Raw genomic sequence first — 56,525 nt, 5'->3', positions numbered from 1 at the left:
GTGCCGCTTCGTAGTCCACGAAGGTGTGGGGCAGCACGGCCTCGCCGACGTGTCCTGCCGACAGGTCGATGGGCGCCTCGCCGAGATCGTTGGTGCGCTGGGCCGGGAGGGACCGCAGCCTCGTGAGGTGGTCGCGCAGTGCCTCGCTGCGCTCCGCGACCTGTTCGAGGTCCTGGCGGGGCAGGGTGAGGACGGTGCAGGCGGTCACCGCGCGGGCGGTGTACTCCCAGATGGTCTCCGGGTCGAGCAGCGCCTGCTCCCCGAAGTAGGAGCCGTCGGCGAGCGTCTCGAGCACCGCGTCGTCGCCGTAGGGTCCTGTGCCGACCTTCTCGACGCGGCCGTGCGCGAGCAGGAACACCTCCTCGGCAGGGCTGCCGAACGAGGTCAGGACCTCCCCCGCGGCGAACTCCCGCTGGTGGCAGCGCCGTGCCAGTTCGCCGAGCACGTCCTCGTCCTCGAAGTCGCGCAGGACGGGCAACTCGCCGAGCTCCGTCGGGACGACCTGGACGCGGTCCCCCGTCTTCACGAAGTGGACCCGGCCGTCCCCGACCGCGAAGCTCAGCCTCCGGTTCACCCGGTACGTGCCGCCCTGGACATCGACCCATGGCAGCGTCCGCAGCAGCCAGCGGGAGCTGATCTCCTGCATCTGCGGCGCGGATTTGGTGGTGGTGGCCAGGTTCCGTGCTGCGGATGTGCCGAGGCTCTGCTGCGGCTTCTCCGATTCACTACGGACCTCTTCGCCTACCGACATTGGCTATGCCCTCCCGATATGCCTGCGGTGCTCTGCGCGCCTCACCCTTCCAGCACGGAGCGTGGCCACGCCATTACACAAACGAGCGGGAATGGATCACGCTCCGGCGGGGCAGGAGGGGCGTTTCCACCCGTTCGGACCAACTCGGGAGGTGCCGGGCACAGCGGACTGGTGGGCTCGGGAGATGACCACCTCCGAGGCCTCCGCCGGCGCCGGCGCGCGGGAACCGGCCCCGGCGGCACCGCTCGCGCCGCCGGGCGAGCGCGGCCCGGTGCGCTGGCTGCGCCCCGTCGGCCGGGCGTTCGAGCCCGTGCGCCGCGCGCCGGTCACCGTGTTCGTCGTCGTGGCGCTGTGGGCCGTGGGCGCCTTCACGGGAAGCCTCGGCTCCGGCCCGTCCGGCACGCTCCTGAACGACATCGGCGTGGGGGTTCCCGCGCTCGCCGACGGCCGCTGGTGGACCCCGCTCACCTCGATGCTGTGGTGTCCGGGGATCGGCAACTACATCGGCTCCACCCTGCTGTTGCTGCTCCTCGGTTCGGCGGCCGAGCAGCGCATGGGCTCGGTGCGCACCGGCGTCGTCCTGGTCCTCGGTCAGGTCCTCGGCTCGCTCCTGGGCACCGGGGTCGTCAGGCTGGGCGAGCTGGCCGGCGAGGACTGGCTCGACGATCTGGCGCGCGACCTGACGGCGACGCCCGGCATCGGGGCCTGCGCCGTCGGCGCCTTCCTCAGCTTCCGGCTCAACGCCCTGTGGCGGCGCAGGCTCCAGCTGTGCCTGATCGTCTTCCCGCTGATGCTCGCGCTGTACGTCGGTCATCTCCAGGGAGTGCTGCGGCTGGCCGGCACGGTCGTGGGGCTGGGACTCGGCGCGCTGGCGCACCGGAACACGCACCGGCTGCGGATGCCGCACGCCTCGCACTCCGAGGGCCGCGTCCTGGTGGCCCTCGTGGTCGCCGCCTCCGCCGTCGGCCCGCTCGTCGCCACGCTCTACAAGGACTCGCTCGGCCCCTTCAACGTCCTGGACCTGTACGTCTCCGGGGGCCCCGGCGCCCAGGACATCGCCGACGCCTGCGTCCGGGCCGACAGCGCGGACTGCGCCCGCATCCACGCCCAGGACCACTTCTACGGCTCTCCCGCGATGCTCATGGGCATCGCGATCCCGCTGCTGCTGCTCGTACTCGCCGAGGGCCTGCGACGCGGTCTGCGTTTGTCCTGGCGGATCACCGTGGCCGCGCAGCTGGTGTGGCTCGGACTCATGGCGTACCTCCTGGGCGACATCGCCTCGCACCCGGACCGGTACGTCCTGGAGGGCAGCGACCTGTCCGACCAGAAGGCCGCGATGATCCAGGCGGTTCTGGAACAGATGCTGCTGCCGCTGCTCGTCCTGGTGCTGCTGTTCCTCACGAGGAGACTCTTCGACCAGCGCCTCTCGCGCACCACCGTGACGTGGCTCGCGGGGACCGTGGGCGGCTCGCTGCTGCTGGCCTGTGTCGCCTACGTGGGCATCGGGTACGCGGTGCGCGACCAGTTCACGCCCGACGCGACGTTCTCGAAGCTGGTCTCGGGCCTTCCCACGCAGTTCCTGCCGCCCAGTTACGAACCGTTCTTCTTCCAGGGGCAGGCCCCGGTACCGGTCGGCGGCACCGCCCTGTCGCTGTACGAGTACTGCGGGATGCTGTTCTGGGTGGTCACCCTGATCGCTCTGTTCGTGGCGTTCCGGCGGCCCCTGATGCACGCCGACCCGGACGCGGCCACCCGCGCGCGTGCCTTGCTCGCCGCGCACGGCGGCTCCACGCTCTCGTATCTGACGACCTGGCCGGGCAACCACTACTGGTTCTCCGCGGACGGCCGGGCCGCGGTCGCCTACCGGGTGCGCTCGACGGTCGCGCTCACCACGGGCGACCCCTTCGGGGAGCTGTCCGCGCGCGCGGACGCGATCGACGGTTTCGCCGAGTACTGCGACGAACGCGGCTGGACGCCCTGCTTCTACAGCGTGACGGCCGAGGCCAAGGCCCGCACGGACGCGCTGGGCTGGAGCTCGGTGCAGGTCGCCGAGGACACCGTCGTGCCCCTTGCGGAGCTGGCCTTCACCGGCAAGAAGTGGCAGGACGTCCGCACGGCCCTGAACAAGGCCAAGAAGGAGGGCATCACCGCCGAGTGGCACACCTTCCCCGAGGCACCCATCGCGCTCACGGACCAGATCCGCTCGATCTCCGAGGAGTGGGTCGCGGACAAGGGGCTGCCGGAGATGGGCTTCACCCTCGGCGGGCTCGACGAACTCGACGACCCCCATGTGCGCTGCCTCCTCGCGGTCGACGGGGACCGCACGGTGCACGGCATCACGAGCTGGATGCCGGTGTACGCGGACAGCGGGGAGGCGGACAGCGGCGAGGCGGGCAGCGGGGAGGCGGGCACGAACGGCGAGGCACCCCGGCCGGCGGGCTGGACCCTGGACTTCATGCGGCGCCGCTCCGACGGGTTCCGCGGCTCGATGGAGTTCCTGATCGCGTCCGCCGCGCTCGGCTTCAAGGAGGAGGGCGCCCGGTTCCTGAGCCTCTCCGGGGCGCCGCTCGCCCGCTCGGACACCGGGGAGCCGCCCGCCGCGCTGCAGCGCCTGCTCGACTACGCCGGCCGCACCCTGGAGCCGGTCTACGGCTTCCGTTCGCTGCTCAACTTCAAGGCCAAGTTCCAGCCCCAGTACCGGCCCATGTACATGTGCTACCCGGACCCGGCGGCCCTGCCCAGCATCACCCGGGCCATCGGCAAGGCCTACCTGCCGCACATGAAGCCGTCACAGGGGGTGCGCCTGATGCGCAAGCTGACCGGCTAGCCGGGGCATCCCTCGCGGGGCAGTCCGCACCCCCTCGGGCCGGGCCTCCCGCGGGAACTCCGAGTTCCGTGTGACCGTTGATCCCATCGCGGGCACGAGCACCGCCCGCACCCTTCGCACCAACCGGCAGGAGACAGCAATGGCAGGCTTCCTGGATCGCGCCAAGGAGCAGGCGCAGCGGGGCATCAACCAGGGCAAGCAGAAGCTCGACGAGGTCCAGGACAAGCGCGCGGGCGACGCCCTCCTGAAGAAGCTCGGCGCCGCGTACTACGCGGAGCGCCGGGGCACCGGCTCCGCGCAGGACACCCAGCAGGCGTTGCAGGCCCTGGAGTCCCACATCGCGACGAACGGCGACGGCTTCCTGCACGGGAACTGACCGGATCGGCTCGCACGGTGCCCGAACAGGCCTCGCATTGTTTGCGAACAGCTGGTTCGGGCATCGCAGTTCCGGTACAAGCAGGGCGTACGAGACGGTCGCGACCGGCGGCCGTCGCGCCTTGTTTAAGGAGGCGGCCATGTCCCCACCCATGTCCGCGGGCAGGTTCCTGGAAGCCCTGCGGGACGAAGGCGTGACCGTCGTCGAGGTAGGCGACTGGGAGCATCACAACCGCAACCACAAGGGCCCCTGGGGGCCCGTGCACGGCGTGGTGATCCACCACACCGTGACCTCCGGCAGCGAGCGCACGGTGGAGATCTGCCGCGACGGTTTCGCCTCGCTGCCGGGTCCGCTCTGCCACGGCGTCATCACCAAGGACGGCCGCGTCCACCTCGTGGGCTACGGCCGTGCCAACCACGCGGGCCTGGGCGACGACGAAGTGCTCCGCGCCGTCATCGCGGAGAAGCGCCTGCCGCCGGACAACGAGGCGAACACCGACGGCAACCGCCACTTCTACGGCTTCGAGTGCGAGAACCTCGGCGACGGCGAGGACCCGTGGCCCGAGGAGCAGCTGGACGCCATCGAGAGGGTCTCGGCGGCCATCTGCCGCGTCCACGACTGGACGGAACGCTCGGTGATCGGCCACCTGGAGTGGCAGCCGGGCAAGGTGGACCCCCGCGGCTTCACGATGGACTCGATGCGCGCGCGCATCGAGGAGCGCCTGAAGTAGCCGCACGGAACACCCGGGGAGCCCCGGCACAGGGCTCCCCTGCCGGACCGCGCACCGCGGGCGACAATGGCGGGGTGTGCCCCACCCCGCCCGACGGCCTCCGCCCCCGGCTCCCGTCCCCGCTGCAGCGCGTGCCGGACGACCGCTTCGTCCGCCGCGGCGTGCGGCTGTCCCTCAAGCGGGACGACCTGATCCACCCGGACCTGCCCGGCAACAAGTTCCGCAAGCTCGTCCTGAACCTGCGGGCCGCGGCCGACGCGGGCCACTCCACCCTCCTGACCTTCGGCGGCGCCTACTCCAACCACCTGCGCGCCACCGCGGCGGCGGGCCGTCTCCTCGGCTTCGCCACGATCGGTGTCGTGCGCGGCGACGAGCTCGCCGGGCGCCCCCTGAACCCCTCCCTGACGCGCTGCGCCGCCGACGGCATGCGGCTGCGCTTCGTCGACCGGGCGACGTACCGCCGCAAGGGCGAGCCGGAGACCCTGGGGGCACTCCTGCGCGCGGCGGACGCCGAAGACGCGTACGTGATCCCCGAGGGCGGCAGCAACGCCCTTGCCGTGCGGGGCTGCACGGCCCTCGGCGAGGAACTGCGCGAGCACACCGACGTGGCGGCCGTGGCGTGCGGGACCGGCGGCACGCTCGCGGGCCTGGCCGCGGGTCTCGGCCCGGACCGGCGGGCCCTCGGCATACCCGTGCTCAAGGGCGGCTTCCTGGGCGGGGACATCGTGTCCCTGCAGCGCAGAACGTTCGGCGAGCCGACCGCCAACTGGTCCTTGGAGGACCGCTTCCACTGCGGCGGCTACGCCCGAACCCCGCCCGAACTCGTCGCCTTCGCGGAGGACTTCGAGGCGCGCCACGGCCGCGCTCTCGACCTCCGCGTGGAACGCCTCTACGTGGCCAAACTCCTGTACGCCCTGACCACGCTCTGCGAAGAGGGTGCCTTCCCGCCCGGCACCCGCCTCACCGCGGTGATCACCGGCACGCGCGAGGACCCGTCCGGGTCCTCCTTCGCCGGCTAGAGGACCGGACCCGCCGGCCGGAGGACCGGACCGCCTCAGTCCTCGATCTCCCGGTGGGCGGCCGCCTCCTCCAAGTCCAGTTTGCGCAGCAGCGTCCGCATCATCTCGTCGTCGATGCGCCGCTCGTCCCGCATCTTCACGAACACCTCGCGCTCCGCGGCGATCGCCTCGCGCGCGAGGCGGCGGTAGGTGTCGTCCGCCGACTCCCCCGTCACGGGGTTGGATTGGCCAAGGCGCTCCCACACGGAGTTGCGCCGCCGCTCCAAAACGGTGCGCAGACGGTCCTGGAGGGGCTGTGGCAGACGATTGCGCTCGTCCTGCATGAGTTCCTCCACCCGCGCCTCCGCGGCCTGTGAGGCGGCGTTCTGCGCCTGCGCCTCGGCGAGCGTCTGCGCCTGCGCGTCACGTCCTGGCACTTTCAGGACACGGATCAGCCACGGCAGCGAGAGCCCCTGCACGACGAGCGTGCCGATCACCGTGGTGAAGGTCAGAAACAGGACAAGATTGCGGGCCGGGAACGGCTCCCCGTCGTCCATGACGAGCGGGATGGAGAAGGCGATGGCCAGCGAGACGACGCCCCGCATCCCGGCCCAGCTGACGATGAGCGGCCGCCGCCAGTCCATGTCGCCCTCGCGCTCCCTGATCCCGGCCGACATCCGGCGCGGCAGATAGGTCGCCGGGTACGACCACACGAAGCGCGCCAGCACAACGCAGACGAAGACCCCGACCGCGTACCAGACCGCCTGCGCCACGCTGTACTCGCCGAGCCCCTTGAGGACGACGGGCAGCTGCAGTCCGATGAGCGCGAAGACCGCCGACTCCAGGATGAACGCGACGACCTTCCACACGGCGGCCTCCTGCAGCCGCGTCTCGAAGTCGACCTGCCAGGAGCGGTGCCCCAGGTAGAGGGCGACGACGACCACGGCGAGCACTCCGGAGGCGCCCACCTGTTCGGCGGCGGCGTAGGCGACGAACGGGATGAGCAGGGAGAGCGTGTTCTGCAGCATCGCCTCCTTCAGGTGGGTGCGCAGCCAGTGGATCGGCACCATGAGCAGCAGCCCGACGCCGACCCCGCCGACGGCGGCGAGGAGGAACTCCCGGATGCCGCCCGACCAGCTCGCGCCCTCGCCGACGGCCGCCGCGAGGGCCACCTTGTAGGCGGTGATCGCGGTCGCGTCGTTCACGAGGGACTCGCCCTGCAGGATCGTGGTGATCCGCGAGGGGAGCCCCACCCTGCGCGCCACGGCGGTCGCCGCGACCGCGTCCGGCGGCGCGATGACGGCCCCGAGGACGAGCGCGGCGGTCAGCGGCAGGTCCGGGATGAGCACGTACGCGAGCCAGCCGACGGCGACCGTGGCGAACAGGACGTAGCCGACGGAGAGCAGCGCGACGGGTCTGATGTTGGCCCGCAGGTCCAGGTAGGAGCTCTCCAGGGCGGCCGTGTGCAGCAGCGGGGGCAGGATCAGCGGCAGCACGATGTGCGGGTCGAGGTGGTAGTCGGGCACTCCGGGGAGGTAGGCGGCGACGAGTCCGACGGCGACCAGGAGCAGCGGCGCGGGCACCGGGGTCCTGCGCGCCGCCCCCGCCACCGCGGCGCTCGCCGCGATCAGTGCCACCAGCGGCAATACATCCATCGGCAGACCCCTCCGCCCTCCGTGTTCCCGTCGTAACCTGGCAATCATGAACGAGTGCCCGCATGTCGCAGCGCTGCCGCACCCCGAGGTGTCCCCCCTGAGCGAAACGTGCCTGGAGTGTCTGGCGGCCGGCAGTCACCCCGTGCAGTTGCGGCTGTGCCTGACGTGCGGGCACGTGGGCTGCTGCGACTCCTCGCCGTTCCAGCACGCGACGGAGCACTTCAAGGACACGGGGCACCCCGTGATGAGGACCTTCGAACCGGGCGAGAGCTGGCGCTGGTGCTTCGTGGACGGTTCGATCGTCTGACGCCTGGGTACGTCAACCCGGCACCCGTACTTTGCAATTGGGCCCGCAGACCCCTAGCCACTGTCCGTACCCGTAGGCTTACTATGAGTGACAGCATCGGGCGGGGTCCCCGGGACACGGAGCTGGGGAGCGCGGTAGCGTCACCGCAGAAAGACGTGGTGCGTTACCCGTGTGACGCAGTCCGGACCACCGCTGGCCGGCGGTCCGAAGCCCCGAAATGCTTGTACCACCTTGGAGGTGAGGGTGTCCCAGATCGCAGGCGAGCCCGGGAATCAGGACTTCGTGGAGGTCCGCCTTCCGGCTGCGGGTGCCTACCTGTCGGTGCTGCGGACGGCGACGGCCGGCCTCGCGGCGCGTTTGGACTTCACTCTCGACGAGATCGAGGACCTCCGCATCGCGGTGGACGAGGCCTGCGCGATCCTGCTCCAGCAGGCCGTGCCCGGGTCCGTGCTCAGCTGCGTCTTCCGCCTCGTCGACGACTCGTTGGAGGTGACGGTCTCGGCGCCCACGACCGACGGCCGGGCCCCGGAGCGGGACACCTTCGCCTGGACAGTGCTGTCGGCCCTCGCGGGTCAGGTCGACTCCACCGTCGCCGAGGACAACACCGTCTCGATCAGCCTCTACAAGAAGCGCGGCGCGGGACCCGGGCCGGCGTGAGGAACGGGGACGGGCCGGTGCGGGACGAAGAGCGCGGCACACAAAAGCTGCCCGCCGGCGGCAGGGAGGGGATGCGCCGTATGACCACCGGAATCCCCGAGCAGCAGGCCAAACCGCACCCCGAGGAACCGGACCGGTTGGGTTCCCTGCGGGTGGCCGATGTGTCGGAGCAGGCAGAGCCGACCGCCAAGGAAGGGCTCGAGCAGCTCTCCGGCCGGGGCGGCGGGCGACGGGTGGGAAACATGAGCGAGCACGAGCACGGCCGGCACAATCCCCAGGACCGCAGCGGCGCACGCGCGATGTTCGTCGAGCTGCGTTCTCTGGGGAATGACAGTCCGGAGTACGCGCAGCTGCGCAACCAGCTGGTCCGCATGCACCTTCCGCTCGTCGAGCACCTGGCCCGCCGCTTCCGCAACCGCGGTGAGCCGCTCGACGACCTCACCCAGGTCGCCACCATCGGCCTGATCAAGTCCGTGGACCGCTTCGACCCGGAGCGCGGCGTGGAGTTCTCCACGTACGCCACCCCGACGGTCGTCGGCGAGATCAAGCGGCACTTCCGCGACAAGGGGTGGGCCGTCCGTGTCCCGCGGCGCCTTCAGGAGCTGCGCCTGGCCCTGACGACGGCGACGGCCGAGCTCTCCCAGCTCCACGGCCGCTCCCCCACGGTGCACGAGCTGGCCGAGAAGCTGGCCATCTCCGAGGAGGAGGTCCTGGAGGGCCTGGAGTCGGCCAACGCCTACTCCACGCTGTCCCTGGACGTCCCCGACACCGACGACGAGTCGCCGGCCGTCGCGGACACCCTGGGCGCCGAGGACGAGGCCCTGGAGGGCGTCGAGTACCGCGAGTCCCTCAAGCCCCTCCTGGAAGACCTGCCCCCGCGCGAGAAGCGCATCCTGCTCCTGCGCTTCTTCGGCAACATGACCCAGTCCCAGATCGCGCAGGAAGTCGGCATCTCCCAGATGCACGTCTCCCGCCTGCTGGCACGCACCCTCGCGCAGCTGCGGGAGAAGCTCCTCGTCGAGGAGTAGTCACGCTCCGTAGCCGACTCTCCGGGGCGCGCTCTCCGTAGTCGCTACTTCTGATCCTGGACGTTGCCGGGGCCCTGGATGCCGAGGGCCTCGGTCGTCGCCGGGTTGATCACGAGGATGAGCGAGACGACCGCCACGATCCCGAGGACGATGCCGGCCGGGATCGCCGCACTGTCGGCCTGCAGCATCTGCCAGGCCACGGGAAGCGCCATGATCTGCGTGATGATCGCGGGACCGCGGCTCCAGCGGCGCAGCTTCAGCAGTCCGCGCGCGGCCAGCAGCGGGAGCAGCGCGAGGACGATCAGCGTGATGCCGCCGGTCTCGGCCTGCCGCGGGTCGTCGGGGGACCCGGCGAGGCCCATCGCGAGCATGTAGATGCCCCCGGCGACAAGGGCGAGGCCCTCCAGGGCGACCAGGGCAGCGGCGGCGGTCACCCGCGCGGGACGCGGGCCCGGCGCGGCCGGTTCCGGGGCTTCGGGGGTGGATTTCCGCTCAGTACTCACCCCTGCAGGGTAGCCGCGGGGGTGCCCGCCCCGGCACCTCGGTCTAGGCCGGGTAAAGACCGCTAGGTAGTCTGCTGCGCATGCGTGCACTTCTCGTGGTCAACCCGGCGGCAACCACCACCAGTGCGCGTACGCGTGATGTGCTGGTCCACGCACTGGCGAGCGAGATGAAGCTCGACGCGGTCACCACGGAGTACCGCGGGCACGCCAGAGACCTCGGCCGGCAGGCCGCGGAGAGCAAGGACGTCGAGCTGGTCGTCGCCCTCGGCGGCGACGGCACCGTCAACGAGGTCGTCAACGGTCTGCTGCACCACGGCCCCGATCCGGACCGCCTCCCGCGCCTGGCCGTCGTGCCCGGCGGCTCCACCAATGTCTTCGCGCGCGCCCTCGGGCTGCCGAACGACGCCGTGGAGGCCACCGGCGCCCTGCTGGACGCCCTGCGCGAGGGCAGCGAGCGCACGGTCGGGCTCGGCATCGCGGGCGGCACACCGGGCACCGAGGACGAGGCCGTGCCCTCGCGCTGGTTCACGTTCTGCGCCGGCCTCGGCTTCGACGGCGGCGTGGTGGGCAGGGTCGAACAGCAACGCGAGCTGGGCAGGCGTTCGACGCACTCGCTCTATGTGCGTCAGGTGCTCCGCCAGTTCCTCGACGAGCCCCACCGCAGGCACGGAATGATCACGCTGGAGCGGCCCGGCGAGGACCCGGTGACCGACCTGGTGCTGTCGATAATCTGCAACACCTCTCCGTACTCCTACCTGGGCAATCGCCCGTTGTACGCGTCCCCGCAGGCCTCCTTCGACACGGGCCTGGACGTGCTGGGGTTGAAGAAGCTCTCCACCACCGCGGTGGCCCGTTACGGCACCCAGCTCCTGACGTCGACGCCGGAACGCGGACCGCACGGTAAGCACGCGGTCACGCTCCACGACCTCACGGACTTCACCTTGCATTCGAAGGTGCCCCTGCCCCTCCAGATGGACGGTGACCACTTGGGGCTGCGGACGAGCGTGACGTTCACAGGCGTACGCCGTGCACTGCGTGTGATTGTGTGAGTGGAAGGGCCTAAAGTCCTTTCACTCGAACGTTTAGGCCAGGGTCCACCCCATAGAAGTACGGCTGTGACCCAGTCGACACTGAGGAATCAAAAAAAACTTGCCGGAAGGGGTTGTATCCGCCGCCGAGGTTTGCGAATCTCTACATGGCGATCGGGACGGCCCGCACCATCGGCCCCACAGATAGCCAGAACCCCTCCTCCATCACAGGTCCACACCAGGCAACTGGGCGTCGACCCTTCCCGTGTGGGGGGATTCGTGAAAGCGTTCACATTCACAAGCAACCTGCATGTAATACCAAGGAGAGGTAGCAGCCATGGACTGGCGTCACAACGCCGTTTGCCGCGAGGAAGACCCCGAGCTCTTCTTCCCCATCGGCAACACCGGTCCTGCGCTGCTGCAGATCGAGGAAGCCAAGGCCGTCTGCCGCCGCTGCCCCGTCATGGAGCAGTGCCTGCAGTGGGCGCTCGAGTCCGGCCAGGACTCCGGCGTCTGGGGTGGCCTCAGCGAGGACGAGCGCCGCGCAATGAAGCGCCGCGCCGCTCGCAACCGTGCACGCCAGGCCAGCGCCTGACGGTCACGCCCCCCACGAGCCTGAGCTTGGCGGCGCGTACAGCGAGTACGCAACTCCCGCCCCCGAGCCGCAGCCGCGCAGTACCCCCGATGCGCAACGCAACGTGAGCAGTGAGCCCCGGACTTCGGTCCGGGGCTCACTGCTTTTCCCTGCGCCCCTTCGCGGCGCCCGGCGGCTGTTCGCCGCCGCTACGTGTCACCGCTACTTGTCGCCTCGGACCGGAATGTCGAGGATCACCTGCGTGCCGCGCTCGGGCGCGCGGACCATGTCGAAGGTGCCGCCCAACTCCCCCTCGACCAGGGTGCGGACGATCTGCAGGCCGAGATTGCCGGAGCGGTGCGGGTCGAAGTCGTCGGGCAGACCCACGCCGTCGTCCTGGACGGTGATCAGCAGGCGGGCGTCCTTGGTGGTGCCGCCGCGCACGGCGGACACCTCGACGGCGCCGGTGTCCCCCTCGCGGAAGCCGTGCTCCAGCGCGTTCTGCAGGACTTCGGTCAGCACCATCGACAGCGGGGTCGCGACCTCGGCGTCCAGGATCCCGAAGCGGCCGGTGCGCCGCCCCGTGACCTTGCCGGGCGAGATCTCGGCGACCATCGCGAGCACCCGGTCGGCGATCTCGTCGAACTCCACGCGCTCGTCGAGGTTCTGGGAGAGCGTCTCGTGGACGATGGCGATGGAACCCACCCGGCGCACGGCCTCCTCCAGGGCTTCGCGGCCCTTGGCGGAGTCGATGCGGCGGGCCTGGAGACGCAGCAGGGCGGCGACCGTCTGCAGGTTGTTCTTCACCCGGTGGTGGATCTCCCGGATGGTCGCGTCCTTGGTGATCAACTCCCGCTCGCGACGGCGGAGTTCGGTGACGTCGCGCAGGAGTACGAGCGAACCGATGCGCGGGCCCTTGGGCTTGAGCGGGATCGCACGCAGCTGGATCACACCGTCGCCGCCCTCGATCTCGAACTCGCGCGGCGCCCAGCCGCTCGCGACCTTGGCGAGCGCCTCGTCCACCGGACCGCGGGACGGGGCGAGTTCGGCGGTGGCCCGGCCCAGGTGGTGCCCCACGAGGTCGGAGGCGAGGCCGAGCCGGTGGTACGCGGACAGCGCGTTCGGCGACGCGTACTGCACGACACCGTCGGCGTCGAGCCGCAGCAGTCCGTCCCCCACGCGCGGGGAGGCATCCATGTCGACCTGCTGCCCCGGGAACGGGAACGAACCGGCGGCGATCATCTGCGCGAGGTCGGACGCCGACTGCAGGTAGGTCAGCTCGAGCCGCGAGGGAGTGCGCACGGTCAGCAGATTGGTGTTGCGGGCGATGACGCCGAGGACACGCCCTTCCCTGCGTACGGGGATGGACTCGACCCGCACCGGCACCTCTTCACGCCACTCCGGGTCGCCCTCGCGCACGATGCGGCCCTCGTCCAGGGCGGCGTCGAGGAGGGGGCGCCGGCCGCGCGGGACGAGGTGGCCGACCATGTCGTCCTGGTAGGAGGTGGGGCCGGTGTTGGGCCGCATCTGCGCCACGGAGACATAGCGGGTTCCGTCGCGCGTGGGGACCCAGAGCACCAGGTCGGCGAAGGAGAGGTCGGAGAGCAGCTGCCACTCCGAGACCAGCAGATGCAGCCACTCGAGATCGGAGTCACCGAGAGCGGTGTGCTGGCGTACGAGGTCGTTCATGGAGGGCACGAGTGGAGCGTACCTTTCGGGTCCGGCGGGTCCGCTCCCCTGGATCCCCTGCCCGAGCGCCCGAGTGCCCGAGGGGGTCGACCGGGATCCGGGGCGAGGTTATGCGGTGCCCCCGCGAAGCCGGATTCGTTCCCGACGAGCCGCGGCGCCAGGGCGGGACCCTCAGCCCGCCCACGGCACCGCAGCCCTTCAGGTGCATCGGCCGCCAGAATGTGCGGTACTGAAGGCCGATCGGGAGGATCCGACGCGGTCAGGGCAGAGAGCGCCGGGTCCTCGGTCCACTCTCCTGTGCGGGGAGAGCGGATGCTTTACCCACGCATTGTGGACTAGACCATTCTCCCATGTCTATGCGTCGACAGATGTTTGTTGTCGTCTCTTTCTCCAACACCGGGGCCACCCCCTCACACCGCACGCTCCGCGGACCGCCCCTGCGGCCACGCCCGCATGGCGAGCTCCGCCACCGCTTCGAGATCGTCCCTGGTGGCGCCGTCCCTGGCCTGCTGCGACATGCCCTGGAAGACCGCCGCCGTGTAATGGGCGAGGGCGGCGGGGTCGGCGTCGGCGGGCAGCTCCCCCGCCGCGACGGCCGCGCGGATACGGGACTCGATGGCCGTCACGTTCGCGTTCCGCCGCTCACGCAGGTCCTCCTCCACCTCCGGCGTCGTGCAGTTGGTGGCGGCGGAGATGACGAGACAGCCCCGGGGACGGGCCGGGTCGGTGAACTCGGCGGCGGCCTCGCGCAGCATCCGTGACACGGCGGCGCGCACCGTCGGCTCCTCGTCGAGGGCACGGCCGCTGAAGGCGCCGTGGGTGAGGCCGTACCGCACGACGACCTCGTCGAAGAGCGTGCGCTTGTCGCCGAACGCCGCGTAGAGACTCGGGGCGCCGATGCCCATGACACGGGTGAGGTCGGAGACGGACGTCGCCTCGTACCCGTTCTCCCAGAAGGTGCGGATCGCCTGCTCCAGGGCCGTCTCGCGGTCGAAGGAGCGGGGCCGGCCGCGCTGTTTCGTCGCCATGGAGTGAATTGTATAGCGGGCGCTAGTAAATGGTGCGAACCTCGGGTACGGTCTTTTCTATAACGACCGCTAGAGAACAACCGCCAGAGAACCGCACGGATCTGCGGAGAACGAGGGGGCGTCCGTCATGGGTGCACAGGACGGGAACACGTCGGGGAACACGCCGGGTCAGGGTCCGGGCAAGCTCGCCGGGAAGACCGCGCTGGTCACAGGCGGCAGCCGGGGCATCGGCCGAGGCATCGCCGAGCGGCTCGGGCGGGACGGCGCGAGGGTCGCCGTGCACTACGGCAGCAATGAGGCCGCGGCGAAGGAGACGGTGGCGGCGATCGAGGCGGCGGGCGGAGCGGCCTTCGCGATCGGCGCGGAGCTGAGCGCCCCGGGGGCCGCCCAGGCGCTGTGGACCGCGTTCGACGCGCACGCGGAGGGAGTGGACATCCTCGTGAACAACGCGGGGATCGGCACGTCGAGCCCCTTCTCCGGCACGAGCGAGGCGGAGTTCGACCAGCTGTTCACGGTCAACGCCAAGGCGCCGTTCTTCATCACCCAGCTCGGCGCGGAGCGGCTGCGGGACGGCGGCCGGATCGTCAACATTTCCTCCGGCCTCTCCCGCGCCGCGGCGATGCCGGAGCTCATGGCGTACGCGATGACCAAGGGGGCCCTGGACGTGTTCACCCAGAACCTCTCCAAAGTCCTCGGCCCGCGCGGGATCACGGTCAACTCGGTGGCCCCGGGCATCGTGGACACCGACACCAACGCGCCCTGGCTGCGGGACGAGAAGAACGAGAAGAACAAGGACGCGTGGGAGAGGGCGGCCGGGTTCTCGGCGCTCGGCCGGATCGGCGAGGCGTCCGACATAGCCGACGTCGTGGCCTTCCTCGCCTCGGACGACGGCCGCTGGGTCACCGGGCACTGGCTGGACGCGACGGGGGGCTCACTGATGTAGCCCGGCGTGAGTGTGGCGGCGGGAGGCGCGCGTCAGCGGGTCTCGGTGACCTTGGCGAGGGCCCGGGGCGCGTCCGGGTCCTGGCCGCGGGCGATCGCCACCTCGTGGGCGAGCAGATGGAGGGGGATGATCTCCAGGATCGGCTGCAGCGCCTCGGGCACCCCGTCGGTGGGCAGGACGAACCCGGCCGAGGCCTGTTCGACCTGGGCCTTCGGGCCGAGGACGACCAGGTCCGCGCCCCGGCCGCGCAGCCGGTCGAGGACCGGCTGCAGCATCTCGCCGCCCCGGCCGTCCGTCACGACGGCGATGACCGGGGAGGTGTTGTCGACCATCGCGAGCGGGCCGTGCAGGAGGTCGGCGCCGGAGTAGGCGAGCGTCGGGATGTAGCTGGTCTCCATCAGCTTCAGGGCCGCTTCCATGGCGGTCGGGTAGCCGTAGCCGCGGGAGGTGATCACCATGTGTTCCGCGAAGCGGTAGCGGGCGGCGAGGACCTCGATCTCGTCCTGCCGGGCGAGGAGCTCGGCGGCGAGGCCGGGCAGCCGGGCGACGTCCGCGTCCGTCACGGCTCCCCCGCCGCCTGCCGTATCCGCCTCGGCCCCCAGCCGCTCGATGAAGAGGTACAGGGCGAGCAGTGCCGCGGTGTACGTCTTCGTCGCGGGGAGGGCCCTCTCCGGTCCGGCGAGGATGTCGATGTGGTGCTCGGTGACGGCTGCCAGGGGCGAGTCCGGGTTGTTGGTCACCGCGACGGTGATCGCGCCTGCCTCGCGGGCGGCCCGGGTGGAGGCCACCAGGTCGGGCGAGCCACCGGACTGGCTCACGGTGACGGCGAGGACGTCCCTCAGGTCGGGCTTGGCGCCGTAGGCCGTGATGGTGGACATCGAGGTCAGGCCGCAGGGCATGCCGAGGCGGACTTCCAGGAGGTACTTCGCGTAGAGCGCGGCGTGGTCGGAGGTGCCGCGGCCGGTGAGCAGGACGAAGCGGGGCTTTCGCTCGGCGACCCGGGCCGCGGTCTCGTGGATCGCCGGGGCGCCCTCGTCGAGGAGGCGGCGCAGGCACTCGGGCTGCTCGGCCATCTCCCGGCGCATGATCCGGCCGGGCCGCTCGCTGTGCCGGTCCTGCGCCTCCGGCGGAGTCAAGGCGGTCATGCCTCCCACTCTCCCCGTTCCGCCCTCTCCCCGCTTCCCGGGCGGGGTCTCGCGGCGGGGCCGAGGGGGCGGGTGCGGGCGGGGGCGGCCCGGCGGGGAGGTGGGGTCGCTCGACGGGCGGAGGAGGTGGGGAGAGCTGAGCATGGACCCGAGGAATCGACTGTTCTGACGGCCCAGCTCTGCTAGATTGGTCTATACCACCAGTCCTCTTGAGCACCCTCTCCAGATCGGCAGGCCCAGCGTGGAAGTTGTCATCGTCCCGGACGCCAAGGCAGGCGGCGAGCTCATCGCGGAGGCCATGGCCGCCCTGGTGCGCCGCAAGCCTGACGCCCTGCTCGGTGTCGCCACCGGCTCCACCCCGCTGCCCATCTACGAAGCGCTGGCCGCCAAGGTCGCGGCCGGTGCCGTGGATGCCTCGCGTGCGCGCATCTGCCAGCTCGACGAGTACGTGGGGCTGCCGGCCGGGCACCCCGAGTCGTACCGCTCCGTGGTCCTTCGTGAGGTCGTCGAGCCGCTCGGGCTGAGCGAGGCGTCCTTCATGGGGCCCGACGGCAGCGCCGACGACGTGCTGGCGGCGTGCGAGGAGTACGACAAGGCGCTCGCCGGCGCCGGGGGCGTGGACCTCCAGCTGCTCGGGATCGGGACCGACGGGCACATCGGGTTCAACGAGCCCTGCTCGTCGCTCGCTTCGCGCACCCGCATCAAGACGCTGACGGAGCAGACGCGGGTGGACAACGCGCGCTTCTTCGACGGGGACATCGAGCAGGTCCCCCACCACGTCATCACCCAGGGCATCGGCACGATCCTGGAGGCGCGGCACCTGGTGCTGCTCGCCACGGGTGAGGGCAAGGCGGACGCCGTGGCCGCGACGGTGGAGGGTCCCGTCGCCTCGGTCGTGCCCGCCTCCGCGCTGCAGCTGCACCCGCACGCCACGGTCGTCGTGGACGAGGCCGCCGCGTCCAAGCTGAAGCTCGCGGACTACTTCCGGCACACCTACGTCAACAAGCCCGACTGGCAGGGCCTGTAAGGGAGTTCGGCGCTGCGGAGCCGCCGGGCCAGGCGCGGCCGGGTACCGAGGTGCGCGGAAGGGGCGCCCCCACCAGGGGGCGCCCCTTCCGGCGTTCAGGACCTCCAGGGCCTCAGCCGCCCGTGACGATCTCCGCCGCGGCCGTGCCGCACACCCGTGCCGCGCCGCGCGTGGCGATGTGCAGGGCGCCGGCCGGGGCGGACTGGGGGACGCCCATCTCCACCACGACCGTGTCCGCGCGGGCCGACACGAGGGTCTGCACGGCGTCGGCCATCCATCCGTGCCGGTGCGCGTCGCGGACCACGGCCACGATGCGGCGCCCGCCCGCCGCCGCGAGGGCCGCCTCGCCCGAGCCTTCGCCGTCGAAGGTGCCCGACTCCGTGCCGGGCAGCCTGCGCTCCAGCTCCTCGGTCACGCCCCAGGGGGTCTCGTCGCCGACCGCGATGTTCGGCAGCGGCGAGAAGGTGGCGACGTAGGGGGCCTCGGTGACCGGGGCCGCGTACGTCTCGCCGCGGGTGACCGTCAGCGCGCGGCGGGCCGCGACCAGGCCGATGCCGGTGTCGGGCACCTTCCCCGAACGGTCGGCCGCACCCGCCGACGCCACGGTCCAGCCCGCCAGGGCCCGCACGCGGTCGGCGGCGTCGGCGAGCCGCTCCTCGGACAGTTCGCCGGAGCGCACCGCCGCGACGAAGGCGTCCCGCAGTCGCAGCACGGTCCCCTCGTCCGAGGGACCGCCGCCCGTGCAGATCGCGTCGGCGCCGGCGGCGATGGCGAGGACACAGCCCCGCTCGAAGCCGTACGTCCCGGCGATCGCCTGCATGTCCATGCCGTCGGTGACGATGAGGCCCTCGTAGCCGAACTCCTCGCGGAGCAGCCCGGTGAGGATGCGGCGCGAGAGCGTGCCGGGGTTCTCCGGGTCCAGGGCGGGGGCCAGCACGTGACCGCTCATCACGGCGCGGGTGCCCGCGGCGAGCGCCGCGCGGAACGGCGCCAGGTCACGGGAGTTCAGCACGTCCCGGTCGACGTCGATGACCGGCACGGAGTGGTGCGAGTCGATCGCCGTGTCGCCGTGGCCGGGGAAGTGCTTGGCGGAGGTGGCGACGCCGGCCGACTGCATGCCCTCGATGTAGGCGGCGGTGTGCCGGGCCACCAGGAGCGGGTCGGCGCCGAAGGAGCGTACGCCGATGACCGGGTTGTCGGGGTTGGAGTTGACGTCGGCCGACGGCGCCCAGTTGAAGCTGATGCCGCAGGCGGCCAGGCGCCGGCCGAGGTCGGCGGCGACCTCGCGGGTCAGGTCCGGGTCGTCGACGGCGCCGAGCGCGTGGTTGCCCGGGTAGGACGATCCGGTGCGCACCTCCAGACGGGTGACGTCGCCGCTCTCCTCGTCGATGGCGATCAGCAGGTCGTCGCGCTCGGCGCGCAGCTGCGCGGTGAGCGCGGCCACCTGTTCGGCGGTCCGCACGTTGCGGCCGAACAGGCTGACCGAGGCGAGGCCTTCGCCGATGTGGCGGCGCACCCAGTCCGGTGCGGTGGTGGTGCCGTCGAAGCCGGGCTGCAGGACGGCGAGGGCGTTGCGGGTGAGCGTGTCACCGGCGTGCGTGAGTGTCGTCATGAGTGCGCTATCCCTTCACTGCGCCGTCGGTCAGGCCGCTCACGGCCCTGCGCTGCAGGAAGACGAAGAGGATGAGGATCGGGATGGCGAAGAGCGAGGCGGCCGCCATGGTGGCGCCCCAGTCGTCGCCGAAGGCGGTCTGGAAGCTGGACAGCCAGATCGGCAAGGTCTTGGCTTCCGCTTCCTTGTTGAGCACGAGGGCCAGCGGGAACTCGTTCCAGGCGGTGATGAAGCCGAAGAGCGAGGTCGACATCAGGCCCGGCGCGAGCAGCGGCAGGATCACCTTGCGGAAGGCCTGCATCCGCGAGCAGCCGTCGACCATGGCGGACTCCTCCAGCTCCCTGGGCACGGCGGCGACGAAGCCGCGGAGCGTGAGGAGGGTGAAGGGCAGGATCATCACCATGTAGAAGAGGGTCAGCGGGATCAGGCTGTTCAGCATGTCCGCGTCGCGCACGATGATGTAGATCGCGATGACCATGACTTCCCACGGCGCCATCTGCGCCAGCATGAAGCCGATGATGAAGCCGCGGCGGCCCTTGAAGCGCATGCGGGCGAGGGCGAACGCGGCGGTCACGCCGATGATGAGCGAGAAGACGACGGCGAGGGCGGTGACGGTGACGGAGTTGCCGACCATCGTCCAGAAGTGGTCGGCGTCCATCGCCGTCCTGAAGTGCTCCAGCGTGGCGTTGGTCGGGAACCAGACCGGGTCCTCGCTGATGATGTCGCCGGACGGCTTGAAGGCCGTGGCGAACATCCAGTACACGGGGAAGACGAAGAAGACGAAGAGAACGACGGCGGTCAGGTTGGGCCACAGGCGGCCCAGCGGCGAGCGCTTCACAGCTCGTCCTCCTCTTGCTTGAGCACGATCCGCAGGTAGTACGAGGTGATGGCCAGCAGGATGATGATGGTGAGCAGCGCGATCGCCGCGCCCATGCCGAAGTGCTGGTTGCCCATGCCCTCGATGTAGGCGTAGACGGGCAGGATCTCGGTGAGGCGGTCGGGGCCGCCCTCGTTGATGGTGAAGACCTGCACGAACGCCTTGAAGACCCAGATGATCTCCAGGAACGTCGTGGCGTAGAGGAAGGGGCGCAGGTACGGCAGCGTCACCGAGGTGAACTGCTTCCAGGCGCCGGCACCGTCCAACGAGGCGGCCTCGTACAGCTCCTTGGGGATGGTCGTCGTGGCCGCGTAGAGGTTGATCGCCACGAAGGGGATCGAACCCCAGACGATGAGCAGCAGGACCACGAAGAACGTCGAGTACTGGGTGGCCAGCCAGTCGTGGTCGGCCATCGACTCGAAGCCGATCTTGGCGAGCACCCAGTTGACGACGCCGAAGCGCTGCGCGAAGAGCCACTGGTAGACGGTGGACGACGCGACGATCGGCATGGCCCAGGTGAGGACGAGCCCGAACAGGAGGAACGTGCGCATCTTCCGGCCGAGCCGGGCGAGCAGCAGGCCCACCAGGGTGCCGAGGATCATGATCAGTACGACGTTGGCCGCGGTGAAGGCGATCGAGCGCCCCGCGACCCGCCAGAAGTCCTCACCGGTGAGGACTTCCTTGTAGTTGTCGAACCCGTTCCACTCGGTCAAGTGCAGAATGAACTGCCGCATGTTGAGGTTCTGGAACGACAGAACCCCGTTGTTGACCAACGGCCAGCCGAGCAGCAGCAGGGTGGCGATGATCGCGGGGGCAAGGAGCAGATAGGGCGTCAGGCCGGCGAGACGTCCTGATGATGGGCGCGGGCCTTCTGGTCGTGGTCCGCCACCCAGCGTCTCCACCTCCGTCGGGCCGGAGGGCGGCCGTTCGGTCTTCTGCACGGTCATGCTCGCCATCTCTTTCGTGGGCAACGCGAAACGCTGTGGTCAGCGTGGAGAACGCCGGAGGTCAGCGCGGAGAGCGCATGGTTGCGCCGGGGGCAGCGGGGTCGTGGCACCCGCCGCCCCCGGCAGGGCACGCGTTCTTGCTTACTGCTTCTGCGCCAGGCGCTTGTTGAGCTCGCCCTCGACCTGCTTGGCGGCCTCGGCGGACGACTTACCGTTCAGCACCGCGCTCATGTAGTTCTTGATCGGGTTCGGCGGGTTCTCCACCGCGCCCCACTCCGGGACCAGCGGGGTGGTGCCGCCGCCGGGCGTGGCCGGGGACATGGCCTTGGCGGCCGGGTTGCCCGCGAGGGCGGACTTGAGGGAGTCCTTGTTCGGGATCACGCCGCCTTCCTTGGCGAACTGGCTCTCGAACTTGTCGGACAGCGCGATCTTGAGGAACTCCTTGGCGAGCTCCTGCTTCTTGCTGGTCGCGGCGATCGCGAGGTTGGAGCCGCCGAGGAAGACACCCTCGGGCTTGTCCGCCGTGGCACCCGGGATCGTGAAGTAGCCGATGTCCTTGGCGATCTTCTTGTCCGTCTTGATGGCCAGGTCGGCCTCCCACGGCATGGCGATCATCGTGCCGGTCTTGCCCTTGCCGAAGACCTCGCCCTGCTGCGGGGTGGCCTCGTCCTTGTTCTTGGGGGCCTTGGAGAGCTTCGCGAACTCCTGGTACGTCTTCATGGCCTTGGCGACCTTGGGGTCACCCAGGTTGGAGACGTACTTGTCGCCGTCCTTCTTGACCAGCTGCGCGCCCTCACCGATGGTCAGGCCGACGAAGTGGTACCAGAACTGGCCGGGCATGTAGATCGGCTCGGCGTCCGTCTTGGCACCGATCTGCTTGAGGTCCTTGAGGAACTCGTCGCGCGTCTTGGGGGTGTCCTTGATGCCGGCGTCGGCCCAGATCTTCTTGTTGTAGATCACGACGCGGTTGAGGACGAACCACGGGGCGGCGTACTGCTTGCCGTCGACGACCGAGGCCTTGTTCATCGACTCGGTCCAGTCGGCGCCGAGCGTCTCCTTGAGGTCGCCGAGCTCGGCGAGACCGCCGGTCTTGGCGTACGCCGGGGTCTGGGTGTTGCCGATCTCGAAGACGTCCGGGGGGTTCTCCTCGGAGAGGGCGGTGGTCAGCTTCTGCTGGATGCCGTTCCACTGCTGGACTTCGAACTTCAGCTTCGCGCCGGTCTTCTTCTCGAAGGCGGCCGTGACGTCCTTCTGCCACTTGTCCGGCGTCGAACCGTCCATCGCCCAGAGCGTCAGCGTCTCGCCCTTGAAGCTGTCGGCCCCCCCGGCCTTCTTGTCGTCGTCGTCACTGCCGCACGCCGCGACCGAGACCAACATGCTCGCGACACCGATGGCCGTTATGAGCTTGCGATTCACGTCACCCTCCTCAAGGGATGCCAGTCAACCCCCCACCCGCAGCGACCAAATGGACCGAGATCTGCCCGTGGGACTGGAACCTGGTCTTTAATGGTGTAGACCAGTACGGGGAGCTTGGCCTAGACCTTTAGGGGTGTCAAGGGTGTATAAGAAGGGCTGTCGCCTCCGTTATCGGACCGACACCTGAGCAGGCAGAGTCTGCTCGGCCCGTACCGTGCCACGATGTGAGCCGCGACAGACGGAGGAGCCGGTGACGGCAGCAGCACAGGAGCCGGGAAGGTCGATGATGGGCAGCGAGGCGGGCAGTACCGGGACCGAGGTGGGCGCACCCTCGGAGGCTCCGAGCGTAGGCCGCACCGCGCGCGTGCCGAAGTACTACCGCCTCAAGCGGCACCTCCTGGACATGACGGAGACCCTGCCGCCCGGCACCCCCGTCCCCCCGGAGCGCACGCTCGCCGCCGAGTTCGACACCTCGCGCACGACGGTGCGCCAGGCCCTGCAGGAGCTGGTCGTCGAGGGCCGCCTGGAGCGCATCCAGGGCAAGGGCACCTTCGTCGCCAAGCCGAAGGTCTCCCAGGCCCTCCAACTCACCTCGTACACCGAGGACATGCGGGCCCAGGGCCTGGAGCCGACCTCCCAGCTCCTCGACATCGGCTACATCACCGCCGACGACACCCTCGCCGGCCTGCTCGACATCACCGCGGGCGGCCGGGTGCTCAGGATCGAGCGGCTGCGCCTGGCCAACGGCGAGGCGATGGCCATCGAGACCACGCACCTGTCGGCCAAGCGCTTCCCCGCCCTGCGCCGCTCCCTGGTCAAGTACACCTCGCTCTACACCGCGCTCGCCGAGGTCTACGACGTGCACCTCGCGGAGGCCGAGGAGACCATCGAGACCTCGCTGGCCACCCCGCGCGAGGCGGGCCTGCTCGGCACCGACGTCGGCCTGCCGATGCTGCTCCTGTCCCGGCACTCGCTGGACGGGGACGGCCAGCCCGTGGAGTGGGTGCGCTCGGTCTACCGCGGCGACCGGTACAAGTTCGTCGCCCGCCTCAAGCGGCCCACGGACTGACACCTTCCCGGCCCGCACCGCCGGGATCCGTCCGCCGGAGGTCTGGCGCGGATCACGACACTGCTCTAGGTTCCTCCCGTCATCGCACGATGAACGGGAGGACGACCCGGTGCGCAGAGCGAAACCTCGATCCATCGTCATCTGGTCCCTCGTCGCGCTGGTCGGCGCCGCGGGCTGGACCGTCCTGGCGCTCGCCCGCGACGAGGAGGTGTCGGCCGCCTGGATGGTGGCGGCGGCCCTCGGCTCGTACGCCGTCGCCTACCGCTTCTACTCCAAGTTCATCGCCTACAGGGTCCTCAAGGTCGACAAGAACCGGGCGACCCCGGCCGAGCGGCTCGACAACGGCATCGACTTCCACCCGACCGACCGCCGGGTGCTCCTCGGCCACCACTTCGCGGCGATCGCCGGCGCGGGGCCCCTGGTGGGCCCGGTCCTCGCCGCCCAGATGGGGTATCTGCCGGGCACCATCTGGATCATCGTCGGCGTGATCCTCGCGGGTGCCGTGCAGGACATGGTCGTGCTGTTCTTCTCGACGCGGCGCGACGGCAAGTCGCTCGGGCAGATGGCGCGCGAGGAGATCGGCCCGTTCGGCGGGGCCGCAGCGCTGCTCGCCACCTTCGCCATCATGATCATCCTGCTCGGGGTGCTCGCGCTGGTCATCGTCAACGCGCTCGCCGAGTCACCGTGGGGCACCTTCTCCATCGCGATGACCATCCCGATCGCCCTGCTCATGGGTTTCTACCTGCGGGTCCTGCGTCCCGGCCGGGTCAGCGAGGTCTCGCTGATCGGCATCGCGCTGCTGTTGCTCGCGCTCGTCGGCGGGCGCTGGGTCGCCGAGTCGTCTCTCGCGGACACATTCACGCTGGCGCCGTCGACGCTGGTGATCTGGCTGGTGGCGTACGGCTTCGTCGCCTCGATCCTGCCGGTGTGGATGCTCCTCGCGCCGCGCGACTACCTCTCCACGTTCATGAAGATCGGCACCATCGTGCTGCTCGCGCTCGGCGTCGTCGTCACCCTGCCGACGCTGAAGATGGACCCGGTGACCGACTTCGCCTCACGCGGCGACGGCCCGGTCTTCGCGGGCTCGCTCTTCCCCTTCGTCTTCATCACCATCGCGTGCGGCGCGCTGTCCGGCTTCCACGCGCTGATCTCCTCGGGCACGACGCCGAAGATGATCCAGAAGGAGACGCAGGTCCGCATGATCGGCTACGGCTCCATGCTGATGGAGTCGTCCGTCGCGATCATGGCGCTCGTCGCGGCATCGATCATCGACCCGGGCCTGTACTTCGCGATGAACGCGCCGGCGGGCGTCGTCGGCGACACCGTCCAGGAGGCGTCGAAGGCCGTCGCGAGCTTCGGGTACACCATCTCGCCCGCCGACCTGGCGCGGGCCGCCAAGGACGTCGAGGAGTCCTCGCTGCTCTCGCGGACCGGCGGCGCGCCCACGCTCGCGGTCGGCGTCTCGGAGATCTTCTCGAAGGTCACCGGCGGCTCGATGCGGGCCTTCTGGTATCACTTCGCGATCATGTTCGAGGCGCTGTTCATCCTGACCGCTCTCGACGCGGGAACCCGCGTGGGCCGCTTCATGCTGCAGGACATGCTCGGGAACGTCTACAAGCCCTTCCGCCGCATGAGCTGGAAGCCGGGTCTGGTGCTGACCAGCGCCGCCGTCACCGGCCTGTGGGGCTACTTCCTGTGGGTGGGCGTGCACGAGCCGCTCGGCGGGATCAACCAGCTCTTCCCGATCTTCGGCATCGCCAACCAGCTCCTCGCGGCCGTCGCCCTCGCCGTCTGCACCACGCTGCTCGTGAAGTCCGGGCGGCTCAAGTGGGCCTGGATCACGGGCGTCCCGCTCGCCTGGGACGCGACGGTGACGCTCACCGCGAGCTGGCAGAAGGTGTTCTCCGACGACCCGCGCGTCGGGTTCTTCCAACAGCGCTCGAACTACCAGGACGCCATCGACGCGGGCAAGGTCCTGCCGCCCGCCAAGTCCATGGACGACATGCACACCGTCGTCACCAACTCCACGGTGGACGGCGTCCTTTCGGCGGTCCTCGCCCTGCTCATCGTCATCGTGATCCTGGACGCGGCACGCGTGTGCATCCGGCACATCCGCAACCCCGAGGCCTCACGGCTGAGCGAAGCCCCGTACGTCCCGTCGCGGTTGACCGCGCCGGCCGGCCTCTTCGCGACCCCCGAGGAGAAGCGGGAGGCCCTGGAGAAGCGGGAGGCGCCGGCCGGGACCGGAGCGGGCACATGACGGCGCTGGTGCTGCGCGGTCTGCGCTGGATGCGCTGGTACGTCAGGGAGTTGACCGACGAATCGGCGTACGAGCGGTATGTGGCTCATTTACGCAAGGACCATCCGGCTGCAACCGTCCCCAGCCGGCGCGCATTTGAGCGCATGCGGACAGACCAGCAGGACTCGGACCCCCGGCAGGGCTTCCGCTGCTGCTGAGCAGGCACGTTGACCCGTCCGTTATCCGGACAGGGGTTCCATACCGCGAGACTGTGGCTTAGATTTCCCGCACGTTAAGCATGGGATAAGTGAGGGAACGGAGCCGCGATATGTCAGATGCGCCTGAAGTGAACAGACCGGTGGTCACGCCGGTCCGCGTGGTCATCGCCGTCTGCCTCGTCGCGCCGTTCGTGGCGATGCTCTGGGTGGGCTCCTACGCCAAGGTCGACCCGACCCTCATCGGCATCCCGTTCTTCTACTGGTACCAGATGCTGTGGGTGCTCATCTCCACGGCGCTGACGATGATCGCGTACAAGCTGTGGCAGCGTGACCAGCGCTCCCGCAAGGCCGAGCGGGCCCACGGGGGTGCCGGACAGTGACCACACTCGCATCGGGGACCGGCGGCGTGAACGGCGTCGCCCTCGCGGTCTTCATCTTCTTCTTCCTCGCGGTCACCGTCATGGGCTTCCTCGCGGCCCGCTGGCGCAAGGCCGAGAACGACAGCCTCGACGAATGGGGCCTGGGCGGCCGCTCGTTCGGCACCTGGGTCACCTGGTTCCTGCTCGGCGGCGACCTCTACACCGCGTACACCTTCGTGGCCGTCCCGGCGGCGATCTACGCGGCGGGCGCGGCCGGCTTCTTCGCGGTGCCGTACACGATCCTGGTCTACCCGCTGATCTTCACCTTCCTGCCCCGCCTCTGGTCGGTCTCGCACAAGCACGGCTACGTGACCACATCGGACTTCGTGCGCGGGCGCTTCGGCTCCAAGGGGCTCTCCCTGGCGGTCGCGGTCACCGGCATCCTCGCCACGATGCCCTACATCGCGCTCCAGCTGGTCGGCATCCAGGCCGTCCTCGACGTCATGGGCATCGGCGGCGGCCCCGACACCAACTGGTTCGTCAAGGACCTGCCGCTGCTGATCGCGTTCGCGGTGCTCGCCGCGTACACGTACTCCTCGGGTCTGCGCGCGCCCGCACTGATCGCGTTCGTGAAGGACGGCCTGATCTACCTCGTCATCGCCGTCGCGATCATCTACATCCCGATCAAGCTCGGCGGTTTCGACGAGATCTTCCAGGCGGCGAACGACAAGTTCTCCGCGGCGAACGAGGCCGCGGGCAAGCCCGTGGCGGGCCTCGCGCCGGGCCATGCGGGGCAGTGGACCTACGCCACGCTCGCGCTCGGCTCCGCGCTCGCCCTCTTCATGTACCCGCACTCCATCACCGCGACGCTCTCCTCCAAGAGCCGCAACGTGATCCGCCGCAACACCACCATCCTGCCGCTGTACTCGCTGATGCTGGGCCTGCTCGCACTGCTCGGCTTCATGGCGATCGCGGCCGGGGTCAAGGTGGAGAACGGGCAGCTGGCGATCCCGCAGCTGTTCGAGAACATGTTCCCCGACTGGTTCACCGGCGTCGCCTTCGCCGCCATCGGCATCGGCGCGCTCGTGCCCGCGGCGATCATGTCGATCGCGGCCGCGAATCTCTTCACCAGGAACATCTACAAGGACTTCATCAAGCCGGACGCCACACCCGAGCAGGAGACCAAGATCTCCAAGCTGGTCTCGCTCCTGGTGAAGGTCGGCGCGCTCGCCTTCGTCCTGACCATGGACAAGACGGTCGCGATCAACTTCCAGCTGCTGGGCGGCATCTGGATCCTGCAGACGATGCCCGCGCTCGTCGGCGGCCTGTTCACCCGGTGGTTCCACCGCTGGGCGCTGCTCGCAGGCTGGGCGGTCGGCATGGTCTACGGCACGCTGGCCGCGTACGGCGTGGCCTCGCCGACGCAGAAGCACTTCGGCGGCTCCTCCGACACCATCCCGGGCATCGGCGAGATCGGCTACATCGGCCTCACCGCGTTCGTCCTGAACGTCGTCGTCACCGTGGTCCTCACCTTCGTCCTGAAGGCCCTGAAGGCTCCCGAGGGCATCGACGAGACGTCCCCGGAGGACTACACGGCCGACGCGGGCGACCCCGGCGTCATCGAGGAACTGCCGAAGGCGACGGCGGGCGCCGGGCACTGACCCGCTCCCCCGCCGGGCGATCCGCGACCGCGTGATCCGCCTTCCCCGCACACGACGAGGGCCGCCGGAGAAATCCGGCGGCCCTCGTCGCGCCCGTATTGCACACTGCGCGGCATGGACATCACGATCAGGCGGGCGCGGCCCGCGGAGTACGCGGCGCTCGGCGACCTCACCGCGCAGGCCTATCTCGACGACGGACACCTCGACTTCGGGGCGGAGGACCACTACCTGCCCGTGCTGCGGGACGTGGCGGGGCGCGCGGCGCACGCCGAGATCCTGGTGGCCGTGGCGGACGGCGCGGACCCCGGCACGCTGCTCGGCGGCGTGACCTTCGTGCCGTCCAGCGGGCCCATGGCCGACATCGCGCGCGAGGGCGAGTCGGAGATCCGCATGCTGGCGGTGGGGCACGCGGCGCGCGGCCGGGGCGTCGGCGAGCTCCTGGTGCGCGGCTGCGTCCAGCGGTCCAGGGAGGCGGGCCGGGAGCGGCTGGTGCTGTCCTCGTCGCCCTCGATGCGGACGGCCCACCGGTTGTACGAACGCCTGGGCTTCGTGCGGACTCCGGAGCGCGACTGGTACCCGTTGCCCGACCTGCCGCTGCTCACCTACGCGTTGACATTCTAGGGCCCGCCTCCCGCCCCGCCCCCTCCAGGCCGACACAAGATGTGGGCCTGCTTCAGAAACCCGGCACAAGATGTATGCTCGTGCTCGCTGTCGCCGCAGGGGAATCCGGTGCAAGTCCGGAACTGTCCCGCAACGGTGCACGTGTACGCATTTGTCGTACGCGAAGTCCGAAGACCTGCCGGCAGCGCACCCGTGCCGTCCGGCCCGGGTGCCGACCGTCCGGGCCTCGTGGAATGGGCCGGTGGACGCGGTACGCCGCCCTGTCCGGGTGCGCCCGTGTGTGCCGATCCCCTCCCCTGGCCCAGAGCCGAGCGAGGGAGAGCTCCACGTGACCATCGCGCCTGCCGAACCTGCGTCAGCGCTGTCGCCGACCGCCGAGGGTACCGACGGGCCAGGGACCGCGCTGCTGCGCACCCTGACCGACCTCACCGCCGACCTCCCCGACGCCGACCCCGGCCGGGTCGCGGCCGCCGCGCTGCGCGGCCGTTCGGCCAGGGCCGACGAGGCCGAGCTGCGGGAGCTGGCGACCGAGGCGGCCGCGGGGCTCATCTCCGAGGACCCGGCGTACTCCAAGCTCGCCGCCCGGCTGCTCAGCCTCTCCATCGCCGCCGAGGCCGCCTCGCAGGGCGTGCGCTCCTTCACCGAGTCGGTCGCCGTCGGCCACCGCGAGGGCCTGATCGCCGACCGCACCGCCGACTTCGTGACCGCCCACGCGGCCCGGCTCGACGCGCTGGTGGACGGCGCGCTCGCGGACGGCGCCGACTTCCGCTTCGGCTACTTCGGCCTGCGCACGCTGTACAGCCGCTACCTGCTGCGCCACCCGATCACCCGGCACGTCATCGAGACCCCGCAGCACTTCATGCTGCGCGTGGCGAGCGGCCTCGCGGAGGACGGCAGCACCCGCGCCCTGGACGAAGTCGCCGCGCTGTACGGCCTGATGAGCCGCCTGGACTACCTGCCGTCCTCGCCGACGCTCTTCAACTCCGGCACCCGCCACCCGCAGATGTCGTCCTGCTACCTCCTCGACTCCCCGCTGGACGAGCTCGACTCCATCTACGACCGCTACCACCAGGTCGCGCGGCTCTCGAAGCACGCGGGCGGCATCGGCCTCTCCTACTCCCGCATCCGTTCCCGGGGCTCGCTGATCCGCGGCACGAACGGGCACTCCAACGGCATCGTGCCGTTCCTCAAGACGCTGGACGCCTCGGTGGCCGCCGTGAACCAGGGCGGACGGCGCAAGGGCGCCGCCGCGGTCTACCTGGAGACCTGGCACTCCGACATCGAGGAGTTCCTGGAGCTGCGCGACAACACCGGTGAGGACGCGCGCCGCACGCACAACCTGAACCTCGCGCACTGGATCCCCGACGAGTTCATGCGCCGGGTCGCCGCCGACCAGCAGTGGTCGCTGTTCTCGCCGTCCGACGTGCCCGACTTCGTCGACCTGTGGGGTGATGAGTTCGACGCCGCCTACCGCAAGGCCGAGGCGGCCGGGCTCGCCAAGAAGACCATGCCGGCCCGTGAGCTGTACGGCCGCATGATGCGCACCCTCGCGCAGACCGGCAACGGCTGGCTGACCTTCAAGGATGCCGCCAACCGCACCGCCAACCAGACGGCCGAGCCCGGTCACACCGTGCACTCGTCCAACCTCTGCACCGAGATCCTGGAGGTGACGGACGACGGGGAGACGGCCGTCTGCAACCTCGGCTCGGTGAACCTCGGCGCGTTCGTCGACCAGGCCACCCGCGACATCGACTGGGAGCGGCTGGATGCGACCGTCCGCACGGCCGTCACCTTCCTCGACCGGGTCGTCGACATCAACTTCTACCCGACCGAGCAGGCCGGGCGCTCCAACGCCAAGTGGCGCCCGGTGGGCCTCGGCGCGATGGGGCTGCAGGACGTCTTCTTCCAGCTGAAGCTGCCGTTCGACTCCCCCGAGGCGCGCGCCCTCTCGACCCGCATCGCGGAGCGGATCATGCTCGCCTCCTACGAGGCGTCCGCCGACCTCGCCGAGCGCCCCCAAGCGCCTTCGGCAGGCTCCGGTGCGGAAGGGACCCCCGTCGGCCCGCTCCCGGCCTGGGAGAAGACCCGCACCGCGCGCGGCGTGCTGCACCCCGACCACTACGACGCCGAGCTGACCTGGCCGGAGCGCTGGGCGGCGCTGCGGGAACGTATCGCCACGACCGGCATGCGCAACTCGCTGCTGCTCGCCATCGCACCGACCGCGACCATCGCGTCCATCGCGGGCGTCTACGAGTGCATCGAGCCGCAGGTCTCCAACCTCTTCAAGCGCGAGACGCTGTCCGGCGAGTTCCTCCAGGTCAACGGCTACCTGGTGCAGGAGCTGAAGCGGCTGGGCGTCTGGGACGCGCAGACCCGTGAGGCGCTGCGCGAGGCCAACGGCTCGGTGCAGGGCTTCAGCTGGATCCCCGAGGACGTCCGCGCGCTGTACCGCACGGCCTGGGAGATCCCGCAGCGCGGCCTGATCGACATGGCCGCCGCGCGCACCCCGTTCCTCGACCAGGCGCAGTCGCTGAACCTCTTCCTGGAGACGCCGACCATCGGCAAGCTCTCCTCGATGTACGCGTACGCCTGGCAGCAGGGCCTGAAGACCACGTACTACCTGCGCTCGCGCCCCGCGACGCGCATCGCCCGCGCGGCCGGCGGCTCCCGGGCCACCGCCGCGGCCCCCGTCCCCCAGCAGGTGACCGACCCCGACGCCGTCGCCTGCTCCCTGGAAAACCCCGAGTCCTGCGAGGCCTGCCAGTAATGTCCAGCACCACCAACGCCGAGAAGAACCTGCTCGACCCGGGCTTCGAACTGACCCTGCGCCCCATGCGCTACCCCGACTTCTACGAGCGCTACCGGGACGCGATCAAGAACACCTGGACCGTCGAGGAGGTCGACCTCCACTCCGACGTCGCCGACCTCGCGAAGCTCTCGCCGGGCGAGCAGCACATGATCGGCCGTCTGGTCGCGTTCTTCGCGACGGGTGACTCGATCGTCTCCAACAACCTGGTGCTCACGCTCTACAAGCACATCAACTCCCCCGAGGCGCGGCTGTACCTGAGCCGCCAGCTCTTCGAGGAGGCCGTGCACGTCCAGTTCTATCTGACGCTGCTCGACACCTACCTGCCCGACCCGGAGGACCGCGCGGCCGCCTTCGACGCGGTCGAGGAGATCCCCTCGATCCGGGAGAAGGCCGAGTTCTGCTTCAAGTGGATCAACGAGGTCGAGAAGCTGGACCGGCTGGAGACGCAGGCCGACCGCCGCCGCTTCCTGCTGAACCTGATCTGCTTCGCCGCGTGCATCGAGGGGCTCTTCTTCTACGGCGCATTCGCCTACGTCTACTGGTTCCGCAGCCGCGGTCTGCTGCACGGCCTCGCGACCGGCACCAACTGGGTCTTCCGTGACGAGACGATGCACATGAGCTTCGCCTTCGACGTGGTCGACACCGTCCGCAAGGAGGAGCCCGAGCTCTTCGACGACGCACTCCAGCAGCAGGTCACGGACATGCTCAAGGAGGCCGTCGAGGCCGAGCTGCAGTTCGCGCGGGACCTGTGCGGCGAGGGCCTGCCGGGCATGAACACCGACTCGATGCGCGAGTACCTGCAGTGCGTCGCCGACCAGCGGCTGCAGCGCCTCGGCTTCGCGCCGGTCTACGGCTCCGAGAACCCCTTCTCGTTCATGGAGCTGCAGGGCGTGCAGGAGCTGACCAACTTCTTCGAGCGGCGGCCCTCCGCGTACCAGGTCGCGGTCGAGGGTTCGGTCTCCTTCGACGACGAGTTCTAGCCCTGGCGCGAACCGCCCCCGGTGTGCCCGCATCGTCCCCGTCGGACGGTGCGGGCACATCCGTGTTCAGCGCGCCCTGGCCCGCAGGACGAGCCGCTTGGGGTGCAGTGTGATGCCGATCCGCGTCCCCGTGTCGGTCTCCGGGAGCCGCTCCAGGTGCCACTTCGGGGCCACCGTCCCGAGGATCAGGGCGAGTTCGGCCAGGCTGAAGTGGTCGCCGGGGCACTTTCGGTTGCCGACACTGAACGGCATCATCGCGAACTCCGGTACGTCACCCGCGCGTTCCGGATTCCAGCGGTCCGGGTCGAACTCCAGGTGCCGCTCGAAGGAACGCGGGTCGCGCTGCATCGCGTAGACGCTGTAGACGATGTCGGCGTCGGCCGGAATGCGATAGCCACCCAGTTCGGTTTCGGCCACGGCCCTGCGTGTGAATATCCAGGCCGCCGGCCGTATACGCATCGCCTCGGTGACGACATTGCGGAGGTGCGGCAGCTCCTTCAGATCGGCGAATGTGATCTCCCGATCCGGCGCCACGGAATTTACCTCTTCAACCAACCGCCTTTCCTGGTCCGGGTGTTCGGTCAGCAGATGGAAGGCCCACGCCAGCGTCGACGCCACATTCTCCGCGCCCGCCACGACGAGGGAAACCACGTGGTCGTGGATCTCCTGGTCGGCTATGCGATCCCCGGATTCGTCCCTGGCCCGCAGCAATTCCGCGAGCAGGTCGTCCGGACCGCCGGGTCCGGCCGCGCGGCGCTCCGCGACGATCTCGTCGACGAGGGAGTGCAGATCGGCGAGGGCCCTCTCGAAGCGCCGGTTGGCGGGTGTCGGCACGCGGTAGAGCGGCCCGACCGAGAGCACCATCCGGCGGTAGAGCCCCTGGAACACCGTGTGCAGCGAGTCGGCGATGCGGTCCGCCTTCTCGCCGATCGAGTCGACCTCGAGGAGCGAGCGCGAGACGATGCGCACCGCGGTGCGGAACATCTCCGCGCTCACGTCGACCGTGCCGTCCGGCTGCCAGCGGGCGGCCGTGGCCCGCGCCTCCTCCTCCATCACCTTGGCGTAGTCGGCGATCCGCTCGGGCCTGAACGCGGGCTGCATCATGCGCCGCTGGCGCCGGTGCAGCTTGCCGTTGCTGGTCGCCACGCCCTTGCCGAGGAGCACCTCAAGGGTGTCCCAGAGCGGGCCCCCGACGATGTACTCGGGGTTCTTCAGCATCGCGCCGACCAGCTCCGGGTCACAGACCGCGTAGGCGGTCCTCGGCCCCAGCCTGATCCGTACGAGATCCCCGTGGTCGCGCAGCGCGGCGAGGAAGCCGAGCGGGTCACGCACCAGGTTCCAGGCGTGGCCGATCAAGGGCGCCCCGCCCTTCACGAGCGGCGGAGTGCGCAGCGGACCGGTTCCTGACGCGGCCGGCGCGGGTATTGCGGATTCGACGCTCATTCCTCACCAACCAGTTCGTTTTCCGCCATTGCTTCTTCCGTCACATACGGGGGCACGGCCCTGTCGTCCCAGCTGTCCACCCGATAGCGACCGGATTCGTGATGGAACCAGTACACGGAAGAGAACCAGTTCCGCATATTGAAGACGCACGATTTCACGGCGTCCGAGAGTTCCTCGCCCCCGACCGTTCCGTCCGCCAATTCATCGGCGAGCACAAGAACGTCACGCTCCGCCTCCAAGAATTGTGTGACACATCGGCTGACGCGCCTGTGCACTTCCCGCACCGCCTCTTCGAGCGTCATTCCTTCGTGGTGGATGAGGCTGATACCGAGATTGTGGAGTTCGTCGCCCGCGAGTTCTTTCGGCAGCGAGCAGAGGTCGTTGTACCAGGCCGAGAAATCCTGGGTCGCCAGCGCCGCCCGCCGGTACGCGGGGTGTTTCCGTACGGCGCCCGGCAGTTCGTACCGGGCGGTGGGCTCCAGGAGGTCGATCCACGCCCAGTGCGCGAACGTGAGGCGGCGCAGCTCCACGTACGCCTCGACCGTGGGCACCTCGCCGCCGCGCCGGTTGCGGTACTCCTGGTCGTACGCGTCGATCACCGGGTGGAAGTGCCGGGCGAACCGGGCGTTCCAGCTGGGGCCGAGGAAGGAGTACAGGCGCAGGACGCAGTCCGCGAACCCCGCGACCAACGGGTCCTTGTGGTGCAGGTACTGCCGGGGTTCGTTGAGGGTGGCGTGCAGGCCCCGGCAGAGCCGCCGCCACTGTGCCGCTCTGCCGTGCACCGAGTCCCGGTCGTGGCGGTCGTCCCACGCGAAGAACCAGCTGCTGAGGTCGGCTATCGCGGTGAGCAACGCGTCGGGGGCGCCAATGTAGTAGCCCGCGACCAGGTCGGTGTAGCAGAGGCTGTCCGCGTACCGCTCGACCTTGTCCGGGGGCATGAGGCGCATTTCGCGCAGCCAGGTCCTGGACTTCTCCTGAAGCTTTGGCCAATACGGATGCAGACGGCGAGGGAACGTGGCTTCGATCACCGGGACGGCCAGTGCCGGCGGCACCGATACCGCCGATCCACCCCGCCGCGTGTGTGCTTGTGTCTGTGAAGTGCTCCCGGAATATGCAGGCACGAACTAACCCCTTTCAGCCGCCTGAGGACACGCGCCCCTCCCGCCGTACCGGGCGCGCGCCGTTGCGTATCCCCGCGCTTTCCATTCAGCACCACAACTGACCGTTCAGGGAACAGATTTGCGCCATTCACTACCCCTCGACGCCGAGAACCTCCCCTTACGTGACTGAATATGGGCCACTCGGAGCCTGTTTTGCTCGCACAGGCGATCGGCTCACGCCAACGGCCCCTGGTCAGGGGGTACTTCCCCGACCAGGGGCCGCTCGTGTCACGCGGTTCCCACGCCTCTCAGGCGTCGCGTGGGTCAGTCATTGGCCACCACGGGGTAGCGCGGAGTGCCTTCTTCCATCTGCCGCAGTGCGTCCTTGCGCTCCCTCTTGGAGAGGCGGTCGATGTAGAGGTACCCGTACAGGTGGTCCGTCTCGTGCTGCAGGCAGCGCGCGAAGTAGCCGGAGCCGCGCACCTTGATGGGGTTGCCCTTCTCGTCCTGCCCGGTGACCTCGGCGTAGTCGGGGCGGGCCAGGCCGGCGTAGGCGGTCGGGACGGAGAGGCAGCCCTCGCCCGAGTCGTCCAGGCGGCGCTTGTCGGCGGGCAGGTCCTGGAGCACGGGGTTGCAGACCACGCCGACGTGGCGCACGCCCTCGTCGTCCATGCAGTCGTAGACGAAGACCTTCAGGTCGACGCCGACCTGGTTGGCGGCCACGCCCACGCCGCTCGCACCGCGCTGGCTCGCGAACATGTCGTCGATGAGCGCCGCGAGCTCGTCGTCGAAGGCGGTGACGTCCTTGCACTCCTTGTGCAGGACCGGGTTCCCGACGACCGTGATCGGCCGGTACGTGCCGCGCTCGCGGTAGGCCGTCTCCCGCTCCTCACAGTTCTCGGTGTCGATGACGAAGCCTTCGTCGTCGACGGGGAGCACCCCGCCCGAGTACTGCTGCTCAGTGTCCTGCGCCATGTCCGCCGTACGCCTTCCTTGAAACCCTCAAGAGTTTGTGCTCGTACAGCCTACGGCGAAGTGTCAGCAGACCTCTTCGAGATCCCGCCAGTCACGGGAATCCGGGCTGTCCGCCACCCAGCCGTCCAGGAGCCCGCGCACCAGGGCGGCGGGGGCCGCGATGCCGCACTCGCGCTCCGGCACCCAGAGCGCGCCCGGACTGCGGTGGCCGAGCGGGCCCGGGTGGCCCGGCTCGCTGTGGTCGTGCGGGTCCAGGTGCTCGCCGTCGCCCTCGTCGCTCGGCATCCGGGACTCGGAGCACATCCGGCAGAGCAGCCGCACGGAGGACGACCAGTCCTCGGCGGCGAAGCCGGCGTCGGCCGCGAGCCGCTCCAGGGCGTCCCTGTCCTCCTCGGTGGCGGCCTCCAGGAGGACCACCCAGGTCGGCACGGGCGAGGGTGCCCACAGCTCGATCTCGTCGAAGACGGGGTAGGAGTGCCCGGCCCCCGTCGTCCGCTCGCCGTGCGGGACGCCGTCGTGCAGCACGACCTCGCCCCAGCGACGCCCGGAGGAGGGCAGCGGGATGGACAGGACCTCCATGCGGGCCGGATCGAGCCTGCGGCCCCACACGACCTCGGCCTCGCCCTCCGGGGAGAGCCGCACGGCCGCACTGCCGAGCTCCATGCCCGTCGGCTCGCCGGACGCGGCCACCCCGCCGGGCACCTTCAGGCCGTACGCCTGCCAGGCACGGCGGGCCAGCGGCCAGTCCTGCAGGGCGGTCGCCGCGATGCCGACGTTCCACCAGTCGGGGGCGCCCGCGGACCGGTCGAGGAGCGCGACGGCGCGCAGCCCCGCGGCCCGCGCCTGCTCCCAGTCGTGCCGGAACTTGTGCAGCAGGGCCAGGTTGAACCAGGACTCGGACAGCCAGGGTTCGAGATCCGCCGCGCGCGTGAGCAGTGCCCCCGCGTCCTCGTACCGGCCGTCGCCGATCAGCGTGAACGCGCGGTCGGTCGCCTGCCGCCATGAGGCGGAGGGCCGGTGCCGTCCCTTGCCGAAGATCCTCACGATTCCCGCCTGATTCCCGCCTGCCACGTGTTCGTCGGTCTCGTCTCGTCGGGGCGCGACGTGGGGCCGTACCCCCGTGCACCCTCTTCTTCGCATCCAACCACGTACGGTCGGACGGCCGCTCATTACCCATGGGTTACCCAGCGGCGGCCGAGGTAAGGCCCGCCTGTTCCGCACTCCCACCCTTGCCCGAGACCCTACGGTCCGCCTCTTCTGTCCCTGGCCAGCACCCTCGCCAGGGACTCCACGACCTCCGGCTGGTACTCATGGCCCGTGGCCAGGCGCAGCCTCTCCAGGGCGTGCAGGGGCCCGCCGAGGGCCCCCGAGGGTCCTTCTCCCCGCGCCATCTCGTCGTACGCGTTCGCCGTCCGCACAATACGAGCGGTGAGGGGCTGTTCGCGGTACGGATCCGCCTGCCGCTCCACCACCACGGCGACGGCGGAGTCCACCCCGGTCTGGCGCACCACGGCGCCGCCCAGCAGGGCTATCCGGCGCTGTTCCGCCGCCGAGAGCGCGGCCGTGGCGCCCTCGGGGACCGGGTCCAGCAGGGACAGCTGGCCGATGTCGTGCATCAGCGCGGCGTGCTCAAGGACGGTGAGGTCCGTCTGCGAGAGACCGAGGTCACGCCCCACGGCCCGGCTGAGCCCCGCCACGCGGTGGGCGTGGCCCTGCGGGGTGTAGCCGGCGATCTCGGTGGCCCTGGCCAGGGAGGCGATGGTCTGCCGGTAGGTCGCCCGCACGGCCGCGTACCGCCGGAAGGAGAGCTGGGTGAGCAGCAGCGGCAGGCTGAAGACGGGCAGCGCCCACAGGCCCGCCACGGCCACCGCGAGCGCCATGACGGCACCGGTCGCGCAGACGGCGGAGCCGATGCCGAGGATGGCCCGCAGCTCCTCGCGCAGCAGCCGGCCGAACGGCCACCGGGTGCGGGCGTGCACCGTCACGGCGGCGAGCACGGCGTCGCAGAGCGCGGTGAGGACGAGCAGCGCGACGATGACGAACGCGAAGTAGGGTCCGTGCCCCACCCACTGGGCCAACTTGCCTGAGTTGTACAGGGGTTGGAAGCAGGCGGCGGCGAACGCGACGGTCAGCACGCGCCGCGCCATGTGGTCCGGCGTGGGCCCGCGGCCGAGCGCCACGTTGGGCACCGCGCCCACCAGGGCCGCCGCGACGACCACCGCGATCACCTGCAGCACCCCGTGGTGGGTGGCCCGCCCGGAGTTCTCGCCCAGCAGGGCGTACGCGAGGGCCCCCGCGGCGCCGAGCGGCGCGGGCTCACGGTCCCGGCCGCTCCCCCACCGGGCCAGTTCCCCGACGGCGATGAGCACCCCGAAGGCGAGGGCGGCGCGGCTCTCGGTGATGCCGTGCCAGAGGGTCCAGGCGAGTGAGACGAGGGCGAGCAGCCCGGCCGGCCAGGTGACCGTGGGAGGCAGGCGCGACGGGGCGCTCACCGGCGGGCCGCCGGACCGGGCACCGCGGAGCCGGGCAGGGCGGGTGCGGGTGCGGGCAGGGCGGGCCCGGGAGGCACGTTTCCGCTCTGCTCCGGCACGCCTGTGGTGTCTGTGGCGTTTGCGCTGTCCGTGGCGTCTGTCATGTCCGCCGTGTCCGCGGTCACCTCGGGGTGCCAGCCGTACCGGTCCAGTGCGCGGGACAGCGCCCCCACCATGTCGGGGTCGAACTGTTCCCCCGCGCAGCGGGAGAGTTCGGCCACGGCCGCCTCGACGGGCCGGGCCCGCCGGTAGGACCGGGTGGAGGTCATCGCGTCGAAGGCGTCGGCCACGGCGACCACCCGCGCGCACTCGGGGATCTGCGCGCCCGCGAGCCCGTACGGGTAGCCGCTGCCGTCGATCCGCTCGTGGTGGTGGAGGATCGCCGCCCGCGCCTCCCCGAGGAAGCCGATGCCGCGCACCATCTCGTGCCCGTACTCCGGGTGCAGCTCGATGACGCGCCGCTCCTCGGGCGTCAGCGGGCCGTCCTTCCTCAACAGCCGTGTGGGGACGCCGAGTTTGCCGACGTCGTGCAGGATTCCGGCGAACCGGAGGACCTCCACACGCTCGTCGTCCAGGCCCAGCTCTCGGGCGATCATCACGGAGGCGCGGCCGACCCGCTCGCTGTGCCCGCGGGTGTACTTGTCCTTGATGTCGACGGCCTGGACGAGCGCCCGGATGGTGGCCTGGTGGGCGGCCCGCTCGCGGTGGTACTGCGCGAAGACCCAGCAGGAGACACCCATCGGGAGCAGCACGAGCAGCGCGGCCACGGGGCCGTACGGGCTGGTCCAGAGCACCGCCATCATCAGACCTGCCAGACCGTGCACGGCGACGGGCGCGAGCGAGCGCGCGAAGAGGCCCCGCCAGGCGGTGCGCACGGGAACGCGCTCGGCGGTCACGAGGACGCCCCCGTCCAGCACGGTGAGTACGGCGGAGAAGGTGAGGACGGCGGCTCCGGCGGGACCGAGGACGTAGGGGAAGTCGGGCGCGGCGGTGGCGGCGGGCCCGCCGAGCTCGGCGTACACCCGGGCCGACAGCCATGCGGCCAGGGCGAGTTGGGCGGCACGCCACAGGCGGCGCAGCGTGCGGGGGTGCCGGTCCACGCGGGTGAGGAGGGCGCCGGGGACGGCGACGAGCGCGGCGGCCGACGGCGGCAGCAGGAACACCCCGGCGAGCAGTACGGGGAAGAAGGTGCCGAGGCCGCGCGGGGCCCGCTGCGCCGCGCCACTGGTGTGGGTGGCGCCCGCGCTCTTGAGGCAGCGGGGCAGGGTGATCCGCTCGCAGCCCGCGTAGAGCACGGCGAGCAGGGCGACGGCCGGCCAGGACGGGCGCGCGGCGGCCGCGGGCGCGGCGCAGAGGGCGCCTGCCAGGGCGACGCACAGGATGTAGACGCGGGCCCGCACCGGCACCGACCGCATGGAGTTCTCCTCCCCGTTCCGGTCCGGAGACTAGAACGGCACTCCCGCCGCGAGCGCCTGACAGCCGCTATTTAGCACGTTCGAGTGACAGGAGGGGAGAAGGAGGGAAAAGAAGAGGAGCAGGTCGCGCACAATGCGTCGTCCTGCTCCCGCTCCCACACTCAACGACCGGGCGTCACCCGGGTGTTCAGGCCTGTCCCCGCGCCTCCGACGCCGTCACGTCCTGCGTGACGTCCTGCTCCGGCACGGCCTGCCCGGAGCGGATGAGGTCGATGCGCCCCATGACCTTGGCCCGCAGGTCGACGGGCACGTCGTCCTGGCCGCAGCAGCGCTTCACCAGCTTCTTGACCGCCTGCTCGAGACCGTACTTCTCCAGGCACGGAGAGCACTCCTCGAAGTGCGTCTCGAACTTGGTGCAGTCGCTGTCCGGCATCTCGTGGTCCAGGAACTCATAGAGATGGTCCAGGACCTCACTGCAGTCAGTCTCGTGCGGCTCTCCGCAGCTCATGAGCCCGAGCCTTTCGTTCCGTTCGACTCCCCGGCACCCGCCGGGACGAGCCCGCGCTCACGGGCGTAGTCCTCCAGCATGCCGCGCAGCTGGCGGCGGCCCCGGTGCAGTCGGGACATCACCGTACCGATGGGTGTCCCCATAATGTCCGCGATCTCCTTGTACGCAAAGCCCTCGACGTCCGCCAGATAGACGGCGATGCGGAATTCCTCGGGGATCGCCTGCAGCGCCCGCTTCACGTCCGTGTCGGGCAGGTGGTCCAGCGCCTGCGACTCGGCGGAGCGCAGACCGGTGGACATGTGCGACTCGGCGCGCGCCAGCTGCCAGTCCTCGATCTCCTCGGCGGCACTGCGCTGGGGCTCGCGCTGCTTCTTGCGGTACGAGTTGATGAACGTGTTGGTGAGGATGCGGTACAGCCACGCCTTGAGGTTGGTGCCCTCGCGGAACTGGTGGAACGACGCGTACGCCTTCGCGTAGGTCTCCTGCACCAGGTCCTCCGCGTCCGCCGGGTTGCGCGTCATGCGCAGCGCCGCCGAGTACATCTGGTCGAGGAACGTCAGCGCGTCCCGCTCGAAGCGGGCCGTGCGCTCCGCGGGCGTCTCGGACTTCTCCGAACCTTCTCGGGGCTGCTCCGCCTGGCCGTGCTCGGCCCCTGCGTCGGTCCCAGTGACCGGACCCACCTCCTCCAACGACGTGGCGAGGCCGAAAGCAGCCCCACTCGAATCGGAGGATAGACGACGACCCGGTCCCCGCGCCGCCCGAATAGATGCGGTTTTGGGTGCGCTCAGCACCGACCACTCCAGGTCAGAGGCGCTGGAGCGGTTCGGGCAGATGGTCGAACCCATGCGGCGGACTCCCTCTCGTACGAACAGCTACCGACGGCGTTCACCGTCTGTCCGCCACAACAGAGGTCACCCGTCCAACATTCCCGCCCAGCGCGTGACGCCGTCCGTGATGAGGTTCACCGCCTCGTCCTGCCCGATGTCCGCGCGCTTGGGCACGGCGAACCCGTGATCGCCGTACGGGATCTCCACGAGCTCGTACGCCCCTTCGGGGAACTCGGCGGGCTTTCCGAACGGGTCGTTGCCGCCCTGCACGACGAGGGTGGGCACCCCGGCGCCGAGCAGTTCGTCCGCGCGGGACTTCTCCGGCCTGCCCGGCGGGTGCAGCGGGAAGCTGAGGGCGAGCACGGCCGCGGCGCCCAGCTCACCCGCCGTGCGGCAGGCCACGCGCGCGCCCGCGCTGCGGCCGCCGGAGATCACCGGGAGGCCCTTCTTCTCCAGCGCGGGCCAGATGCCGCGCCAACCGGTGTCCAGCGTCTTCGGCGCGGGCGCCACCTTCTTGCCCGCGACCCGCCAGGGCTGCTCGACGAGGGCGACGCTCACGCCGTGCGCCGGCAGCGCGGCGGCCAGGGCGCGGAGGTCGCGGGCCTCGATGCCGCCGCCCGCGCCGTGGCTGACGGCGAGCAGGATCCTGGCCTGCTGCGCCGGGTGCCAGGTGATGCGTGCCTCACCGGCGTCGGTCGGGATGATCTCGCTCTTGGGCGCGTCCTTGGTCACGTCAGAAGAGTGTGCCCTCTTCGGGGCCTTCGAGCTCCTTCAGCAGCTCCGCGCCGTTGTTGCGCACGTTGCTGACGGCGGTGGAGACCGGGTAGGCCCGCATGAGCCCGTGCGGCGGCGGTTCCAGGAGGGTGCGCAGCTCCCCGACGTCCGTGCGGGAGGGGTCGAGCCAGGCGTCCCAGCGGTCCGGGGTGAGCATCAGGGGCATGCGCGGGTGGATGTCGGAGAGCGAGCGCGGGCCCTCCTCGGGGCCGGCCGCGAGCGGGGCGGTCTCCGCCTCCGTGGTGATCACGGTGCACGTCACCCACCAGGCCAGGGGGTGCTCGTCGGGCAGGGTCTTGTCCCGCCAGAACTCGTAGAGACCCGCCATGGCGAAGACCGAGCCGTCGGCGGGCGTCACGAAGTAGGGCTGCTTGCGGGGCCGCTTCTTCTTGCCCTCGACCTCCAGCTGCCGCTCCTCGGGTGCGGTCACCCACTCGTAATAGCCGTCGGCGGGCAGGACGCAGCGCCGGGCGGCGAAGGCACGGCGGTAGGACGGCTTCTCGTGGACGGTCTCCGCGCGCGCGTTGATCATCCGGGCGCCGCCCTCGGGCGTCTTGGACCAGGAGGGCACGAGGCCCCACTTGAGCGTGCGCAGCTGGCGAACCGGACGGGGATCCTCGGCGTCTTTCAGGGGACGGTCCAGGATCGCGTAGACCTCCTTGGTGGGGGCCACGTTGAAATCGGGGGCCAGGGCCTCCTCCGGGTCCGCCTCCCACTTCTCGATCTCAAAGATCCCTGCGAGATCCTCGGGCCTACGACTCGATGCATACCGTCCGCACATACGTGCCAGACTGCCAGACCCGCCACCCCCAGAGGAGCCAGTCCCCGCAATGGAAAGCACCGCCAACGCCAGCCTGGCCGGCCTCTGGGACCGGGTGTTCGGCACCCAGGCCGCGCCCGAGCAGTGGCTGGTCATCGCCACCGGGGTCGTCGCCCTCGCCGTCATCGTCCCGCACAACGTCTGGCGCCTCGCCCGCAACGCCATCACCATCGCGCACGAGGGCGGCCACGGCCTGGTGGCCCTGCTCACAGGCCGCCGCCTGGACGGCATCCGGCTGCACTCCGACACCTCGGGCCTGACCGTCTCGCGCGGCAGGCCCACCGGCCTCGGCATGATCCTGACCGCCGCCGCCGGCTACACCGCGCCACCGCTGCTCGGCCTCGGCGGCGCGGCGCTGCTCGCCTCGGGGCGCATCACGGCGTTCCTGTGGATCGCGACCTCGCTGCTCCTGGTCATGCTGGTGATGATCCGCAACGCCTACGGCGCCCTGACCGTGATCCTCACCGGTGGCACCTTCCTGCTCGTCTCCTGGCTGGCGGACACCGACGTCCAGGCGGCGTTCGCGTACGCGGTGGTGTGGTTCCTGCTCCTGGGAGGCGTACGTCCTGCCTTCGAGCTGCAGTCCAAGCGGCGGCGCGGGGGCGCGGGCGACTCGGACGCGGACCAGCTGGCGCGGCTCACGCACGTCCCCGCGGGGCTGTGGCTCTTCTTCTTCCACGCCGTCTCGCTCTGCTCCCTGATGGGCGGCGGACGCTGGCTGCTCGACGTGTGAGCGGCTCCCGGACCGACGGGTGAGCGGTCACCGCCACCAGTTCTCTGTTTCGCCTGGATTGCGCCACATTTGATCAAGATTCCTGGTTACCGGCAGCCACTAAAGTGAGGGCATGACCGAAACCCCGGCGCACACCGCCCTCTGGCCCGCCCCGCACGCAAGCGGAGCCGTCACCGCGACGGTCCACGTCCCCGGTTCGAAGTCGGTCACCAACCGCGCGTTGGTCCTGGCCTCGCTGGCCGCCGAGCCCGGCTGGCTGCGCCGACCGCTGCGCTCCCGCGACACCCTCCTGATGGCCGGGGCCCTGCGCGCCATGGGCGTCGGCATCGAGGAGGGCGTGGGCCCCGACGGCTCCGGCGAGGCGTGGCGCGTGATCCCCTCGCGGCTGAACGGCCCGGCCACGGTCGACGTCGGCAACGCGGGCACAGTCATGCGCTTTTTGCCCCCGGTCGCCGCCCTCGCCGACGGCCCGATCCGCTTCGACGGCGACCCTCGTTCGTACGAGCGCCCCCTGCATGGCGTCATCGACGCCCTGCGCGTGCTCGGCGCCCGCATCGACGACTCCACCCTGGGCAGCGCCGGCGCGCTGCCGCTGACCGTGCACGGCGGCGGGGCCCTGGACGGCGGGCCGGTCGAGATCGACGCCTCGTCCTCCTCGCAGTTCGTCAGCGCCCTGCTGCTCTCGGGCGCGCGCTTCAACCAGGGCGTGGAGGTCCGGCACGTCGGCGGCCCGCTGCCGTCCATGCCGCACATCCGGATGACCGTCGACATGCTCCGCGCGGTCGGCGCCCAGGTGGACACCCCGGAGGCGGGCGGCGAGCCGAACGTGTGGCGGGTCACCCCCGGCGCCCTGCTCGGCCGCGACCTGACCGTCGAGCCCGACCTGTCGAACGCGCAGCCGTTCCTCGCCGCGGCCCTGGTCACCGGCGGCACGGTCACGATCCCCGACTGGCCCGCGCGCACCACGCAGCCCGGCGACGCGCTGCGCGAGATCTTCACCGAGATGGGCGGCTCCTGCGAGCTGACCGAGCAGGGCCTGGTCCTCACCGGGTCCGGCGCGGTGCACGGCATCGACGTGGACCTGAGCGAGGTCGGCGAGCTCACCCCCGGCATCGCGGCGGTCGCGGCCCTCGCGGACTCCCCCTCGACGCTGAGCGGCGTCGCGCACCTGCGCCTGCACGAGACGGACCGCCTGGCCGCGCTCACCAAGGAGATCAACGAGCTGGGCGGCGACGTCACCGAGACCGCCGACGGGCTGCACATCCGCCCGCGCCGTCTGCACGGCGGCATCTTCCACACCTACGACGACCACCGCATGGCGACCGCGGGTGCGATCATCGGCCTCGCGGTGGACGGTGTGGAGATCGAGAACGTCGCGACGACGGCGAAGACGCTCCCGGACTTCCCCGATCTCTGGACCGGGATGCTCGGGAACTGACGGGCGGATCGAGAAGCATGCGCCGCTACGGCAAGAACCCCGACGAGGACGACATCCGCGTCCGCCCCAACCGCAAGGGCAACCGCCCCCGCACCCACATCAGGCCCAAGCACGAGGACGCGGCCGAGGGCATGGTCCTCACCGTCGACCGGGGCCGCCTGACCGTCCTGGTCGACGACCGGATCGTGCTGGCCATGAAGGCCCGCGAGCTGGGCCGCAAGGCCGCCGTGGTGGGTGACAGGGTGGCGGTCGTCGGGGATCTGTCCGGCAAGAAGGACACGCTCGCGCGGATCGTGCGGATCGCGGAGCGCTCCTCCGTCCTGCGGCGCACGGCCGACGACGACGACCCCTACGAGCGGGTGGTCGTCGCCAACGCCGACCAGCTCGCCATCGTCACGGCCCTGGCCGACCCCGAGCCGCGCCCGCGCCTGATCGACCGGTGCGTCGTGGCGGCGTACGACGGCGGTCTGGAACCGATCCTCGTCCTGACCAAGTCGGACCTGGCCTCCGCCGACAAGATCCTGGAGACCTACGCCGCCCTCGACATCCCCTACGTGGTCACCAGCCGCGAGGAGTTCACCGACGGCGCGGAGCTCGCGCGGGTCCACGAGCTGCTCGACGGCAAGGTCACCGCGTTCGTCGGGCACTCCGGGGTGGGCAAGACGACGCTCGTCAATGCCCTCGTCCCCGAGGAGCGGCGGCGCACGACCGGGCACGTCAACGCGGTCACCGGCCGCGGCAGGCACACCACCACCTCCGCCCTGGCGCTCCCCCTGGAGGGTGCGGGCGGCTGGGTGATCGACACCCCGGGCGTGCGGTCGTTCGGCCTCCACCACGTCGACCCGTCCCGCGTCATCCTCGCCTTCCCCGACCTGGAGCCGGGGACGGTGGACTGCCCGCGCGGCTGCAGCCACGACGAGAAGGACTGCGCCCTGGACGCCTGGGTGACCGCGGGGCACGCCGACCCGGCCCGCCTGTACTCACTGCGCAGGCTGCTCGCGACGCGGGAGCGACGCGACGGCGACTGACCTCCCCGTTGTTTGCGCGGCGAGGGCAAAGGTAAATGCATAATCGCACCAAGCCGGATTCAAGCCAGACGAAGCGGCCGCGGTCCGTGAACGAGTACGGCGAGTACGGGAGGCAAGGACATGGCGTGGCTGCTGGTCATCGTGGCCGGGGTTCTGGAGACCGGCTTCGCCGTCTGTCTCAAGCTCTCGCACGGCTTCACCCGGCTCTGGCCCACGATCGCGTTCGCCTGTTTCGCGCTCGGCAGCTTCGGTCTGCTGACCCTCGCCCTGAAGAAGCTGGACGTGGGTCCCGCCTACGCCGTCTGGACGGGCATCGGCGCGGCGGGCACCGCGATCTACGGCATGATCTTCCTGGGTGACCTGGTCTCCACCCTCAAGATCGTCTCGATCTCCTTCGTGATCATGGGTGTGATCGGGCTCCAGCTGTCCGGCTCGGCGCACTGAGCCGTTCCCGTCGGACACCCCGGGCGCACGTGCCTCAGACGACCTCCCTGACCGCGGGGAAGTGGCAGGCCGCCGTATGGCCCGCGCCCTCCTCGGCCACCGGCACCTCCGTCGCGCAGCGTGCCTTCTCCGCGTCCGTGCCGAGCGCCGCGTGGACGGGGCAGCGGGCCCGGAACCGGCACCCTTCGTAGCGTCGCGTCGGGCTCGGCGGGTCGCCCGCCAGCAGGATCCGGGTGCGCGCCCGTTCGCGTACGGGGTCCGGCACCGGCACGGCGGAGAGCAGGGCCTGGGTGTACGGGTGGCGGGGCCGCTCGAAGACGTCGGCGACCGCCCCCGTCTCGACCGTGCGCCCCAGGTACATCACGCTCACGCGGTCGGCGATGTGGCGGACCACCGACAGGTCGTGCGAGACGAAGAGGAACGCGAGACCCAGCTCGGCCTTCAGGCGCTGCAGCAGATTGAGCACACCGGCCTGCACGGAGACGTCAAGGGCCGACACCGGCTCGTCGAGGACCAGCAGGTCCGGCTCGACGGAGAGCGCCCGCGCGATCCCGATGCGCTGGCGCTGCCCGCCGGAGAACTCGTGCGGGAAGGCGCTCGCGCGGGCGGGGTCGAGGCCGACCTGGGCCAGGAGCCCGGGGATCTTCCCGGCGATGTCCCGCTTGGCCGCCCCTTGGGCCCGCAGGGGCTCGGCGACGATCTCACCGACCGGCATCCGCGGGTCGAGGCTGGCCAGCGGGTCCTGGAAGACGATCTGCACCCCGCCCCGCGCCGCCTTGCGCGCCGCCCTGTCCAGCTCCGCGACGGGCCGCCCGAAGAGCTCGACGTCGCCGCCCTCGGGCGCCGTAAGGCTCAGGAGTTCGAAGAGCGTGGTCGACTTGCCGGACCCCGACTCCCCCACCAGGGCGAGGGTCTCGCCGCGCCGGATGTCGAGGTCGACTCCGTCGACGGCGTACACGCTGCCGACCCGGCGCTTGAACGCGGCGCCCTTGAGGACCGGGAAGGTCTTGGTGAGGCCGCGCACGCGCAGCACGGGCGTGCGCTCGCCGTCCCCGGGTGCCCGGGCCGGTGCCGGGTCCGGCAGCTCGGGCACCGGGAAGACATCCAGGGGGCCGAGCCCGCGCTCGGCGACCTCTGCGGAGCGGACGCAGGCCACCTGGTGGTCCTCGGCCGCCCGGGTGAGCGCGGGCGGCCCGTCCTTTCGGCACCGGTCCTCCGCCAGCGGGCAGCGGGGCGCGAAGGCGCAGCCCTCGGGATGGTCGGCCGGGGCGGGCGGCGTGCCGGGCACCGGCACCAGGACCGCGGGTCCCGCGCCGTCCACGCGGGGGACGGCGCCGAGCAGGCCGAGCGTGTACGGCATGCGGGGGCGCGCGAAGAGCTCGTCGACGGGCGCGGTCTCCACGATCCGGCCCGCGTACATCACCGCGACCCGGTCCGCCGCGCCCGCGATCACCCCGAGGTCGTGGCTGACCAGGAGCAGCGCGGCGCCCGTCTCGCGCCGTGCGGTGCGCAGCACGTCCAGGACCTGGGCCTGGATGGTGACGTCGAGGGCGGTGGTCGGCTCGTCGGCGAGGATCACGTCGGGGTCGTTGGCGACGGCCATCGCGATCATCGCGCGCTGGCGCATGCCGCCGGAGAACTCGTGCGGGAACGACCGGGCGCGGGCCCGGGGTTCGGGGATCCCGACCAGGTCGAGCAGGTCGACGGCCCGTTCGCGCGCCGTCTGCTTCGACACGTCCTGGTGGGCGCGGACCGCCTCGGCTATCTGGTCGCCGATGCGGTGGACGGGCGTGAACGCGGACAGCGGGTCCTGGAAGACCATCCCGACGCGTCCCCCGCGCACCCGCGACAGCTCGCGGTCGCCCGCGCCGAGCAGTTCCGTGCCGTCCAGGCACACGGAGCCGCCCACCGCCGCATGGTCGGGCAGCAGCCCGAGGACGGCGAGCGCGGACGCGGACTTGCCGGAGCCCGACTCTCCGACGAGGCCGAGGACCTCACCGCGGCGCAGGTCGAAGCTGACGCCCCGGACGGCGGGGGCGTCCCCGAAGTCGACGGTCAGGTCACGCACTTGGAGCACGGGCGCGCTCGTCATCGGTCATCCTTCCGGCGCGTGGGGCGCTTCTTGCGGGAGGTCGGGTCCAGCGCGTCCCGCAGTCCGTCGCCCACGAGGTTCACGGCGAGCACGAAGAGCACCAGCAGGCCCGCGGCGAAGAAGAACATCCAGGGGTAACTCAGCGCCGCCGCCGTGTTGTTGGCGATCAGCGTGCCGAGCGAGATGTCCGGCGGCTGCACGCCGAAGCCGAAGTAGGAGAGCGCCGTCTCGCTCATCACGGCGCCGCCGACCGCGATGGTCGCGTCGATGATGAGGAAGGAGGCGATGTTGGGCAGGACGTGCCGCCAGATGATCCGGAACGGGCCGACGCCCATGTAGACGGCCGCGCGCACGAATTCGCGCTCCTTGAGCGAGAGCGTCATCGACCGCACCACCCGTGCCGTGATCATCCAGCCGAAGACGGCGAGCAGCGCGACGAACGCGAGCCAGCCGCCGCTCTTCAGGCGCGGCGAGACGATCGCGATGATCAGGAAGGCGGGGAAGACGAGGAGCAGGTCGACGAGGAACATCAGGGTCCGGTCGGCCCAGCCCCCGAAGTACCCGGCGCAGGCGCCCACGAGCGCGGCCACCCCGGTCGCGAAGAACGCCACCAGCAGGCCGATGACCAGGGACTTCTGCAGGCCGCGCACGGTCTGCGCGAAGACGTCCTGGCCGATGCGGTTGGTGCCCCACCAGTGGTCGGCCGAGGGCCCGGACCGCAGGGCGGTGTAGTCGATCTCGCTGTACGTCCAGCCGCAGACGTAGGGGCCGACGAAGGCCAGCAGGAAGAGCAGCAGCAGCGCGCAGGCCCCGGCGAGCACTCCGGGGTTGCGCAGGAAGCGGCGCGTGCGGACAGCGGTCATCGGACCGTTCCCATCAGGTCGTTCCCCCACTCACGCGTGGCGCACGCGCGGGTCGAGCGCGGCGTGCAGCAGGTCGGCGAGGAAGCCGGAGAGCAGCACCACCACGGCGGCGAAGATGTTGACGGCGACGACGGAGTTGACGTCGTTCTTGTTGATCGAGCCGATGAACCACTCGCCCATGCCGTGCCATCCGAAGATCGTCTCCGTGAAGGTGGCGCCGGTGAACAGCGCGAGGAAGCCGTAGGAGAAGAACGCGGACATCGGGATGAGCGCGGTGCGCAGGCCGTGCTTGAGGAGCGCGGTGCGCCTCGTCAGGCCCTTGGCGCGCGCGGTGCGCAGATAGTCGGAGCCGAGCACGTCGAGCATGGCGCTGCGCTGGTAGCGGCTGTAGCCGGCGATGGCGCCGAGCGCCACGGAGACCGTCGGCAGGAGCAGGTGGACCGAGCGGTCCTTCAGGACGGCGAGGAAGCCGCTGTCGACGCCGGGGCTCTTCTCGCCGGTGAACTGGATGACGTCCGTGCCGGTCGTCTGGTTGAACCAGATGGCCCCGGTCTTGAGCAGCACGGCCAGCAGGAACACGGGCGTGGACAGCAGCGCGAAGGAGGCGAGCGTGACGGCCCGGTCGGACAGCTTGTACTGCCGCACGGCCGTCCACGCGCCGACCAGCACGCCGAGGACGGTGCCGCCGACCGTACCGACGATCAGCAGTCGCAGGCTCACGCCGAGCCGCCGCCCGAACTCCTCGCCCACCGACTGGCCGTCGATGGTCCGGCCCAGGTCGCCGCGGAGCACGTGGCCGGCCCAGGTCGTGAACCGGCCGAGCAACGGCTCCTTGTCGTTGACGCCGATCGCGGTGAGGTGGTGGTCGACCGCGGTCGGCGACAGGGGCGGCTGCCTGCCCTCGTAGTACGCGCGCGGGTCGAGCGCGTACGACGCGAGCAGGTAGGACAGGCAGACGGCGGCCAGGAGCAGGACCACGTAGTAGCCAAGGCGCCTGGCCAGATAGGCCGACACGGTACTCGCCCTCCAGTCAGGGTCTCTGGGGCCGGGCCAAGCACCGGAACGTGCAGGTCATCGGCGTACGCAACGAGATCATCGGCGCACCCGACCCAGCATGATCACCCACTGTTGCCGCAGCATGAAGAGCACATGGCAGTCATGTCGACTCCCGTCCGATCGTGATCACGCGGGCTTACGGTCGGGCCCTGAACTCGTCGGTCCCGTACAGAAGCCCGAAGGAAGACCCATGCGCAGATCCACCGTCACCGCGATAGCCGCCGCCCTCTCGGCCACCCTGGTGGTGGCCGGCTGCGGTGGGTCGGACGACGACGAGGCGCCGAAGAAGCGGGCCGCTCCGGCGGCGGACGGGCAGGACATCAACGCCCACCCGCTGAGCGACATCAAGCAGGGCGGCTCGCTGCGCATCAGCATCGAGCAGTGGATCACGCAGTACAACATCAACCAGGTCGACGGGCAGCAGGGCGACGCCCAGTCGATCATCTCGCTGGCCCTGCCGGACCTCTTCACCTCGGACGCCAAGGGCGCCCACCACATCAACAAGGACTTCCTCACCTCGGCGAAGGTGGTGTCCACCAGCCCGCAGGTCGTCGAGTACCAGCTGAACCCGAAGGCGAAGTGGTCGGACGGAAAGCCGCTGTCCTGGCGGGACTTCGAGGCCCAGTGGAAGGCCATGAACGGCTCGGACAAGGCCTACGAGGCGGTCGACACCTCCGGCTACGACCAGATCTCCGAGGTCGGGAAGGGCAAGGGCGCCCAGGGCGTCAGGGTCACCTTCGACAAGCCGTACGCGGACTGGCAGCGCCTCTTCGACCCGCTGTACCCGGCCGCGTACATCGACAGCCCGAAGAAGTTCAACAGCGGCTGGGCGGAGAAGGCGCCGGTCACCGGCAACGCCTTCAAGATCGGCAAGTACGACAAGACCGCGCAGACGATCACGGCCGTCGCCGACCCCAAGTGGTGGGGGCCGAAGCCCAAGCTGGACTCGATCGTCTACCGCGCCATGGACGGCCGGGCGAAGACCGACGCGTACCTGAACAACGAGATCGACTACACCAACGCGATCCTGCCCGAGGACTACAAGCGGCTGTCCAAGGCCAAGAACACCGACATCCGCCGGGGCGCCCGCTGGGACGAGGTGCACATCACCTTCAACGGCGCGCACGGCGCCCTGAAGGACGTGAAGGTGCGCAACGCCCTGCAGGCCGCGATCGACCGCAAGGGCATCAACACCTCCTTCTCCAAGGACCTGGGCTTCGAGCTGAAGACCCTGGACAGCCACTTCTTCATGCCCAACCAGGAGGGCTACGAGAAGAATTCGGGTACGTACGCGACGTACGACCCCGAGAAGGCGAAGAAGCTCCTCGACGAGGCCGGCTGGAAGGGCGCGGAGGGCGCCACCCGCACCCGCGGCGGCAAGAAGCTCACGCTCGACTACGTGATCGACGCCGACGCGGTCTCCTCCGCCGTCGACCAGGCCCAGATCGTGCAGCAGCAGCTGGGCGCGGTCGGCGTCAAGGTCGACATCAAGAAGGTCCCGTCGAACGACTTCTTCAACAAGTACGTCAACACGGGCAACTTCGACCTCGTCAGCTTCCGCAACGTCGACCAGGTCTACCTGTCGATGGCGTACGGGACCTACCGGCAGCCCCGGGGCAAGAACCTCTTCCAGAACTTCGGCTCGGTCGGCTCGCCGAAGGTCGACGCGCTGCTGACCAAGGCCGCACAGACCACCGACCGCGCCGAGTCCGTCAAGCTCTACAACGAGGCCGACCGCGAGATCTGGAAGCTCGGCCACTCCTTCATGCTCTACCAGCGCCCGCAGATCTACGCCGTCCGCTCGGGCCTCGCGAACTTCGGCGCTGAAGGCCTCGCGGACCGGGACCACCTGAAGGTGGGCTGGCTCAAGTAGCCGCGGCCCCGCCGCGGCAGCTCACTTCCTCACCGGCTCACTTCCTCACCGGCCCATTTCCTCACCGGCTCACTTGGCGGACACCCACCGCCCGATGGCCCCGCGGACCAGCTCCGCGGGGTCGTCGTCGTTCCCGGCGGGCGCCACGACGTACGACAGGGCGAGGCGGACCGCGCTCTCGCAGGCGCGGGCGAGCTCGGGGTCCCTGCCCCGGCCCCGGCCGCCGAGCGCGAGCACCGACCGGTCCCTGACGAGCGCGAGCAGCTCGGCCGCCGTGGGCACCCCCGCGTCCGCGCGACGCTGCGCCGGCACCGAGGAGGTGGAGCCCGCGGCCCGGCTCGGCGCGGGCAGCCGCTCGCTCCAGCAGCCGGTGAGCGCGGCCCGCACCAGCGCGTTGCCCCGGGCGGCGCCCACGGTCCAGGCGGCCACGGCGGCGAGCCGGTCGGCGGGCTCGCGCTCCTCGGCGAGGGCCCGCTCGACCCCGTGCAGGTAGCCGTCCGTCTCGCGGCGCAGCAGGGCGCGGGCGAGGCCGTCCTTGCTGCCGAACTCGTTGTAGAGGGTCTGGCGGGACACTCCGGCGGTGACGGCGACGTCGACCATGCGGACGCCGGGCCACGGCCGCCGCGCGAGCGCCGTGTACGCCGCGTCCAGTAAGGATTCCCGTGCTGCAGGCATCGTCGCCTCCCCGGGCCGAAGCGGCTCCGGTGCCAGAGTTGACGCGCTCGGCAGCACTGTCAATAGCTCCGGCGAGAGCCGGGACAAGCACCCGCGACACGGTGCTGTGGATCGCGCCGAACGGGATCGATACTGTTCACCCATGTCCGACTACCACGATGATCTGCGTCTCGCCCACGTCCTCGCGGACGCCGCCGACGCCGCGACCATGGACCGGTTCAAGGCCCTCGACCTGAAGGTCGAGACCAAGCCGGACATGACGCCGGTGAGCGAGGCCGACAAGGCCGCCGAGGAGCTGATCCGTGGCAACCTCCAGCGGGCGAGGCCGCGCGACGCGATCCTCGGCGAGGAGTACGGCGTGGAGGGCACGGGCCCGCGCCGCTGGGTGATCGACCCGATCGACGGCACCAAGAACTACGTGCGCGGCGTCCCGGTCTGGGCCACCCTGATCTCCCTCACGGAGGCCGGCGAGGGCGGCTACCAGCCGGTGGTCGGTGTCGTCTCGGCGCCCGCGCTCGGCCGCCGCTGGTGGGCGGCGAAGGGCGGCGGCGCCTACACGGGGCGCAGCCTGACCTCGGCGACCCGGCTGCACGCCTCCAAGGTCTCGCGGCTCCAGGACGCCTCGTTCGCGTACTCCTCGCTGTCCGGCTGGGAGGAGCAGGGCCGCCTCGACGGGTTCATGGACCTGACGCGCGCGGTCTGGCGCACGCGCGGGTACGGCGACTTCTGGCCGTACATGATGGTCGCCGAGGGGTCGGTCGACCTCTGCGCGGAGCCGGAGCTCTCGCTCTGGGACATGGCGGCGACCGCGATCGTGGTGACGGAGGCGGGCGGCACCTTCACCGGCCTCGACGGCAGGCCGGGCCCGCACAGCGGCAACGCGGCGGCCTCGAACGGCCTGCTCCACGACGAGCTGCTCGGTTACCTCAACCAGCGCTACTGAGGCCCCGCGCGGCGCTCCCCGGGCGCACGCGTCCCACACGGCGCGCGTCCGCCGCACGGCGCGCGGTCCGCGCCGCACACGCCCTGAACTGACCGCGTGCGCCCCCTTGCTGGCCCCCGGCCGGGCTGCGACTCTGAGAGTCCCCCCACTTGTGAACTTGTGAATCCGTTCTCCAGCGGGTAGCGGAGGCAATCCTTCGCCCACCGGGGGGCCGCGGTTTCACCAAGGAGGTGGCTCACGCCCATGTTCGTCCGCGACGCCATGAGCTCGATGGTCCTCACCATCGGCCCCGCACACACCCTCCGCCAGGCGGCCCGGCTGATGTCGGCCCGCCGCGTCGGCGCCGCCGTCGTCCTGGACCCCGACACCTGTGGCCTCGGCATCCTCACCGAGCGCGACATCCTCAACTCCCTGGCCACCGGCCAGAACCCGGACCTGGAGATCGCGGGAACCCACACCACCACGGAGATCGTCTTCGCCACCCCGGCCTGGACGCTCGAGGACGCCGCGGACGCCATGTCGCACGGCGGCTTCCGGCACCTGATCGTCATGGACCACAACGAACCGACCGGCATCGTCTCCGTGCGCGACATCATCCGCTGCTGGGCGCCCGACCGGCGCGCGGCGGCCACCGCCACCCTGGCGGGCTGAACACGGCGGCGGGCCGGCCCCCGTGGGAACCGGCCCGCCGCTCTTCCACGACAAGAGGTACTGGTCAGCCGCGCAGGGCCTGGACCGCGGCTGCCAGCCGCTTGCCGAAGTCGCCGTCCGCCTGACGGAAGTTGTCGATCGCGCGCTCGGCGATGTCGTCCCGGGAGACGCCCGCGATGTTGCCCGCGAGGTTCTCGATCAGACGCGCCTTCTCGTCCTCGGACATCAGGCGGTAGAGGTTGCCGGCCTGCACGAAGTCGTTGTCCTCGGCGTGCGAGGGCGTCTCGTGGTTGCCGGTGCCGCCGGAGACGGCGGTGGTCGCCCAGAGCGGCCGGTCCGTCTGGAACGGGCCGCCGAACGAGTTGGGCTCGTAGTTCTTCGCGCCCTTGTGGCGGCCGTCGTAGAGGAAGCCGTCACGCGAGTTGGTGCGCGCCTCGGTGGCGTGCGGGCGGTTCACCGGCAGGTGGTCGGCGTTGATGCCGACGCGGTAGCGGTGGGCGTCGCCGTACGCGAAGAGGCGGCCCTGGAGCATCTTGTCGGGCGAGGGGCCGATGCCCGGCACGAAGTGCGCGGGCGAGAAGATCGCCTGCTCCACCTCGGCGAAGATGTTCTCCGGGTTGCGGTTGAGCTCCAGCTTGCCGATCTCGATCGGCGGGTAGTCCGCGTGCGGCCACACCTTGGTGAGGTCGAACGGGTTGAAGCGGTACTGCGCCGCGTCGGCCGCCGGCATGATCTGCACCTGCACGGTCCAGGACGGGAACTCGCCGCGCTCGATGGCCTCGCGCAGGTCACGCTGGTGGGAGTCGGGGTCCTTGCCCGCCAGGACCTCGGCGTCGGCGGCCGTGAGGGTCTCGATGCCCTGGTCGGTCTTGAAGTGGTACTTGACCCAGAAGACCTCGCCGGCCTCGTTGTTCCACTGGAAGGTGTGCGAGCCGAAGCCGTCCATGTGGCGGTAGGAGGCGGGGATGCCCCGGTCGCCGAAGAGCCAGGTCACCTGGTGGGTGGACTCGGGGCTCAGGCCCCAGAAGTCCCACACGTTGTCGGCTTCCTGCGAGCCCGTGTACGGGTCGCGCTTCTGCGTGTGGATGAAGTCGGGGAACTTGATGGCGTCGCGGATGAAGAAGACCGGGGTGTTGTTCCCGACGAGGTCGTAGTTCCCCTCTTCCGTGTAGAACTTCAGCGAGAACCCGCGGGGGTCGCGCACCGCGTCGGCCGCACCGAGGTTGCCCGCCACGGTGGAGAAGCGCAGGAACGTCTCGGTCTGCTTGCCGACCTCGGAGAGGAACTTCGCGCGCGTCCACTGCGACACGTCGCGGGTGAGCGTGAAGGTGCCGTACGCGCCCGCGCCCCGGGCGTGCACGATGCGCTCCGGTATCCGCTCGCGGTTGAAGTGGGCGAGCTTCTCCAGGAGCAGCTGGTCCTGGATGAGCATCGGCCCGCCGACGCCCGCGGTCTCGCTGTTCTGGTTGTCGGCGACCGGCGCTCCGGCCTCCGTGGTGAGCGGTCCCTGCGTCACGTGCGCCTCCTGCGTCATTCCTGCAAGTCCTGTCCCTTTGCGTTTTCCGTACTCGATCCTACGATGGACTCTGTCTAAGTCAAGTAAGGATCCAAAGTCACATCCGTTCGGGACTAAGGTCCCCTGGCTGTTAGGCTGGTTCTATGAGTGACCTGTTGGAACGACTGCGCGGACGCGGCTGGCGCATGACCGCGCAGCGGCGCGTCGTGGCCGAGGTCCTCGACGGGGACCACGTCCACCTCACGGCGGACGAGGTGCACGCGCGCGCCGCGGGCAAGCTGCCCGAGATCTCCCGGGCGACGGTGTACAACACCCTGGGCGAGCTGGTGAGCCTCGGCGAGATCCTCGAAGTCTCGACGGACCGCCGCGCCAAGCGGTACGACCCGAACGCGCACCGCCCCCACCAGCACCTGGTCTGCGCCCGCTGCGGCGCGATCCGTGACGTGCACCCCACGGGCAATCCGCTGGCGAGCCTCCCCGACTCCGAGCGCTTCGGCTTCACGGTCGAGGACGTCGAGGTCACGTACCGGGGCGTCTGCCCGAACTGCGCGGCGGCGTAGAAGCCCTTCCGCAGCCCCTGAAGATCCTGCCGCTTCCGCGGCGGCGGGGGGGGGGGGGGGGGGGAGGGGGGGGGGGGGGGGGGGGGTGGGGGGAGGGGGGGGGGGGGGGGGGGGGGAGGGGGGGGGGGGGGGGGGGGGGGGGGGGGGGGGGGGGGGGGGGGGGGGGGGGGGGGGGGGGGAGGGGAG

At 70.6% G+C, this 56,525-nt stretch carries 52 protein-coding genes and 1 riboswitch (1 of these 53 only partly in view); of the genes, 27 read left to right on the top strand and 25 right to left on the bottom strand.

The annotated features are described in order from the left end of the window. Positions 1–751: the 5' portion of a family 2B encapsulin nanocompartment shell protein gene (locus tag ACZ592_RS08325; protein WP_471580686.1), read on the bottom strand. 656 nt of this gene lie to the left of the window's left edge; the window shows 751 of its 1,407 coding nt (coding positions 1–751); its start codon is at positions 749–751; its stop codon lies beyond the left edge, outside the window. Positions 752–935: 184 nt separating this feature from the next. Here ACZ592_RS08325 and ACZ592_RS08320 point away from each other — a divergent pair, with 184 nt between their 5' ends. The 4 genes from ACZ592_RS08320 to ACZ592_RS08305 all read left to right on the top strand — a co-directional run bounded on the left by ACZ592_RS08320 (position 936) and on the right by ACZ592_RS08305 (position 5,703). Beyond that, entirely contained in the window at positions 936–3,578 is a 2,643-nt protein-coding gene (locus ACZ592_RS08320; protein ID WP_471580685.1) for a rhomboid family intramembrane serine protease, read from the top strand. Positions 3,579–3,717: 139 nt separating this feature from the next. Next, entirely contained in the window at positions 3,718–3,954 is a 237-nt protein-coding gene (locus tag ACZ592_RS08315) for a hypothetical protein (protein WP_471580684.1), read from the top strand. 139 nt (positions 3,955–4,093) lie between these two features. Beyond that, complete coding sequence (locus ACZ592_RS08310) at positions 4,094–4,684, top strand: N-acetylmuramoyl-L-alanine amidase (protein WP_471580683.1); 591 nt, start codon at positions 4,094–4,096, stop codon at positions 4,682–4,684. 74 nt (positions 4,685–4,758) lie between these two features. Next, positions 4,759–5,703, top strand: coding sequence for a 1-aminocyclopropane-1-carboxylate deaminase/D-cysteine desulfhydrase (locus tag ACZ592_RS08305; protein WP_471580682.1), 945 nt, complete (start codon positions 4,759–4,761; stop codon positions 5,701–5,703). Positions 5,704–5,738: 35 nt separating this feature from the next. Here ACZ592_RS08305 and ACZ592_RS08300 read toward each other — a convergent pair whose 3' ends face one another. Beyond that, positions 5,739–7,337 (bottom strand): Na+/H+ antiporter, encoded by a 1,599-nt coding sequence (locus tag ACZ592_RS08300; protein WP_471580681.1) that lies wholly within the window; start codon positions 7,335–7,337, stop codon positions 5,739–5,741. 46 nt (positions 7,338–7,383) lie between these two features. Here ACZ592_RS08300 and ACZ592_RS08295 point away from each other — a divergent pair, with 46 nt between their 5' ends. From ACZ592_RS08295 to ACZ592_RS08285, 3 genes are all read left to right on the top strand, one after another. Beyond that, positions 7,384–7,644 carry a UBP-type zinc finger domain-containing protein gene (locus tag ACZ592_RS08295; RefSeq protein ID WP_471580680.1) on the top strand — a complete coding sequence of 87 codons (261 nt, stop codon included), beginning with the start codon at positions 7,384–7,386 and terminating at the stop codon, positions 7,642–7,644. Positions 7,645–7,887: 243 nt separating this feature from the next. Next, positions 7,888–8,301, top strand: coding sequence for an ATP-binding protein (locus ACZ592_RS08290; RefSeq protein ID WP_030780840.1), 414 nt, complete (start codon positions 7,888–7,890; stop codon positions 8,299–8,301). Next, complete coding sequence (locus ACZ592_RS08285; RefSeq protein ID WP_471580679.1) at positions 8,298–9,329, top strand: RNA polymerase sigma factor SigF; 1,032 nt, start codon at positions 8,298–8,300, stop codon at positions 9,327–9,329. The genes ACZ592_RS08290 and ACZ592_RS08285 overlap by 4 nt, the downstream gene beginning before the upstream one ends. Before the next feature lie 44 nt (positions 9,330–9,373). On the opposite strand, the gene ACZ592_RS08280 is transcribed toward ACZ592_RS08285, so the two are convergent. Then, positions 9,374–9,832, bottom strand: a complete 459-nt coding sequence (locus ACZ592_RS08280; RefSeq protein WP_471580678.1) for a hypothetical protein — start codon at positions 9,830–9,832, stop codon at positions 9,374–9,376. An 80-nt stretch (positions 9,833–9,912) separates the two neighbouring features. Here ACZ592_RS08280 and ACZ592_RS08275 point away from each other — a divergent pair, with 80 nt between their 5' ends. Both ACZ592_RS08275 and ACZ592_RS08270 read left to right on the top strand, forming a co-directional pair. Further along, positions 9,913–10,881 (top strand): diacylglycerol/lipid kinase family protein, encoded by a 969-nt coding sequence (locus tag ACZ592_RS08275; protein ID WP_471580677.1) that lies wholly within the window; start codon positions 9,913–9,915, stop codon positions 10,879–10,881. Positions 10,882–11,197: 316 nt separating this feature from the next. Next, complete coding sequence (locus ACZ592_RS08270; protein ID WP_016639615.1) at positions 11,198–11,455, top strand: WhiB family transcriptional regulator; 258 nt, start codon at positions 11,198–11,200, stop codon at positions 11,453–11,455. 201 nt (positions 11,456–11,656) lie between these two features. Here ACZ592_RS08270 and ACZ592_RS08265 read toward each other — a convergent pair whose 3' ends face one another. Together ACZ592_RS08265 and ACZ592_RS08260 are read right to left on the bottom strand one after the other, a co-directional pair. Next, positions 11,657–13,123: a sensor histidine kinase gene (locus ACZ592_RS08265; RefSeq protein WP_471580750.1), complete on the bottom strand. Its 1,467-nt coding sequence runs from the start codon at positions 13,121–13,123 to the stop codon at positions 11,657–11,659. Positions 13,124–13,533: 410 nt separating this feature from the next. Beyond that, a complete protein-coding gene (locus ACZ592_RS08260; protein ID WP_471580676.1) occupies positions 13,534–14,151 on the bottom strand; it encodes a TetR/AcrR family transcriptional regulator in 618 nt (205 codons plus the stop codon). 127 nt (positions 14,152–14,278) lie between these two features. Between ACZ592_RS08260 and ACZ592_RS08255 the strand changes: the two genes are divergently transcribed. Then, positions 14,279–15,094, top strand: a complete 816-nt coding sequence (locus ACZ592_RS08255) for an SDR family oxidoreductase (RefSeq protein ID WP_471580675.1) — start codon at positions 14,279–14,281, stop codon at positions 15,092–15,094. A 32-nt stretch (positions 15,095–15,126) separates the two neighbouring features. On the opposite strand, the gene ACZ592_RS08250 is transcribed toward ACZ592_RS08255, so the two are convergent. Then, positions 15,127–16,239, bottom strand: coding sequence for an SIS domain-containing protein (locus ACZ592_RS08250; RefSeq protein ID WP_471580674.1), 1,113 nt, complete (start codon positions 16,237–16,239; stop codon positions 15,127–15,129). A 241-nt stretch (positions 16,240–16,480) separates the two neighbouring features. Between ACZ592_RS08250 and nagB the strand changes: the two genes are divergently transcribed. Beyond that, complete coding sequence (gene nagB / locus ACZ592_RS08245; RefSeq protein ID WP_471580673.1) at positions 16,481–17,266, top strand: glucosamine-6-phosphate deaminase; 786 nt, start codon at positions 16,481–16,483, stop codon at positions 17,264–17,266. A gap of 112 nt (positions 17,267–17,378) precedes the next feature. Here the strand turns inward: nagB and ACZ592_RS08240 are convergent, their stop codons facing one another. From ACZ592_RS08240 to ACZ592_RS08225, 4 genes are all read right to left on the bottom strand, one after another. Continuing rightward, a complete protein-coding gene (locus tag ACZ592_RS08240; RefSeq protein ID WP_471580672.1) occupies positions 17,379–18,878 on the bottom strand; it encodes a glycoside hydrolase family 3 protein in 1,500 nt (499 codons plus the stop codon). A gap of 7 nt (positions 18,879–18,885) precedes the next feature. Further along, positions 18,886–19,716, bottom strand: coding sequence for a carbohydrate ABC transporter permease (locus tag ACZ592_RS08235; protein WP_471580671.1), 831 nt, complete (start codon positions 19,714–19,716; stop codon positions 18,886–18,888). Next, the gene (locus ACZ592_RS08230; RefSeq protein ID WP_471580670.1) at positions 19,713–20,702 is read right to left on the bottom strand and encodes a carbohydrate ABC transporter permease; all 990 of its coding nucleotides are present in this window, start codon (positions 20,700–20,702) and stop codon (positions 19,713–19,715) included. The genes ACZ592_RS08235 and ACZ592_RS08230 overlap by 4 nt, the downstream gene beginning before the upstream one ends. A gap of 141 nt (positions 20,703–20,843) precedes the next feature. Beyond that, positions 20,844–22,118, bottom strand: a complete 1,275-nt coding sequence (locus ACZ592_RS08225; RefSeq protein WP_471580669.1) for an extracellular solute-binding protein — start codon at positions 22,116–22,118, stop codon at positions 20,844–20,846. Positions 22,119–22,404: 286 nt separating this feature from the next. On the opposite strand from ACZ592_RS08225, the gene ACZ592_RS08220 reads away from it, so the two are divergent. The 8 genes from ACZ592_RS08220 (at position 22,405) to ACZ592_RS08185 (ending at position 32,074) form a co-directional block, all read left to right on the top strand. Further along, the gene (locus tag ACZ592_RS08220; RefSeq protein WP_471580749.1) at positions 22,405–23,187 is read left to right on the top strand and encodes a GntR family transcriptional regulator; all 783 of its coding nucleotides are present in this window, start codon (positions 22,405–22,407) and stop codon (positions 23,185–23,187) included. A gap of 109 nt (positions 23,188–23,296) precedes the next feature. After that, entirely contained in the window at positions 23,297–25,447 is a 2,151-nt protein-coding gene (locus ACZ592_RS08215) for a carbon starvation CstA family protein (RefSeq protein ID WP_471580668.1), read from the top strand. After that, positions 25,444–25,644 (top strand): CstA-like transporter-associated (seleno)protein, encoded by a 201-nt coding sequence (locus tag ACZ592_RS08210; protein ID WP_471580667.1) that lies wholly within the window; start codon positions 25,444–25,446, stop codon positions 25,642–25,644. The genes ACZ592_RS08215 and ACZ592_RS08210 overlap by 4 nt, the downstream gene beginning before the upstream one ends. A 110-nt stretch (positions 25,645–25,754) precedes the next feature. Beyond that, complete coding sequence (locus ACZ592_RS08205) at positions 25,755–26,024, top strand: DUF3311 domain-containing protein (protein ID WP_471580666.1); 270 nt, start codon at positions 25,755–25,757, stop codon at positions 26,022–26,024. An 80-nt stretch (positions 26,025–26,104) separates the two neighbouring features. Continuing rightward, entirely contained in the window at positions 26,105–27,664 is a 1,560-nt protein-coding gene (gene mctP, locus ACZ592_RS08200) for a monocarboxylate uptake permease MctP (RefSeq protein ID WP_471580748.1), read from the top strand. Between the two features lie 114 nt (positions 27,665–27,778). Then, positions 27,779–28,285: a GNAT family N-acetyltransferase gene (locus ACZ592_RS08195; RefSeq protein WP_471580665.1), complete on the top strand. Its 507-nt coding sequence runs from the start codon at positions 27,779–27,781 to the stop codon at positions 28,283–28,285. Between the two features lie 74 nt (positions 28,286–28,359). Next, a riboswitch (cobalamin riboswitch) is annotated at positions 28,360–28,482 on the top strand. 131 nt (positions 28,483–28,613) lie between these two features. Further along, positions 28,614–31,052, top strand: a complete 2,439-nt coding sequence (locus ACZ592_RS08190; RefSeq protein ID WP_471580664.1) for a ribonucleoside-diphosphate reductase subunit alpha — start codon at positions 28,614–28,616, stop codon at positions 31,050–31,052. Next, positions 31,052–32,074, top strand: a complete 1,023-nt coding sequence (locus ACZ592_RS08185; protein WP_471580663.1) for a ribonucleotide-diphosphate reductase subunit beta — start codon at positions 31,052–31,054, stop codon at positions 32,072–32,074. The genes ACZ592_RS08190 and ACZ592_RS08185 overlap by 1 nt, the downstream gene beginning before the upstream one ends. A gap of 66 nt (positions 32,075–32,140) precedes the next feature. Here the strand turns inward: ACZ592_RS08185 and ACZ592_RS08180 are convergent, their stop codons facing one another. The 10 genes from ACZ592_RS08180 to ACZ592_RS08135 form a co-directional block, all read right to left on the bottom strand. Further along, positions 32,141–33,517, bottom strand: a complete 1,377-nt coding sequence (locus tag ACZ592_RS08180; protein WP_471580662.1) for a bifunctional albaflavenone monooxygenase/terpene synthase — start codon at positions 33,515–33,517, stop codon at positions 32,141–32,143. After that, positions 33,514–34,638 (bottom strand): epi-isozizaene synthase, encoded by a 1,125-nt coding sequence (cyc1, locus tag ACZ592_RS08175; protein ID WP_471580661.1) that lies wholly within the window; start codon positions 34,636–34,638, stop codon positions 33,514–33,516. The genes ACZ592_RS08180 and cyc1 overlap by 4 nt, the downstream gene beginning before the upstream one ends. A 303-nt stretch (positions 34,639–34,941) precedes the next feature. Then, on the bottom strand, positions 34,942–35,592 hold the full coding sequence (gene def / locus ACZ592_RS08170) for a peptide deformylase (RefSeq protein ID WP_471580660.1): 651 nt from the start codon (positions 35,590–35,592) through the stop codon (positions 34,942–34,944). A gap of 63 nt (positions 35,593–35,655) precedes the next feature. Then, positions 35,656–36,636: a tetratricopeptide repeat protein gene (locus ACZ592_RS08165; RefSeq protein ID WP_471580659.1), complete on the bottom strand. Its 981-nt coding sequence runs from the start codon at positions 36,634–36,636 to the stop codon at positions 35,656–35,658. A 197-nt stretch (positions 36,637–36,833) separates the two neighbouring features. Then, the gene (locus ACZ592_RS08160; protein WP_471580658.1) at positions 36,834–38,084 is read right to left on the bottom strand and encodes an HD-GYP domain-containing protein; all 1,251 of its coding nucleotides are present in this window, start codon (positions 38,082–38,084) and stop codon (positions 36,834–36,836) included. Further along, on the bottom strand, positions 38,081–39,538 hold the full coding sequence (locus ACZ592_RS08155; RefSeq protein ID WP_471580657.1) for an HD-GYP domain-containing protein: 1,458 nt from the start codon (positions 39,536–39,538) through the stop codon (positions 38,081–38,083). Before ACZ592_RS08155 ends, ACZ592_RS08160 begins: the two co-directional genes overlap by 4 nt. Positions 39,539–39,725: 187 nt before the next feature. Continuing rightward, positions 39,726–40,046: a mycothiol system anti-sigma-R factor gene (gene rsrA, locus ACZ592_RS08150; RefSeq protein WP_471580656.1), complete on the bottom strand. Its 321-nt coding sequence runs from the start codon at positions 40,044–40,046 to the stop codon at positions 39,726–39,728. Further along, entirely contained in the window at positions 40,043–40,726 is a 684-nt protein-coding gene (locus ACZ592_RS08145) for a sigma-70 family RNA polymerase sigma factor (protein ID WP_471580655.1), read from the bottom strand. The genes rsrA and ACZ592_RS08145 overlap by 4 nt, the downstream gene beginning before the upstream one ends. Before the next feature lie 231 nt (positions 40,727–40,957). Next, complete coding sequence (locus ACZ592_RS08140) at positions 40,958–41,605, bottom strand: alpha/beta hydrolase family protein (protein ID WP_471580654.1); 648 nt, start codon at positions 41,603–41,605, stop codon at positions 40,958–40,960. A 1-nt stretch (position 41,606) separates the two neighbouring features. After that, positions 41,607–42,428, bottom strand: coding sequence for an SOS response-associated peptidase (locus ACZ592_RS08135; RefSeq protein WP_471580653.1), 822 nt, complete (start codon positions 42,426–42,428; stop codon positions 41,607–41,609). Positions 42,429–42,477: 49 nt separating this feature from the next. On the opposite strand from ACZ592_RS08135, the gene ACZ592_RS08130 reads away from it, so the two are divergent. The 4 genes from ACZ592_RS08130 (at position 42,478) to ACZ592_RS08115 (ending at position 46,110) form a co-directional block, all read left to right on the top strand. After that, positions 42,478–43,200, top strand: a complete 723-nt coding sequence (locus ACZ592_RS08130; protein WP_471580652.1) for a M50 family metallopeptidase — start codon at positions 42,478–42,480, stop codon at positions 43,198–43,200. A 112-nt stretch (positions 43,201–43,312) separates the two neighbouring features. Further along, complete coding sequence (gene aroA, locus ACZ592_RS08125; protein ID WP_471580651.1) at positions 43,313–44,638, top strand: 3-phosphoshikimate 1-carboxyvinyltransferase; 1,326 nt, start codon at positions 43,313–43,315, stop codon at positions 44,636–44,638. A 17-nt stretch (positions 44,639–44,655) separates the two neighbouring features. Beyond that, positions 44,656–45,666: a ribosome small subunit-dependent GTPase A gene (rsgA, locus tag ACZ592_RS08120; protein ID WP_471580650.1), complete on the top strand. Its 1,011-nt coding sequence runs from the start codon at positions 44,656–44,658 to the stop codon at positions 45,664–45,666. A 120-nt stretch (positions 45,667–45,786) separates the two neighbouring features. Further along, the gene (locus ACZ592_RS08115; protein WP_471580649.1) at positions 45,787–46,110 is read left to right on the top strand and encodes a DMT family transporter; all 324 of its coding nucleotides are present in this window, start codon (positions 45,787–45,789) and stop codon (positions 46,108–46,110) included. A 34-nt stretch (positions 46,111–46,144) separates the two neighbouring features. On the opposite strand, the gene ACZ592_RS08110 is transcribed toward ACZ592_RS08115, so the two are convergent. From ACZ592_RS08110 to ACZ592_RS08100, 3 genes are read right to left on the bottom strand one after another with little or no spacing between them, the layout of a single operon-like run. Further along, complete coding sequence (locus ACZ592_RS08110; RefSeq protein ID WP_471580648.1) at positions 46,145–48,202, bottom strand: dipeptide ABC transporter ATP-binding protein; 2,058 nt, start codon at positions 48,200–48,202, stop codon at positions 46,145–46,147. Beyond that, positions 48,199–49,065: an ABC transporter permease gene (locus ACZ592_RS08105; RefSeq protein WP_471580647.1), complete on the bottom strand. Its 867-nt coding sequence runs from the start codon at positions 49,063–49,065 to the stop codon at positions 48,199–48,201. Before ACZ592_RS08105 ends, ACZ592_RS08110 begins: the two co-directional genes overlap by 4 nt. A 30-nt stretch (positions 49,066–49,095) precedes the next feature. Beyond that, the gene (locus ACZ592_RS08100) at positions 49,096–50,079 is read right to left on the bottom strand and encodes an ABC transporter permease (protein ID WP_471580646.1); all 984 of its coding nucleotides are present in this window, start codon (positions 50,077–50,079) and stop codon (positions 49,096–49,098) included. A gap of 232 nt (positions 50,080–50,311) precedes the next feature. Between ACZ592_RS08100 and ACZ592_RS08095 the strand changes: the two genes are divergently transcribed. Continuing rightward, positions 50,312–51,994, top strand: a complete 1,683-nt coding sequence (locus ACZ592_RS08095; protein WP_471580645.1) for an ABC transporter family substrate-binding protein — start codon at positions 50,312–50,314, stop codon at positions 51,992–51,994. A gap of 69 nt (positions 51,995–52,063) precedes the next feature. Here the strand turns inward: ACZ592_RS08095 and ACZ592_RS08090 are convergent, their stop codons facing one another. Then, on the bottom strand, positions 52,064–52,669 hold the full coding sequence (locus tag ACZ592_RS08090) for a TetR/AcrR family transcriptional regulator (RefSeq protein WP_471580644.1): 606 nt from the start codon (positions 52,667–52,669) through the stop codon (positions 52,064–52,066). Positions 52,670–52,811: 142 nt separating this feature from the next. Here ACZ592_RS08090 and hisN point away from each other — a divergent pair, with 142 nt between their 5' ends. Together hisN and ACZ592_RS08080 are read left to right on the top strand one after the other, a co-directional pair. After that, positions 52,812–53,612, top strand: a complete 801-nt coding sequence (gene hisN / locus ACZ592_RS08085) for a histidinol-phosphatase (protein WP_471580643.1) — start codon at positions 52,812–52,814, stop codon at positions 53,610–53,612. Between the two features lie 243 nt (positions 53,613–53,855). Then, positions 53,856–54,263, top strand: coding sequence for a CBS domain-containing protein (locus ACZ592_RS08080; RefSeq protein ID WP_471580642.1), 408 nt, complete (start codon positions 53,856–53,858; stop codon positions 54,261–54,263). 64 nt (positions 54,264–54,327) lie between these two features. Here ACZ592_RS08080 and ACZ592_RS08075 read toward each other — a convergent pair whose 3' ends face one another. Then, positions 54,328–55,797: a catalase gene (locus ACZ592_RS08075; protein WP_471580641.1), complete on the bottom strand. Its 1,470-nt coding sequence runs from the start codon at positions 55,795–55,797 to the stop codon at positions 54,328–54,330. A 125-nt stretch (positions 55,798–55,922) separates the two neighbouring features. Between ACZ592_RS08075 and ACZ592_RS08070 the strand changes: the two genes are divergently transcribed. Further along, positions 55,923–56,339: a Fur family transcriptional regulator gene (locus ACZ592_RS08070; RefSeq protein ID WP_471580640.1), complete on the top strand. Its 417-nt coding sequence runs from the start codon at positions 55,923–55,925 to the stop codon at positions 56,337–56,339. The last annotated feature ends 186 nt before the right edge of the window (positions 56,340–56,525 follow it).

The organism is Streptomyces sp. NPDC040622, assembly GCF_055593965.1.
This window is presented reverse-complemented; position numbering and strand designations above follow the sequence as displayed.

Bases quoted from the DNA above. Each gene is read 5' to 3' on its own strand.
- ACZ592_RS08320 (WP_471580685.1), top strand. From the start codon at position 936: ATGACCACCTCCGAGGCCTCCGCCGGCGCCGGCGCGCGGGAACCGGCC.
- ACZ592_RS08315 (WP_471580684.1), top strand. From the start codon at position 3,718: ATGGCAGGCTTCCTGGATCGCGCCAAGGAGCAGGCGCAGCGGGGCATC.
- ACZ592_RS08310 (WP_471580683.1), top strand. From the start codon at position 4,094: ATGTCCCCACCCATGTCCGCGGGCAGGTTCCTGGAAGCCCTGCGGGAC.
- ACZ592_RS08300 (WP_471580681.1), bottom strand. From the start codon at position 7,337: ATGGATGTATTGCCGCTGGTGGCACTGATCGCGGCGAGCGCCGCGGTG.
- ACZ592_RS08295 (WP_471580680.1), top strand. From the start codon at position 7,384: ATGAACGAGTGCCCGCATGTCGCAGCGCTGCCGCACCCCGAGGTGTCC.
- ACZ592_RS08275 (WP_471580677.1), top strand. From the start codon at position 9,913: ATGCGTGCACTTCTCGTGGTCAACCCGGCGGCAACCACCACCAGTGCG.
- ACZ592_RS08270 (WP_016639615.1), top strand. From the start codon at position 11,198: ATGGACTGGCGTCACAACGCCGTTTGCCGCGAGGAAGACCCCGAGCTC.
- ACZ592_RS08265 (WP_471580750.1), bottom strand. From the start codon at position 13,123: ATGAACGACCTCGTACGCCAGCACACCGCTCTCGGTGACTCCGATCTC.
- ACZ592_RS08260 (WP_471580676.1), bottom strand. From the start codon at position 14,151: ATGGCGACGAAACAGCGCGGCCGGCCCCGCTCCTTCGACCGCGAGACG.
- ACZ592_RS08255 (WP_471580675.1), top strand. From the start codon at position 14,279: ATGGGTGCACAGGACGGGAACACGTCGGGGAACACGCCGGGTCAGGGT.
- ACZ592_RS08250 (WP_471580674.1), bottom strand. From the start codon at position 16,239: ATGACCGCCTTGACTCCGCCGGAGGCGCAGGACCGGCACAGCGAGCGG.
- ACZ592_RS08240 (WP_471580672.1), bottom strand. From the start codon at position 18,878: ATGACGACACTCACGCACGCCGGTGACACGCTCACCCGCAACGCCCTC.
- ACZ592_RS08230 (WP_471580670.1), bottom strand. From the start codon at position 20,702: ATGACCGTGCAGAAGACCGAACGGCCGCCCTCCGGCCCGACGGAGGTG.
- ACZ592_RS08220 (WP_471580749.1), top strand. From the start codon at position 22,405: ATGGGCAGCGAGGCGGGCAGTACCGGGACCGAGGTGGGCGCACCCTCG.
- ACZ592_RS08210 (WP_471580667.1), top strand. From the start codon at position 25,444: ATGACGGCGCTGGTGCTGCGCGGTCTGCGCTGGATGCGCTGGTACGTC.
- ACZ592_RS08205 (WP_471580666.1), top strand. From the start codon at position 25,755: ATGTCAGATGCGCCTGAAGTGAACAGACCGGTGGTCACGCCGGTCCGC.
- mctP (WP_471580748.1), top strand. From the start codon at position 26,105: ATGGGCTTCCTCGCGGCCCGCTGGCGCAAGGCCGAGAACGACAGCCTC.
- ACZ592_RS08195 (WP_471580665.1), top strand. From the start codon at position 27,779: ATGGACATCACGATCAGGCGGGCGCGGCCCGCGGAGTACGCGGCGCTC.
- ACZ592_RS08185 (WP_471580663.1), top strand. From the start codon at position 31,052: ATGTCCAGCACCACCAACGCCGAGAAGAACCTGCTCGACCCGGGCTTC.
- ACZ592_RS08180 (WP_471580662.1), bottom strand. From the start codon at position 33,517: ATGAGCGTCGAATCCGCAATACCCGCGCCGGCCGCGTCAGGAACCGGT.
- def (WP_471580660.1), bottom strand. From the start codon at position 35,592: ATGGCGCAGGACACTGAGCAGCAGTACTCGGGCGGGGTGCTCCCCGTC.
- ACZ592_RS08155 (WP_471580657.1), bottom strand. From the start codon at position 39,538: ATGCGGTCGGTGCCGGTGCGGGCCCGCGTCTACATCCTGTGCGTCGCC.
- rsrA (WP_471580656.1), bottom strand. From the start codon at position 40,046: ATGAGCTGCGGAGAGCCGCACGAGACTGACTGCAGTGAGGTCCTGGAC.
- ACZ592_RS08135 (WP_471580653.1), bottom strand. From the start codon at position 42,428: ATGTGCGGACGGTATGCATCGAGTCGTAGGCCCGAGGATCTCGCAGGG.
- ACZ592_RS08130 (WP_471580652.1), top strand. From the start codon at position 42,478: ATGGAAAGCACCGCCAACGCCAGCCTGGCCGGCCTCTGGGACCGGGTG.
- aroA (WP_471580651.1), top strand. From the start codon at position 43,313: ATGACCGAAACCCCGGCGCACACCGCCCTCTGGCCCGCCCCGCACGCA.
- rsgA (WP_471580650.1), top strand. From the start codon at position 44,656: ATGCGCCGCTACGGCAAGAACCCCGACGAGGACGACATCCGCGTCCGC.
- ACZ592_RS08115 (WP_471580649.1), top strand. From the start codon at position 45,787: ATGGCGTGGCTGCTGGTCATCGTGGCCGGGGTTCTGGAGACCGGCTTC.
- ACZ592_RS08110 (WP_471580648.1), bottom strand. From the start codon at position 48,202: ATGACGAGCGCGCCCGTGCTCCAAGTGCGTGACCTGACCGTCGACTTC.
- ACZ592_RS08105 (WP_471580647.1), bottom strand. From the start codon at position 49,065: ATGACCGCTGTCCGCACGCGCCGCTTCCTGCGCAACCCCGGAGTGCTC.
- ACZ592_RS08095 (WP_471580645.1), top strand. From the start codon at position 50,312: ATGCGCAGATCCACCGTCACCGCGATAGCCGCCGCCCTCTCGGCCACC.
- ACZ592_RS08090 (WP_471580644.1), bottom strand. From the start codon at position 52,669: ATGCCTGCAGCACGGGAATCCTTACTGGACGCGGCGTACACGGCGCTC.
- hisN (WP_471580643.1), top strand. From the start codon at position 52,812: ATGTCCGACTACCACGATGATCTGCGTCTCGCCCACGTCCTCGCGGAC.
- ACZ592_RS08080 (WP_471580642.1), top strand. From the start codon at position 53,856: ATGTTCGTCCGCGACGCCATGAGCTCGATGGTCCTCACCATCGGCCCC.
- ACZ592_RS08075 (WP_471580641.1), bottom strand. From the start codon at position 55,797: ATGACGCAGGAGGCGCACGTGACGCAGGGACCGCTCACCACGGAGGCC.
- ACZ592_RS08070 (WP_471580640.1), top strand. From the start codon at position 55,923: ATGAGTGACCTGTTGGAACGACTGCGCGGACGCGGCTGGCGCATGACC.